This window comes from Streptomyces panaciradicis (assembly GCF_023516615.1).
GTDB classification, from domain to species: domain Bacteria; phylum Actinomycetota; class Actinomycetes; order Streptomycetales; family Streptomycetaceae; genus Streptomyces; species Streptomyces panaciradicis.
In genome coordinates, this window is sequence record NZ_JAMGBF010000019.1 from 1 (window position 1) to 54,663 (window position 54,663).

General features: G+C 71.0%; 59 protein-coding genes (1 of these 59 only partly in view). 34 read left to right on the forward strand and 25 right to left on the reverse strand.

What is annotated here, in order from left to right; genetic code table 11:
* Positions 1 to 89: 89 nt before the first annotated feature.
* Positions 90 to 650 carry a GNAT family N-acetyltransferase gene (locus tag M8J74_RS07830; RefSeq protein WP_249835705.1) on the forward strand — a complete coding sequence of 187 codons (561 nt, stop codon included), beginning with the start codon at positions 90 to 92 and terminating at the stop codon, positions 648 to 650.
* Between the two features lie 7 nt (positions 651 to 657).
* Here M8J74_RS07830 and M8J74_RS07835 read toward each other — a convergent pair whose 3' ends face one another.
* From M8J74_RS07835 to M8J74_RS07870, 8 genes are all read right to left on the reverse strand, one after another.
* A complete protein-coding gene (locus M8J74_RS07835) occupies positions 658 to 2,127 on the reverse strand; it encodes a type VI secretion protein (protein ID WP_249835706.1) in 1,470 nt (489 codons plus the stop codon).
* A gap of 12 nt (positions 2,128 to 2,139) precedes the next feature.
* Positions 2,140 to 3,561: an ATP-binding protein gene (locus M8J74_RS07840; protein WP_249835707.1), complete on the reverse strand. Its 1,422-nt coding sequence runs from the start codon at positions 3,559 to 3,561 to the stop codon at positions 2,140 to 2,142.
* 14 nt (positions 3,562 to 3,575) lie between these two features.
* Positions 3,576 to 5,135: an SCO6880 family protein gene (locus M8J74_RS07845; protein ID WP_249835708.1), complete on the reverse strand. Its 1,560-nt coding sequence runs from the start codon at positions 5,133 to 5,135 to the stop codon at positions 3,576 to 3,578.
* Complete coding sequence (locus M8J74_RS07850; protein WP_249835709.1) at positions 5,132 to 6,472, reverse strand: hypothetical protein; 1,341 nt, start codon at positions 6,470 to 6,472, stop codon at positions 5,132 to 5,134. Before M8J74_RS07850 ends, M8J74_RS07845 begins: the two co-directional genes overlap by 4 nt.
* The gene (locus M8J74_RS07855; RefSeq protein WP_249835710.1) at positions 6,462 to 7,262 is read right to left on the reverse strand and encodes a DUF8175 domain-containg protein; all 801 of its coding nucleotides are present in this window, start codon (positions 7,260 to 7,262) and stop codon (positions 6,462 to 6,464) included. Before M8J74_RS07855 ends, M8J74_RS07850 begins: the two co-directional genes overlap by 11 nt.
* A 144-nt stretch (positions 7,263 to 7,406) precedes the next feature.
* A complete protein-coding gene (locus M8J74_RS07860; RefSeq protein WP_014673544.1) occupies positions 7,407 to 7,715 on the reverse strand; it encodes a DUF8827 family protein in 309 nt (102 codons plus the stop codon).
* Positions 7,716 to 8,071: 356 nt separating this feature from the next.
* On the reverse strand, positions 8,072 to 9,373 hold the full coding sequence (locus tag M8J74_RS07865) for a S53 family peptidase (RefSeq protein WP_249835711.1): 1,302 nt from the start codon (positions 9,371 to 9,373) through the stop codon (positions 8,072 to 8,074).
* A 232-nt stretch (positions 9,374 to 9,605) separates the two neighbouring features.
* Positions 9,606 to 9,887, reverse strand: a complete 282-nt coding sequence (locus M8J74_RS07870) for a DUF2500 domain-containing protein (protein WP_249835712.1) — start codon at positions 9,885 to 9,887, stop codon at positions 9,606 to 9,608.
* 539 nt (positions 9,888 to 10,426) lie between these two features.
* On the opposite strand from M8J74_RS07870, the gene M8J74_RS07875 reads away from it, so the two are divergent.
* The 3 genes from M8J74_RS07875 (at position 10,427) to M8J74_RS07885 (ending at position 13,192) form a co-directional block, all read left to right on the forward strand.
* Positions 10,427 to 11,209: a trypsin-like peptidase domain-containing protein gene (locus tag M8J74_RS07875; RefSeq protein ID WP_249835713.1), complete on the forward strand. Its 783-nt coding sequence runs from the start codon at positions 10,427 to 10,429 to the stop codon at positions 11,207 to 11,209.
* 105 nt (positions 11,210 to 11,314) lie between these two features.
* Positions 11,315 to 12,322: a C40 family peptidase gene (locus tag M8J74_RS07880; RefSeq protein WP_249835714.1), complete on the forward strand. Its 1,008-nt coding sequence runs from the start codon at positions 11,315 to 11,317 to the stop codon at positions 12,320 to 12,322.
* Positions 12,323 to 12,487: 165 nt separating this feature from the next.
* Positions 12,488 to 13,192, forward strand: a complete 705-nt coding sequence (locus M8J74_RS07885) for a phosphatase PAP2 family protein (protein ID WP_249835715.1) — start codon at positions 12,488 to 12,490, stop codon at positions 13,190 to 13,192.
* Positions 13,193 to 13,238: 46 nt separating this feature from the next.
* Here the strand turns inward: M8J74_RS07885 and M8J74_RS07890 are convergent, their stop codons facing one another.
* Positions 13,239 to 14,795, reverse strand: coding sequence for an FAD-binding oxidoreductase (locus M8J74_RS07890; RefSeq protein WP_249835716.1), 1,557 nt, complete (start codon positions 14,793 to 14,795; stop codon positions 13,239 to 13,241).
* Positions 14,796 to 15,114: 319 nt separating this feature from the next.
* Here M8J74_RS07890 and pstS point away from each other — a divergent pair, with 319 nt between their 5' ends.
* From pstS to pstB, 4 genes are all read left to right on the forward strand, one after another.
* Positions 15,115 to 16,245, forward strand: coding sequence for a phosphate ABC transporter substrate-binding protein PstS (gene pstS, locus M8J74_RS07895; protein WP_249835717.1), 1,131 nt, complete (start codon positions 15,115 to 15,117; stop codon positions 16,243 to 16,245).
* A gap of 135 nt (positions 16,246 to 16,380) precedes the next feature.
* Positions 16,381 to 17,388, forward strand: coding sequence for a phosphate ABC transporter permease subunit PstC (gene pstC, locus M8J74_RS07900; RefSeq protein ID WP_249835718.1), 1,008 nt, complete (start codon positions 16,381 to 16,383; stop codon positions 17,386 to 17,388).
* The gene (gene pstA, locus M8J74_RS07905) at positions 17,385 to 18,437 is read left to right on the forward strand and encodes a phosphate ABC transporter permease PstA (RefSeq protein WP_249835719.1); all 1,053 of its coding nucleotides are present in this window, start codon (positions 17,385 to 17,387) and stop codon (positions 18,435 to 18,437) included. Before pstC ends, pstA begins: the two co-directional genes overlap by 4 nt.
* 39 nt (positions 18,438 to 18,476) lie before the next feature.
* Complete coding sequence (pstB, locus tag M8J74_RS07910) at positions 18,477 to 19,253, forward strand: phosphate ABC transporter ATP-binding protein PstB (RefSeq protein ID WP_058924497.1); 777 nt, start codon at positions 18,477 to 18,479, stop codon at positions 19,251 to 19,253.
* Between the two features lie 106 nt (positions 19,254 to 19,359).
* Here the strand turns inward: pstB and M8J74_RS07915 are convergent, their stop codons facing one another.
* Positions 19,360 to 20,358 carry an inorganic phosphate transporter gene (locus M8J74_RS07915; RefSeq protein WP_249835720.1) on the reverse strand — a complete coding sequence of 333 codons (999 nt, stop codon included), beginning with the start codon at positions 20,356 to 20,358 and terminating at the stop codon, positions 19,360 to 19,362.
* A gap of 7 nt (positions 20,359 to 20,365) precedes the next feature.
* The gene (locus M8J74_RS07920) at positions 20,366 to 20,986 is read right to left on the reverse strand and encodes a DUF47 domain-containing protein (RefSeq protein ID WP_058924499.1); all 621 of its coding nucleotides are present in this window, start codon (positions 20,984 to 20,986) and stop codon (positions 20,366 to 20,368) included.
* Positions 20,987 to 21,211: 225 nt separating this feature from the next.
* Here M8J74_RS07920 and M8J74_RS07925 point away from each other — a divergent pair, with 225 nt between their 5' ends.
* Positions 21,212 to 21,559 carry a metal-sensitive transcriptional regulator gene (locus M8J74_RS07925; RefSeq protein ID WP_058924500.1) on the forward strand — a complete coding sequence of 116 codons (348 nt, stop codon included), beginning with the start codon at positions 21,212 to 21,214 and terminating at the stop codon, positions 21,557 to 21,559.
* Positions 21,560 to 21,584: 25 nt separating this feature from the next.
* On the opposite strand, the gene M8J74_RS07930 is transcribed toward M8J74_RS07925, so the two are convergent.
* From M8J74_RS07930 to M8J74_RS07950, 5 genes are all read right to left on the reverse strand, one after another.
* The gene (locus tag M8J74_RS07930) at positions 21,585 to 21,758 is read right to left on the reverse strand and encodes a hypothetical protein (RefSeq protein WP_249835721.1); all 174 of its coding nucleotides are present in this window, start codon (positions 21,756 to 21,758) and stop codon (positions 21,585 to 21,587) included.
* A 123-nt stretch (positions 21,759 to 21,881) separates the two neighbouring features.
* Positions 21,882 to 22,715 (reverse strand): SCO4651 family lipoprotein, encoded by an 834-nt coding sequence (locus M8J74_RS07935; protein ID WP_249835722.1) that lies wholly within the window; start codon positions 22,713 to 22,715, stop codon positions 21,882 to 21,884.
* Between the two features lie 261 nt (positions 22,716 to 22,976).
* Complete coding sequence (locus tag M8J74_RS07940) at positions 22,977 to 23,408, reverse strand: NUDIX hydrolase (RefSeq protein WP_249835723.1); 432 nt, start codon at positions 23,406 to 23,408, stop codon at positions 22,977 to 22,979.
* On the reverse strand, positions 23,405 to 24,496 hold the full coding sequence (locus tag M8J74_RS07945; protein ID WP_249835724.1) for a CHAD domain-containing protein: 1,092 nt from the start codon (positions 24,494 to 24,496) through the stop codon (positions 23,405 to 23,407). Before M8J74_RS07945 ends, M8J74_RS07940 begins: the two co-directional genes overlap by 4 nt.
* Positions 24,477 to 26,711, reverse strand: a complete 2,235-nt coding sequence (locus M8J74_RS07950) for an RNA degradosome polyphosphate kinase (protein ID WP_058924504.1) — start codon at positions 26,709 to 26,711, stop codon at positions 24,477 to 24,479. Before M8J74_RS07950 ends, M8J74_RS07945 begins: the two co-directional genes overlap by 20 nt.
* Positions 26,712 to 27,308: 597 nt before the next feature.
* Here M8J74_RS07950 and M8J74_RS07955 point away from each other — a divergent pair.
* The 7 genes from M8J74_RS07955 to M8J74_RS07985 all read left to right on the forward strand — a co-directional run bounded on the left by M8J74_RS07955 (position 27,309) and on the right by M8J74_RS07985 (position 32,125).
* The gene (locus tag M8J74_RS07955; RefSeq protein WP_058924505.1) at positions 27,309 to 27,848 is read left to right on the forward strand and encodes an RNA polymerase sigma factor; all 540 of its coding nucleotides are present in this window, start codon (positions 27,309 to 27,311) and stop codon (positions 27,846 to 27,848) included.
* A 100-nt stretch (positions 27,849 to 27,948) separates the two neighbouring features.
* Positions 27,949 to 28,764, forward strand: a complete 816-nt coding sequence (locus M8J74_RS07960; protein ID WP_249835725.1) for a zf-HC2 domain-containing protein — start codon at positions 27,949 to 27,951, stop codon at positions 28,762 to 28,764.
* Entirely contained in the window at positions 28,761 to 29,621 is an 861-nt protein-coding gene (locus tag M8J74_RS07965) for an ABC transporter ATP-binding protein (RefSeq protein ID WP_249835726.1), read from the forward strand. The genes M8J74_RS07960 and M8J74_RS07965 overlap by 4 nt, the downstream gene beginning before the upstream one ends.
* Positions 29,618 to 31,153 carry an ABC transporter permease gene (locus M8J74_RS07970; RefSeq protein WP_249835727.1) on the forward strand — a complete coding sequence of 512 codons (1,536 nt, stop codon included), beginning with the start codon at positions 29,618 to 29,620 and terminating at the stop codon, positions 31,151 to 31,153. The genes M8J74_RS07965 and M8J74_RS07970 overlap by 4 nt, the downstream gene beginning before the upstream one ends.
* Entirely contained in the window at positions 31,141 to 31,290 is a 150-nt protein-coding gene (locus M8J74_RS07975; RefSeq protein WP_249835728.1) for a hypothetical protein, read from the forward strand. Before M8J74_RS07970 ends, M8J74_RS07975 begins: the two co-directional genes overlap by 13 nt.
* Positions 31,278 to 31,427 (forward strand): hypothetical protein, encoded by a 150-nt coding sequence (locus M8J74_RS07980; protein WP_249835728.1) that lies wholly within the window; start codon positions 31,278 to 31,280, stop codon positions 31,425 to 31,427. Before M8J74_RS07975 ends, M8J74_RS07980 begins: the two co-directional genes overlap by 13 nt.
* Entirely contained in the window at positions 31,415 to 32,125 is a 711-nt protein-coding gene (locus M8J74_RS07985; protein ID WP_308406018.1) for an ABC transporter, read from the forward strand. Before M8J74_RS07980 ends, M8J74_RS07985 begins: the two co-directional genes overlap by 13 nt.
* A 273-nt stretch (positions 32,126 to 32,398) precedes the next feature.
* Here the strand turns inward: M8J74_RS07985 and mshD are convergent, their stop codons facing one another.
* Positions 32,399 to 33,325: a mycothiol synthase gene (gene mshD, locus M8J74_RS07990; RefSeq protein ID WP_249835729.1), complete on the reverse strand. Its 927-nt coding sequence runs from the start codon at positions 33,323 to 33,325 to the stop codon at positions 32,399 to 32,401.
* Between the two features lie 191 nt (positions 33,326 to 33,516).
* On the opposite strand from mshD, the gene M8J74_RS07995 reads away from it, so the two are divergent.
* The 3 genes from M8J74_RS07995 (at position 33,517) to M8J74_RS08000 (ending at position 37,559) form a co-directional block, all read left to right on the forward strand.
* A complete protein-coding gene (locus M8J74_RS07995; protein WP_249835730.1) occupies positions 33,517 to 35,313 on the forward strand; it encodes a bifunctional metallophosphatase/5'-nucleotidase in 1,797 nt (598 codons plus the stop codon).
* A 241-nt stretch (positions 35,314 to 35,554) separates the two neighbouring features.
* Entirely contained in the window at positions 35,555 to 35,680 is a 126-nt protein-coding gene (locus M8J74_RS44440) for a hypothetical protein (protein ID WP_267956035.1), read from the forward strand.
* A 94-nt stretch (positions 35,681 to 35,774) separates the two neighbouring features.
* Positions 35,775 to 37,559, forward strand: coding sequence for an ABC transporter ATP-binding protein (locus M8J74_RS08000; RefSeq protein ID WP_249835731.1), 1,785 nt, complete (start codon positions 35,775 to 35,777; stop codon positions 37,557 to 37,559).
* Here M8J74_RS08000 and M8J74_RS08005 read toward each other — a convergent pair.
* From M8J74_RS08005 to M8J74_RS08035, 7 genes are all read right to left on the reverse strand, one after another.
* On the reverse strand, positions 37,549 to 38,280 hold the full coding sequence (locus M8J74_RS08005; RefSeq protein WP_249835732.1) for a PH domain-containing protein: 732 nt from the start codon (positions 38,278 to 38,280) through the stop codon (positions 37,549 to 37,551). The genes M8J74_RS08000 and M8J74_RS08005 overlap by 11 nt on opposite strands.
* Before the next feature lie 226 nt (positions 38,281 to 38,506).
* Positions 38,507 to 39,967 carry a sensor histidine kinase gene (locus tag M8J74_RS08010; protein ID WP_249835733.1) on the reverse strand — a complete coding sequence of 487 codons (1,461 nt, stop codon included), beginning with the start codon at positions 39,965 to 39,967 and terminating at the stop codon, positions 38,507 to 38,509.
* Entirely contained in the window at positions 39,964 to 40,701 is a 738-nt protein-coding gene (locus M8J74_RS08015) for a response regulator transcription factor (RefSeq protein ID WP_058924515.1), read from the reverse strand. The genes M8J74_RS08010 and M8J74_RS08015 overlap by 4 nt, the downstream gene beginning before the upstream one ends.
* Positions 40,702 to 40,762: 61 nt before the next feature.
* Positions 40,763 to 40,942, reverse strand: a complete 180-nt coding sequence (locus M8J74_RS08020; protein ID WP_249835734.1) for a hypothetical protein — start codon at positions 40,940 to 40,942, stop codon at positions 40,763 to 40,765.
* Between the two features lie 33 nt (positions 40,943 to 40,975).
* Positions 40,976 to 42,136: a S1C family serine protease gene (locus tag M8J74_RS08025; protein WP_249835735.1), complete on the reverse strand. Its 1,161-nt coding sequence runs from the start codon at positions 42,134 to 42,136 to the stop codon at positions 40,976 to 40,978.
* Positions 42,137 to 42,266: 130 nt separating this feature from the next.
* The gene (locus M8J74_RS08030; protein WP_058924518.1) at positions 42,267 to 43,289 is read right to left on the reverse strand and encodes a LacI family DNA-binding transcriptional regulator; all 1,023 of its coding nucleotides are present in this window, start codon (positions 43,287 to 43,289) and stop codon (positions 42,267 to 42,269) included.
* Between the two features lie 97 nt (positions 43,290 to 43,386).
* Positions 43,387 to 44,166, reverse strand: coding sequence for a winged helix-turn-helix transcriptional regulator (locus M8J74_RS08035; RefSeq protein ID WP_249835736.1), 780 nt, complete (start codon positions 44,164 to 44,166; stop codon positions 43,387 to 43,389).
* A 182-nt stretch (positions 44,167 to 44,348) separates the two neighbouring features.
* Here M8J74_RS08035 and M8J74_RS08040 point away from each other — a divergent pair, with 182 nt between their 5' ends.
* The 8 genes from M8J74_RS08040 to M8J74_RS08070 all read left to right on the forward strand — a co-directional run bounded on the left by M8J74_RS08040 (position 44,349) and on the right by M8J74_RS08070 (position 49,529).
* Positions 44,349 to 45,212 carry an alpha/beta hydrolase gene (locus M8J74_RS08040; protein ID WP_107416126.1) on the forward strand — a complete coding sequence of 288 codons (864 nt, stop codon included), beginning with the start codon at positions 44,349 to 44,351 and terminating at the stop codon, positions 45,210 to 45,212.
* 36 nt (positions 45,213 to 45,248) lie between these two features.
* Complete coding sequence (locus tag M8J74_RS08045; protein ID WP_058924521.1) at positions 45,249 to 45,503, forward strand: MoaD/ThiS family protein; 255 nt, start codon at positions 45,249 to 45,251, stop codon at positions 45,501 to 45,503.
* A 2-nt stretch (positions 45,504 to 45,505) separates the two neighbouring features.
* Positions 45,506 to 46,594, forward strand: coding sequence for a hypothetical protein (locus M8J74_RS08050; protein WP_249835737.1), 1,089 nt, complete (start codon positions 45,506 to 45,508; stop codon positions 46,592 to 46,594).
* Positions 46,595 to 46,826: 232 nt separating this feature from the next.
* Positions 46,827 to 47,579 (forward strand): LmeA family phospholipid-binding protein, encoded by a 753-nt coding sequence (locus M8J74_RS08055; protein ID WP_249835738.1) that lies wholly within the window; start codon positions 46,827 to 46,829, stop codon positions 47,577 to 47,579.
* Positions 47,580 to 47,778: 199 nt separating this feature from the next.
* Entirely contained in the window at positions 47,779 to 47,859 is an 81-nt protein-coding gene (locus M8J74_RS44985; RefSeq protein WP_350751515.1) for an Ms5788A family Cys-rich leader peptide, read from the forward strand.
* Positions 47,860 to 47,983: 124 nt separating this feature from the next.
* Positions 47,984 to 48,823, forward strand: a complete 840-nt coding sequence (locus M8J74_RS08060) for a sulfurtransferase (protein WP_249835739.1) — start codon at positions 47,984 to 47,986, stop codon at positions 48,821 to 48,823.
* 71 nt (positions 48,824 to 48,894) lie between these two features.
* Entirely contained in the window at positions 48,895 to 49,185 is a 291-nt protein-coding gene (locus M8J74_RS08065; protein WP_058924525.1) for a DUF1416 domain-containing protein, read from the forward strand.
* 83 nt (positions 49,186 to 49,268) lie between these two features.
* Positions 49,269 to 49,529: a DUF3099 domain-containing protein gene (locus M8J74_RS08070; RefSeq protein ID WP_058924526.1), complete on the forward strand. Its 261-nt coding sequence runs from the start codon at positions 49,269 to 49,271 to the stop codon at positions 49,527 to 49,529.
* On the opposite strand, the gene M8J74_RS08075 is transcribed toward M8J74_RS08070, so the two are convergent.
* On the reverse strand, positions 49,523 to 49,885 hold the full coding sequence (locus M8J74_RS08075) for a DsrE family protein (protein ID WP_058924527.1): 363 nt from the start codon (positions 49,883 to 49,885) through the stop codon (positions 49,523 to 49,525). The two genes, M8J74_RS08070 and M8J74_RS08075, sit on opposite strands and share 7 nt — an antisense overlap.
* A gap of 225 nt (positions 49,886 to 50,110) precedes the next feature.
* Here M8J74_RS08075 and M8J74_RS08080 point away from each other — a divergent pair, with 225 nt between their 5' ends.
* The 7 genes from M8J74_RS08080 to ygfZ form a co-directional block, all read left to right on the forward strand.
* Positions 50,111 to 50,887 (forward strand): hypothetical protein, encoded by a 777-nt coding sequence (locus tag M8J74_RS08080; RefSeq protein ID WP_249835740.1) that lies wholly within the window; start codon positions 50,111 to 50,113, stop codon positions 50,885 to 50,887.
* The gene (locus M8J74_RS08085) at positions 50,884 to 51,777 is read left to right on the forward strand and encodes a hypothetical protein (RefSeq protein WP_249835741.1); all 894 of its coding nucleotides are present in this window, start codon (positions 50,884 to 50,886) and stop codon (positions 51,775 to 51,777) included. The genes M8J74_RS08080 and M8J74_RS08085 overlap by 4 nt, the downstream gene beginning before the upstream one ends.
* Positions 51,774 to 52,646 (forward strand): hypothetical protein, encoded by an 873-nt coding sequence (locus tag M8J74_RS08090; RefSeq protein ID WP_249835742.1) that lies wholly within the window; start codon positions 51,774 to 51,776, stop codon positions 52,644 to 52,646. The genes M8J74_RS08085 and M8J74_RS08090 overlap by 4 nt, the downstream gene beginning before the upstream one ends.
* 65 nt (positions 52,647 to 52,711) lie before the next feature.
* Entirely contained in the window at positions 52,712 to 52,849 is a 138-nt protein-coding gene (locus tag M8J74_RS08095; protein ID WP_162494004.1) for a hypothetical protein, read from the forward strand.
* A 35-nt stretch (positions 52,850 to 52,884) separates the two neighbouring features.
* A complete protein-coding gene (locus M8J74_RS08100; protein ID WP_249835743.1) occupies positions 52,885 to 53,460 on the forward strand; it encodes a heme-binding beta-barrel domain-containing protein in 576 nt (191 codons plus the stop codon).
* A 16-nt stretch (positions 53,461 to 53,476) separates the two neighbouring features.
* Entirely contained in the window at positions 53,477 to 53,914 is a 438-nt protein-coding gene (locus tag M8J74_RS08105; RefSeq protein WP_058924532.1) for a Fur family transcriptional regulator, read from the forward strand.
* A 9-nt stretch (positions 53,915 to 53,923) separates the two neighbouring features.
* On the forward strand, positions 53,924 to 54,663 hold the 5' portion of the coding sequence (gene ygfZ, locus M8J74_RS08110; protein ID WP_249835744.1) for a CAF17-like 4Fe-4S cluster assembly/insertion protein YgfZ. Its footprint extends 226 nt past the window's final position; the window shows 740 of its 966 coding nt (coding positions 1–740); the start codon lies at positions 53,924 to 53,926; the stop codon falls past the right edge of the window.

The following is a 54,663-nucleotide window of genomic DNA, read 5'->3' on the forward strand; positions in this document are numbered from 1 at the left end:
GAGTAGGACGCCGCCGAACAATTTTTGAGAAAGCCCCCGGCCGGGGATACCGGTCCGGGGGTTTTCTGCGTTCGGCTACCGTTACGGGCATGACCTACAAAGTCCGTTCCATACACGCCGACGAGTGGCGTGAGGTGAAGGCCCTGCGGCTCGCCGCACTGCAGGATCCCGTCGCGCACCTCGCCTTCCTCGAGACCTACGAGCAGGCCGCGGCCCGGTCGGACGCGTTCTGGCAGGAGCGGGCGGCCGGCGGGGCCGAAGGGGCGTCCGGAGCGCAGCAGATCGTCGCCGAGGGACCGGACGGCGAATGGGTCGGGACGCTCACCGTGCTGATGGAGGAGGCCGGCACCACCGACTGGGCCGGGTTTCCGATCGAGCGGCGCCAGGGGCATGTCGTCGGCGTGTTCGTGCGGCCCGAACACCGTGGCATCGGGCTGACCGAGGTGCTGTTCGACGCCGGTCTGGACTGGGCCTGGGCGCAGGGCGCCGAGCAGGTGCGGCTCATCGTGCACGAGGACAACGGGCGGGCCCAGCGGCTGTACCGGAAGGTGGGCTTCGCGCCCACCGGGTTGACCGTGCCGTTGTCGGCGGCCCCGGGCCAGCTGGAGCTGGAGTTCGCCCTGGAACGCGAGGAGCGTGAGGCGGTCTGACGGGCCGCTAGACCGGCAGTTCGTCGTGCGGCCAGCGGGCGCGGCCCTGCTCCCGGGAGCGGAGGAGGGCCAGCGTCGGCAGGCCCCGATCCGCACCCGCGGCCAGCAGCTCCGGCAGTTGGGGCAGCGGCGCCACGGCGGCCACGTCGTCGAGGACGAGCGTGAGTGGTGGGTCGAGGCGACCGGAGGATGACCGTTCGGCCATGCGCCGGCCACGCTCGACCACGCTGGAGACGAGGGCCGTCAGGAGAGGCATCGCCCCTGGATGGGTCCTGGGGTCCTCGATGGATTCCCCCACTACATAAAGCGTGCCCCCTTCGTGGACGAAGGAATCCAAGGCGAGGGCGTCGGTTCGGTTGGGGGTGCAGGCCTCGCGGATGTTGACGGTGAACAGGGCCGAGAGGGCTCGTCCCGTCAGTTCCTGGGCCATGTCACGGCGTTCGGGGTGGGCGGTGAGCGCTGCCTCGAGTTCGCCGGCGGAGCCGGGGGACGCCTTGGGGTTCGTACGGAGAATGCGGACCGCGTCCTGGACCTGGGTGCCCTGGGCCCAGCGGTGGACGTGGCGGATGGTGCGGCCGTCCACCGCGGCGGCGTGCAGATAGGTCCGCAGGAGCGTTTCCGCGGTGGCCGACAGGGCTTCGTCCAGCTTGGCGGTGGGACGGATCGGGGCGAGTATCGCGGCCGCCCTCTCCGTGGCCGTCTGCTTGTCCTCGCAGCCCGCCGTCGGGGACCAGTGGAGGCGGGCCGGGGTGTCGCAAAGGTGCGTGGGGTCGTAGAGGTGGACGGGGCCCAGCTTGGCCCGGGCGTCCTTGGTGTCCTGCCACAGGGTCGGGTTGGACGTGACGACCACGGCGGGGCCCTCGGCGTCCCGTACGGCCTGCGTGGCCGTCGCCTGGCGGCTCGCGGGTGGGCCGTAGTGCACGATGGGCACCCTGGGGTGCTGGAGCACTTCGGTCGGCTGGGGCAGGACGGGCTCGGCCCGGGGGAGCGGCACCTCGTGGATCTCCGCCACAGGGGGCAGCGGCCGGGCCTCCGGCTCGGGCTCCGGTACGATCACCGCCGCCGTGGCCCGCTCGAGCGCCGCCGACCGCTCCAGGCGCCGCCTCGTGCGCCCGGCCCGCCATCTGGCCACCGTCCCCATGAGGAACACCGTCAGCACGAACAGCACCATCAGCTGACCGATGAACAGGCCCCAGAACAGCCCGTACCCGGAGAGCTGCGTCGGCGGCGTGTCCGGCCAGGCGCCGGTGATGTCGTGCGGGTGGCCGATGAGGTGGCGCATGGCGAGGGGCGTACGGGTGAAGGTCACGCCGTCCGGCCAGGAGCCCTGGGCGAACAGCCCCGCCAGCCCCGTCGCCGACCACACCAGCAGGGTCATGCCGAGGAGGAAGGCGAGCAGGCCGACCAACAGGCCGTCCGGGATGCCGCCCTGGCTCTCCCGGTCGTCCCGTCGTCGCCGGTCGTCCGGTCTGACCACGTCCGCCTCCCGCTACGCCACCGTCGATTCGGACGTGCCGTCGTAGTCGCTCAGATGCTGTTCCACGAAGGCCGCGGCCCGCTCCTCCGCCTCCAGTTCGGCGGCGCGCAGGGCGTCGTCGGCCAGATCGCTGGAGGACTCCGTCATCGCGCGGTCGGTGAAGACCAGAGGGCGTTCCGTCTCCGTGACCAGGTGTTTGACCACCTGGACATTGCCGTTGACGTCCCAGACCGCGATACCGGGCGTGAGGGTGGGGATGATCTCCACCGCCCACCTGGGCAGGCCGAGCACCCGTCCTGTCGCCCGGGCCTCGTCGGCCTTCTGGGCGTAGATCGTCCGGGTCGACGCCATCTTCAGGATCGCCGCCGCCTCCTTGGCGGCCGCGCCGTCGACGACGTCGGACAGGTGGTGGACGACCGCCACGAAGGACAGGCCGAGCCGGCGCCCGAACTTCAGCAGCCGCTGGAACAGCTGCGCCACGAACGGGCTGCTGATGATGTGCCAGGCCTCCTCGACCAGGAAGACGCGCTTCTTGCGGTCGGGACGGATCCAGGTGTGCTCCAGCCACACGCCGACGATCGCCATCAGGATCGGCATGGCGATGGAGTTGCGGTCGATGTGGGACAGGTCGAAGACGATCAGCGGCGCGTCCAGGTCGATGCCGACCGTCGTCGGGCCGTCGAACATGCCGCGCAGGTCACCGTCGACGAGCCGGTCCAGCACCAGCGCCACGTCCAGGCCCCACGCCCGTACGTCCTCTATGTCGACGTTCATCGCCTCGGCGGACTCCGGCTCCGGGTGCCGTAGCTGCTCGACGATGTCCGTGAGGATCGGCTGGCGTTCGACGATCGTCTCGTTGACGTAGGCGTGCGCGACCTTGAGGGCGAAGCCGGAGCGTTCGTCCAGGCCGTGGCCCATCGCGACCTCGATGATCGTCCGGAGCAGCGCGAGCTGGCCGGTCGTCGTGATCGAGGGGTCGAGGGGGTTGAGCCGGATGCCGTGGTCCAGGGCGGCCATCGGGTCCAGCCGGATGGGAGTTATCCCCAGCTCCTCCGCGATGAGGTTCCACTCGCCGACGCCGTCCTCGCCCTGGGCGTCGAGGACGACGACCTGGCGGTCCTTGAAGCGCAGCTGCCGCAGGACGTACGTCTTCTCCAGGGCCGACTTGCCGTTGCCGGACTCGCCGAGGACGAGCCAGTGGGGGGCGGGCAGCTGCTGGCCGTAGAGCTGGAAGGGGTCGTAGATGTAGCCCTTGCCGGAGTAGACCTCGCGGCCGATGATCACGCCCGAGTCGCCGAGGCCGGGGGCGGCCGTCGGCAGGTAGACGGCCTGGGCCTGGCCGGTGGACGTGCGCACGGGCAGGCGGGTCGTCTCGACCTTCCCGAAGAGGAAGGACGTGAAGGCGTCGGTGAGGACGGACAGCGGATCCCGCATCGGCGAATCAGCCCCTACCTTCGAATGCCGGTGGCGAACGGAAGCGTGTTCACGAAGGCACGGTGGTGCTCGCGATCGCACCACTCCAGCTTCAGGTACGACTTTCCGGCCGAGGCGCGGATGGTCCGCTTGTCGCGGGCCAGCGCCTCGGGAGAGCGGGAGGAGACGGTGATGTAGCCGACCAGGTTGACGCCGGCGGCGCCGCTGGCGAGGTCCTCGCCGCGCTGGTCTAGGCGGGTGTGGGCGGCCACGTCACGGGGGTCGACGGTGCGGTTCATCTTGGCGGCGCGGCTCGCCTCCGCCTCGTCGTTGGTCTTCTCGGTCAGCATGCGCTCGATGGCGACCTCGGTGGGTTCCAGGTCCATCGTGACGGCGACCGTACGGATCACGTCCGGGGTGTGGACCAGCAGCGGGGCCAGGAAGTTGACGCCCACCGGGGTCATCGGCCACTCCTTCACCCAGGCGGTGGCGTGGCACCAGGGGGCGCGGGTGGAGGACTCCCGGGTCTTCGCCTGGAGGAACGTGGGCTCCATGGCGTCGAGCTCGGCCGGCCAGGCGTTGCGCTTGGTCATCGCCTGGATGTGGTCGATGGGGTGGTCGGGGTCGTACATGGAGTGGATGAGGGAGGCGAGGCGGCCCTGGCCGAGGGGCTGGCGGACACGGATGTCGGCCTCCTGCAGGCGCGAGCAGATGTCGGTCAGCTCGCGGGCCATGACGACCGCAAGACCCGCGTCGCGGTCGACCTTGCGGCCGTTGTGCGGGCGGGCCGCCCGCGCCATCGCCTGGGCCTCGGCGGCCAGTTCGCGGGTGTAGTGCATGCAGGCGACCAGGTAGGCGCGGTGCTGCTCGCTGCTGGTCGACACCATGGACTGGAGTTGGTCGTACGACTGCTGCAGCCAGCCCGGGGCCTTCTCGTCGCCGCGGACGGCGACGTCCTTGGCGTGGGCGTCGGGGTCGGCCGGCAGGGTGCGGGCGAGCATCTGCAGGCGGGTGACGAAGCCGTCGCCGTTGGCGACGTGCTTGAGCAGGGTGCCGAAGCGGTCGACGAGTGCTTCCTGGTCCTCGGAGTCGCGCAGGCCGACGCCGGGGCCCTCGATCTCGATGGCGGCGGTGACGGTCCTGCGGTCCGCGTGCAGCAGGACGGCGATCTCGTCGGGCCCGAAGGGGGCGGCGAGCCAGTTGATGCGGCCGATGCCGGGCGGCGGGCCGATCTCGATCTCTCGGCCGTCCAGGCGCGTGCCGGCTTCCATGACGCCGGAGCGGTAGAGGGTGCCCTGCTTCAGGGTGCGCTTGTAACTGCGGTTGATCTCGAACCACTTGTAGAACGTGCGGTGCTTGTACGGCACGTAGACCGCCGCCAGCGCGAGCAGCGGGAAGCCCATCAGCAGCACGATGCGCAGGGAGAGGACCGGGACGAGGAGCCCGCACATCATGCCGAGGAACGCGCCGATGATGATCAGCGCGATCTCGCCGGACTCGCGGTTCCGGCCGACGATCGCGTTCGGCCGGGCGCGGCCGATGAGATACGTACGGCGGGGCGTGACCGGATGGGACAGGTGGGACTCGGTCGTCAACGCCCTTCACCTCCCGTGCGGTTGGTACTGCTGTTGCGGGTGTTGCTGGCATGCGGGGTGTTCACCGGGCTCGCCGAGCGGGGTGCGGGTGCGGCGGAGGGGACAGTTCCGCCGCCACCACCGGTCGGGGTGCGGGTGCTGTGGGCGGCGACGCCGCCGCTGACCGGGTTGGCCGGGCGGGGGCCGCCGCCGGAGGACGACTGGCCGCCGCCTCCGTTGTCGTTGGCGCGGGTGCTGTGGGTCTTGATGCCCTGCGCGACCATGTTCGCCGGGGAGCTGATGACGGCCGCCGCCTTGCCTTCGGCGCCCTGCATGATGCGGTTGTTGCGGCCGCTGGCGATCTCGTCGCCGAAGCCGGGGACGAAGCGGTAGATCATCGCGCTGGCGAAGATGGCCAGCAGGATGATGGCGAGGCCGGAGACGACGGCGGAGAAGGAGTCGGGGCCGTTGGCGGAGGACAGCGCGCCCGCGAGGCCCAGCACGATCACGATGATCGGCTTGACCAGGATGACGGCGATCATGATGCCCGCCCAGCGGCGGACGTGGCCCCAGAGGTTCTTGTCGACCAGGCCGGCGTAGACGACGGTGCCGAGGAGGGCGCCGACGTAGAGGAGCGCGGCTCTGATGACGAGCTCCAGCCAGAGGACGCCGGCGGCGAGGATGCTGACCAGCGACACGACGATCAGCATGATGGGGCCGCCGCCGATGTCGGTGCCCTTGTTCAGGGCGCCGGAGAAGGTGCCGAAGAAGACGTCGGTCTGGTCGCCGGTGGCCTTCGCCAGCACATCGGTGACGCCGTCCGCGGCCGATACGACGGTGTACAGGATCAGGGGCGTGAACGCCGACGCCAGGACCGTCAGCCAGAGGAAGCCGACGGCCTCCGAGATGGCGGTGGTGAGCGGCACACCGCGGACGGCCCGCTTGGCCACGGCCAGCAGCCAGAGCACGAGGGTCAGGATCGTCGACGCCGCGAAGACGACCGCGTACTGCTGGAGGAACTTCTGGTTCGTGAAGTCGACGTTCGCGGTCTCCTTCACGGCCCCACTGAGCTTGTCGATGGTCCAGGAGGCGGCTTTGGCGCAGCCTTGGGCGAGCGAGGACAGAGGGTCGAGCGTCGAGGTGAGGCTGGGGGTGTTGGTACCGGTGGTGCCCTTGTCCCCGTTGCCTCGCTCGCAGTACTTCTTGGCCGGGCCGGCGATGAGGGAGCAGGGGTCGCTGCTCTTCGTCGCGGTCGGGCTCGGCTCGGCGACGGCACGGGCTGCCAGCAATACGGCTGCTGTTTGTACGGCAGCCACCAGACCGGTGAGCTTGAGCGCGCGGTGCCGGCTACCGGGCATAGGTGAACCCTCCGAACTCCTTGACCGCCTTGCCGATCTCATCGGCTCCCGAGACGGGGTTGTCATCGGTGACGGGGGTAGGGCCAGTCTTTTGGCTGCTCGCGAGGACCTTCCAGTCGCCGCCGCTCCAGTTCAGCTTCATGGTCACGGTGAACCAGCCGCTGGTGACGGGGTTGGTCGAGTCCCGACCGGCCAGCCCGAAGAGGCCGCTGCACCAGACCTCGACCGTGGCCGCGTCGGCGCTGAACGAGGTGACCTTGGTGCCCGCGGGCAGCGTCCGATTCACGAACGTGGTTCCGGCAGGGGCACTGCCATCGTTGTTGAGGCCGATCTTCTTCAGGAAGTCCGCTGAGTAATCAGCGTCGAACCCGGACTGCAGACGGGTGACGGCGCTGGGGTCGGCGACGGTCTGCACGATCTCGTGGCGACGGGAGGCGTTGAACATGCCTTCGGAGCCAAGGGCGGAGGCGTAATTGGCCGCTGCACTCTCAGCCCCCTGCTGATCATGCGCGAACCCGGCAGGAATGCCCGCCGCCTTCCCCGCCACCGGCTTCGTCCCGCTCGCCGCCGTCGATGCGCTGTCCGGCTTGTCCCCCGCGCTGGTCGACGAAGAGGAATCGTCTCCTCCGCGGTTCGCGAAGGCGATCGCGGCGATGAGGAGGACCACCACGCCGACCACTGTGACCAGGCTCCGGGACGACGTGCGGCCACCTCGCCGCGCGCCCCCGTACACGTCGCCGCCGCTGTCGGGCAGACGGGTCCGGGTCTGCCCCTCGTCTCCGAGACTCATGCCGCGTACGCCCTCTCCACCTCGTAGACATACGACGGTAGCCGTGCTGGATGCCGCGCGGGCGCGGTGTGGTGACTCGACATCAGGGAAACGCAACCTCGGCCGGGGAGCACGACGGGCGGGTGGGGGAGGAGGGAACGCCTGCTAGACGGCCATGCCGTACACGATGGTGAAGAGCGTGCCCAGGGAGCCGATGATGAATACGCCGGTGAGGCCGGCGATGATGAGGCCCTTGCCCTGCTCCGCGCTGAAGGTGTCCCGCAGGGCGGTCGCGCCGATGCGCTGCTTGGCCGCACCCCAGACCGCGATGCCCAGGCAGAGCAGGATGGCCACCGCCATCACGACCTCGATCATGACCTTGGCCTCGTTGCCCAGGCTGCCGAAGGGGCCCCAGTCCGGAGCGATCCCGCCGATGATGGTGTTGATGTCTCCCTTGTCGGCCGCAAAGAGCATGTAAGTCACCGCCCCTGGTGGGTAGTTCCGCAGTTCCCTCTGCCGGGTGTGCAGAGGTCTGGCTCATTCTCGCCGACAATGCCGCGGTCGTATGTCGACTTGGCGTCATTGCCTGGCGGGTTTCGTACGAAAAGCACGCTCGGTCACTCTGTGTATCACGGCAGGTCACGCCGGGCAATGAGGCCTGAGCGGAACCTGTGTGTGGTTCAGTCGTTGACCCCTTCTGTGACCTGGGCCGGTTCTGACGGCTGGTCGGGTGAGTGGTCGCGCCGGTGTTCTCCGGGTGAAGGGTAACCCGCGCGCGCGGACGAGCCGCGACCCATACCGGCCGCGGCTCGCTCGCTGGTGACGGAGAGTCAGCCCGTGAAGGCCGCTACTCCCTCCGGGGTTCCCCAGCCCGTCGGGCCGTCGTAGCCCGGCTGGGCGGTGCACAGGTAGGTGGTGGTGCAGGAGCCGTTGCTGCCGCTGGTCACGTCGTTCAGGGCGGAGGTGCCGGCCTTCGTGTAGGGGAAGGAGGCCGGGTAGGACGAGGACGACGGGGTGCCGGCGAGGGCGTAGACGGCGGCGATGATGGGCGCGGAGGCGCTCGTGCCGCCGAAGGTGTACCAGCCGGCGGTGACGCCGTAGGAGTCGTAGACCGAGACGCCGGTGGCGGGGTCGGCGACGGCCGAGACGTCGGCGATCGTGCGCTTGGCGCAGCCGGTGTCGGTCTGCCAGGACGGTTTGGTGTCGTAGGAGGAGCAGCCGGAGCCGGTGCCCTCGGTGCTGGAGGTGTTCCAGACGGTCTCGGTCCAGCCGCGGGTGGTGGAGGAGGTCTTCAGGGCCGTGCCGCCGACCGAGGTGACGTAGCGGGAGGCGGCCGGGTACTCGGCGCCGTAGCCGCCGTCGCCGGCGGAGACGGTGATGGCGACGCCCGGGTGGTTGAAGTACGAGGAGTCGTAGGAGGTGTCGGAGGAGGACTCCGAGCCGCCGTAGCTGTTGGAGACGTACTTCGCGCCGAGGGAGACGGCCTCGTTCACGGCCTTGCCGAGGTTGGCCATGGTGGCGCTGGTGGCCTCGACGAGGAGGATGTTGCACTTCGGGCAGACGGCGGAGGCCATGTCGAGGTCGAGGGAGATCTCCTCGGACCAGCCGGAGTCGCTGGAGGGCAGCGAGGTCGTGGAGCCGGTCTGGCTGACCTTCTTGAAGCAGCCGTTGGCGGTGGTGCAGGCCGGCAGGCCGTAGTACGAGCGGTAGGTGGCGAGGTCGGACTCGGCGTTCGGGTCGTTGTACGCGTCGACGATGGCGATGGTCTCGCCGGAGCCGTTGGAGGCGGCGGCGGAGGTCAGGCCGTAGGCCGACTGGAGGTTCGTGGGGCCGTAGCCGGAGGGTGTGGCGGCGTCGGCGGCCTTGGGGGTGACGCCGGTCCTCGCCGCCTGCTGCTTCTGGAAGGCGGTGAGGCCGCCGGTCACGCGGTAGGAGTCGCAGGCCAGTTCGCCCTTGTGCTTCGGGGTGGCGCAGGGGGTGGCCGTCCAGGTCGCCTTCGACGAGGCGGTGGCCGCGTCGGCCTGGGCGGCGGTGCCGAAGCCCGCGAACACGAGTGCCGCCGCGGCGGCCGCGGCGGCCATCGTGCGGCGCAGGGCTCTGTGGGCGGGTCTGTGGGGGAGAGGGGAACGCATCGTGCAGCCTCCTGATGTTCCTGGGTGGGGTGGAACAGGGGCGGTGCGGGTGCGCTCCGCCGGTACGGAGTCCCCGGCGGAGGGCGGCGGCCCGCCACGACTGTCGCTTGTTGAGTACGCGACAACAAGAGGCTTATGGAATTCTGACTTCCGGATTACTGAACCTGTTTCGGCCCTTTACTCAACTCACAGGCAGCTCACGGGAGTTGCATGGGAGGGGTGCCGGCGGCCGTCAGTTCTTGGTGCACTTCGGGTAGTTCAGGCCCTCGGCGCACAGTCCGTACGCGCTGCTGCTGACGTCCACCTCTTCCTCCTTGCCGGCCTTCGTGCGGACCGTCAGTTCGTACTCGGTGTGGCAGCTGCGGGTCCTCTTCTTGCCCTTCTTCTTCGTCTTGCACTCGTGGTCGGTGTCCTTGCTGACGACCGTGCCGGTGACGGGCTTCGCCTTGCTGCAGCCGGCCAGCGGTGCGGTGAGCGCGGCGACGGTGAGCAGGACGGCGAGCGTGCGCCTCATGTGATTCCCCCGTGGGTGTCATGTACCGGATCTACTGCCGGGGCATGGTACTGAGAACGGGAGAACGGGTCACGGCCGGCTGCCGTGACCCGTTCCCTGTGCGCCGCCGAGGAGACCCCACGTACTCCTCATCCGGGCGGCTCCCCGGTGACCCGTCGGGGAGTTCTGCTCCGCTCGGCCCGTGAAAGGTCCGAGCGTGCGAGACCTTCGCTTGTTGAGTGCGCGACGAACAAGAGGGTTTCGGAATTCTGACTTGTGCATGACCGAACAGGCTTGCGGGATTGCCGCCCGATGGCGGCACGATGGCCGAAGGATGGGGGCCGTTTGACCCGGAGCACGGGAACCCGCAGGTTGACGCGCGTCGACCCGGCCGGTGAGCGCGGGGCCGGGCGGGCCGGGAGGCGCGGGCGGTGGCACCGCCGTACGGTGGATGTCATGGCCGTGTCGTCGAGCGTCCCGCCCCGGAAGCCGCCGTTCACGGAGATATCTCAGTGAACGGCAGACTCTTTTCTCACCTTCGTCGGTCACAGTGGTTGCCGATGAAGCGCACCCCACGCATTGGCAGGCGGGTCTCCAGCCCCGTGTTCGCAGCCGTCGTGCTGCTCGTGCCGGCCGTCACCTCGGCCTCCCTCGCGGACGCCGACGACGGGCCCGGGCCGTTCGGCGTCACCGCCGTCGCGGCGGCCGGCGGGCCCACCGACAGAGTCGGGGCCCTCTTTGGGGCCGACCGCGCGGGCAAGCTCGCCGGCGGGCACTTCTGCACCGCCTCCGTCGTGCACAGTCCGGGCCGCGATCTCGTCGTCACCGCCGCGCACTGCCTGGACGGGGACGGCGGCCTGATATTCGTGCCCGGGTACCGGGACGGGAAGGCCCCGTACGGGGTGTGGACCGTGCGCAGGCGGTTCCTGCCCGACGGGTGGGCCAAGGGGCAGGACGAGGACAGCGACGTCGCCTTCGCCGTGGTGGCGGCGAAGGACGGCAAGGACGGCAAGGGCGTCGAGGACGTCGTCGGCGGCAACCGGTTCGTCACCGGTACGGCCACCGGGGCCACCGCCGTCACCGTCACCGGGTATCCCAACTCCCGTGAGGTGCCGGTCAGCTGCACCAACAAGCCCACCGCGCACAGCTCCACGCAGCAGCGCATCGACTGTCCCGCCCTCAGCGGCGGCACCAGCGGCAGCCCCTGGGTGAACGGGGACGGGCAGGTCGTCGGGGTGCTGGGCGGCCACGAGGAGGGCGGCTCCACCGACGACATCTCCTACAGCGTGGTGCTGGGGACCGAGGCCGCCGAGCTCTACCGGGACGCCACGGCCGATCCGTGAGACCAATGGGGTCGAAGACGGCCGAAGACCCCGCGTGATCATTCCCGAACGCAGCGCACGCCCCTACACTGACCTGGGCTACGACTCCCGGGCGGCGAGGGGCGGTTGACGGTGCGTAAGGCTTGGATCATCGCGTCCGCCGCTGTCGGCTCCGCCCTGGCCTTCGTGATGCTGCTCGTCGTGGGCGTCTACCTGGTCGCCGGGAACATCCTCAACGGCGTGGGCGGCGCGACCAAGGCGCTCGCCAAGGGCTCCGTGCCCGCGGCCTACGCGACCATCGTGCAGAAGTGGGGCAACCTGTGCCCCGCCATCAACCCGGCGCTGCTCGCCGCCCAGCTGTACCAGGAGAGCGGGTTCAACCCGAACGCCAGGAGCGAGGCCGCGGCCGAGGGGATAGCGCAGTTCATCCCCGGTACCTGGGCCACGCACGGCATCGACGGCAACGGCGACGGCAGGAAGGACGTGTGGGATCCGCAGGACGCCATTCCGTCCGCCGCGTCGTACGACTGCAAGCTCGCCTCGTACGTGAAGGACGTACCCGGGAATCTGACCGAAAACATGCTCGCCTCGTACAACGCCGGCGCCTACGCGGTGATCAAGTACGGGGGCGTGCCGCCGTACCGGGAGACGCAGAACTACGTCAAGACGATCACCACGCTGGAGGAGAGCTTCGCGGCGCCCGTGTCCCGGGTCGACCCCAGCGAGCAGGCGGCCGGCGCCATCTACTACGCGCAGAAGAAGCTGGGCACGCCCTACCTGTGGGGCGGCAACGGCACCGCCGCGGACGGCGGGCGTTTCGACTGCTCGGGGCTGACGAAGGCGGCGTACGAGAGCGTCGGCGTCACCCTCCCGCGAGTGGCCAATGACCAGTACAACGCCGGGCCGCACCCCAAGCGCGACGAACTGCTGCCCGGAGACCTCGTGTTCTTCTCGAAGGATCCGACCGACTCCCGGGCCATCCACCATGTCGGCATTTATGTCGGCGGTGGGTACATGATCGACGCGCCGCGAACGGGCGCCGTCATCCGGTTCGACCCGATCGACACTTCCGAGTACTTCGGGGCAACCCGGGTCACCGCAGATGGCGCGAAAGCGTTGCCCACGAACGTGTGAACCGAGCGTGAAACCACCCCCTGAGCTGCGGCAACGGGTCTCTCTTCGATAACGTCTGCGTGATCATTCGGTGGAGTGTGGAACGTAGTAAGCGGGACCGTGCGTTCCTGTTGACGTAGTGGCGCACGCGAGTGCCCGAAGCAACGACGAAGGGGCCGCGGCACGATGGCTGGACTCGCTGAATCCGGGTCGAACCCCGACGTCGACCTGCTCTACGACATCAACGGACTGGCCAAGGACGCCCCGCACTGGTTCGACCGCGGCATGGAGTTCGTCGGCGAGTACGGGCTGTTGCTGGCCATGGTGCTGCTCGTGCTGTGGTGCTGGTGGTCGGTGCGGCGGCGCGGTGCCGAGGACGCCGCCTCCTCCGTGGCCGCGCTGGTGTGGACGCCGATCGCCGCCGGGATCGCGGTGCTGGTGAACGTGCCGATAAGGGGCTTCGTCGAACGGCCCCGGCCGTTCCTGGAGCACCAGGGGCTCGATGTCCTGGTGTCCGGCAAGACCGACTACTCCTTCGTGAGCGACCACGCGACGATCACCATGGCCATCGGCGTCGGACTGTTCGTCGCCAACCGGAAGTTCGGCATCGCCGGGATCGCGCTCGCGCTGCTCGAAGGCTTCTGCCGCGTCTACATGGGCGTGCACTACCCGACGGACGTCGTCGGCGGCTTCGCGCTCGGCACGGCCGTGGCCCTGCTGCTGTCGCCGCCGGCCATGGCCCTGCTCACGCCGCTGATGAAGGCCGTCGAGGGGTCCTCCTGGGGCGGCCGGCTCGTCCGCAGCCGGCGCCGGCCCGGTACGGGCCGGGACACCGTGCTCCCCGGCGCCCGCAAGGACGTCGAGGCCGAGGAACGCGACCTGGCCGCGTAGGGCCGCGAGGCTCCCGCAGCGCCTGCGGGCAGGGGCCCAGGGGCTCCTACAGCGCCTGTGGGTAGGTGAAGAAGCGGTTCGGGTCGTACTGCTTCTTCAGGGTCGCCAGCTTGGCCGCCGCGTCGCCGTAGTAGGCCGTGCGCCAGTCCTTCAGGGTCGGGTCCGTGTAGTTCTGGTAGGCCGCGCCGGAGGCGTAGGGCTTCATCGCGTCGTGGGCGTGGGTGAGCCAGGACTGGGCCGCGGTGCCCGTCGTGCCGGGGCGCCAGGACGCTATGTACTGGGCGAGCATGCGGCTGCGGCGGTGCACGAACGCGGTGGCCGTCGGGGAGACGCGGTTGATCGCGCCGCCGAGCGCGGTCAGCGCGATGCTGCCCGCGCCGCCCTGGACCGAGGAGATCTGCCGCAGCAGGGTCTGGATGCCCGCCGCGGAGATCGAGCGGTCGAAGAAGTCCGAACGGGCCGCATAGGTCTCGCGGCCCAGCGCGCCCTGGGGGTTGCGGCCCGGCGTGGAGCCGGGCAGGTGGCACTGGGCTTCGGTGGGGAAGGACGAGCAGCCGGCGTAGGCCTCCATCGCGCCCTCGTAGGAGTGCCGCCGGAGCGTGACGCCGCGGGCCGCCGACCCCACCTTCGAGGCCAGGCGGTCCAGGGCGTTCTGGAGTTCGCCGTAGGTGCCGAGGGAGAAGGCGGCGACGGAGACGCTGGGCGAGCCGCCGTTCTCCAGGTGGCAGGAGGACCAGATCTCGTCCGGCTGGCTGGGGCCCCACTCCTGCCAGGCCCGCAGCACGGCGGCCGCCTTCGAGAAGGGCCAGGTGACGTACGCCGACACCGCCTGCGGGGCCGGGTGGGTCTTGAAGCGCAGTTCCGTCACGACGCCGAAGTTGCCGTTGCCCGCGCCGCGCAGGGCCCAGAACAGGTCCTTGTTCTCGGTCGCGTTCGCGGTCAGCTGCTTGCCGTCGGCCGTGATCAGCGTGGCCTGGGTGAGGCTGTCGCAGGTCAGGCCGTAGGCCCGGGAGACCACGCCGTGGCCGCCGCCCAGGACCAGGCCCGAGACGCCGACCGAGGGGCAGGAGCCCGCCGGGATGGTCACCCCCTTGGCCGCGAGGCCGCGGTAGACGTCGATCAGCTTGGAACCGGCGCCCACGACGGCCTCGCCGCCGCCGACGCGGATGCCGTTCAGCCGGGAGACATCGAGGATCAGCTTGCCGTTGCCCGAGGACCAGCCCGCGTAGGAGTGGCCGCCGTTGCGGATGGCGACCCGGAGGCCGTGGGCGCGGGCGTAGGCGAGGGTTGTCCGGATGTCGTCCGTGTGTGCGACATAGGCGACCGCCGCGGGCTTCAGGCCGTCGAAGCGGGTGTTGTACAGCTGGTGGGCGGTGGACCACTTGGTGTCGCCCGGGCGGACCAGCGTGCCGTCGAGGTCGTGGGCGAGGGCGCTCCAGTTGGCGGCGGAGGCCGACATCACGGTCGTGCCGGAGGAGCCGGTGGCGGTGGCGGGCGTGGCGTTCGACGAGGTGGCGCCGGCCGTTCCGGTGCCCTTGCACGCCGCCAGGGCCACGCCGGATATCGCGGCCGCGCCGCCACCGATGAATGCACGCCGTTCCATGTTCTGCCTCCCGTTGGCTCTCGGGGTACGAGACGGCTCGCCGGACCCGAACGTTCCAGCGGGAGTGTCACCGCTGTGTCACCGTAGGAACGGAACCTCCACGTGCCCTCCCCGTGAGCATTCCGTGACCTAACCACAACGTCTGCAGGGGTTCACCTCGCGTTCATTTGTGGCCATCGGCGGCTTCACCTGATCTGCCTAATTTCGGCCCTACGAGATGCGGTCATGCCTCGCAGAGGCGGTCCGTGTCACCGAGACTTCGCAACCCTCGCACGCCGCCGGATTCAGGACGGCGGCTCCTGGAAGGAACTCTTTCACAGTGAAGCTTCAGCGCATGAACCGGCGGGCCCTCGCCCTCGGTGCCCTCGCCGCTTCCGGCGCCCTGGTCCTCACGGCGTGCGGCTCGGACGACACCAGCTCGGGCAGCAGCGGTGGCAGCAGCGCTTCGGCGACGACGGGCGCCAGCTCCATCAAGTGCGACAACGCCAAGGGCCAGCTGCTGTCCGACGGCTCGTCCGCGCAGAAGAACGCGATCGACGCCTGGGTGGCCCAGTTCTCCAAGGCCTGCGGCGTGCAGATCAACTACAAGGCGGGCGGCTCCGGCGCCGGTGTCACCTCCTTCACCCAGGGCCAGCTGGCGTTCGCCGGCTCCGACTCGGCGCTGAAGCCCGAAGAGGTCACCGCCTCCAAGAAGGTCTGCTCCGGTGGCCAGGGCATCGACCTGCCGATGGTCGGCGGCCCGATCGCGGTCGGCTACAACCTGTCCGGCGTGAGCAACCTGGTCCTCGACGCCCCGACCCTGGCGAAGATCTTCAACAGCAAGATCCAGTACTGGGACGACGCGGCCATCAAGAAGCTGAACCCCTCCGCGAAGCTCCCGCACCTGAAGATCCAGGCGTTCCACCGCTCGGACGAGTCCGGCACCACGGACAACTTCACCAAGTACCTGATCGCCACCGCCAAGAGCGACTGGCCCTACTCCGGTGGCAAGGCCTGGCAGGCCAAGGGTGGCCAGGCCGCCGCCCAGTCCTCCGGTGTGGCCGCCCAGGTCAAGCAGACCAACGGCTCCATCGGCTACTTCGAGCTGTCCTACGTCGCCGACGGCGTCAACGCCGTCAGCATCAACACCGGTGCCAGCGCGCCGGTCGCCCCGAGCAGCGACTCCGCCTCCAAGGCGATCGCCGACGCCAAGGTCGTGGGCACGGGCAAGGACCTGTCGCTCCAGCTCAACTACAACACCAAGGCCGACGGCGCCTACCCGATCACCCTGGTGACGTACGAGATCGTCTGCGACAAGGGCAACAAGTCCGACACCCTTCCGGCGACCAAGGCGTTCCTGCGCTACATCGCCTCCGAGGACGGCCAGAACGTTCTGTCCGGCCTGAAGTACGCCCCCATCCCCGCCGACATCATCGCCAAGGTCCGCACCACCATCGAGGGCCTGAACTGATCTGAGTGTGCGGTCCGGTCCCGGACCTGATCCGGGACCGGACCGCACCGTCCGGTGCACCGCCGCCACGAGCCGTACCAGCGGTACGGCTTCGCAGAACCGCACAGGGTGCGGTTCCGCAGACCGGAGAACCCGATGGACACATCAACACAGATAACCGACGCCCCACCCCCCGTCCCGCAGCCGAACCTGGCCGAGCTCAAGCGCAACGCCCGCGGCGCGACCCGACCCGGAGACCGGATCTTCCTCGGTCTGTCCCGTGGGTCGGGCATCTTCCTGTTGGTGATCATGGCCGCGATCGCGGTCTTCCTCACCTACCGCGCGTCCCTCGCGCTCAGCAAGAACCACGGCAACTTCCTCACCACCTTCGAGTGGAACACCAACGTCACGCCGCCCAGCTTCGGCATCGCGGTGCTGGCCTTCGGCACGGTGGTCTCCTCGATCATCGCCATGGTCCTCGCGGTCCCGGTCGCGGTGGCCATCGCCCTGTTCCTCACCCACTACGCCCCCCGCCGGCTCGCCGGTCCCATCGCGTACGTGGTCGACCTGCTCGCCGCCGTGCCGTCCATCGTCTACGGCCTGTGGGGCGCGCTGATCCTCGTACCGCACATGACCGGCCTCTTCGGCTGGCTCAACGACTTCTTCGGCTGGACCGGGATCTTCTCCTGGGACCAGGGCGCCCCGCGCTCGCTGCTCACCGTGGGCATCCTGCTGGCGATCATGATCCTGCCGATCATCACCAACGTCAGCCGCGAGGTCTTCCGCCAGGTCCCGCAGATGCACGAGGAGGCGGCCCTGGCCCTCGGCGCCACGCGCTGGGAGGTCATCCGCATGTCGGTGCTGCCCTTCGGCCGCTCCGGCGTGATCTCCGCCTCGATGCTCGGCCTCGGCCGCGCGCTCGGCGAGACGATGGCCGTGGCCACCGTCCTGTCCCCGGACTTCCTGATCCACGGCAGCCTGCTCAACCCGGGCGGCGGCACCTTCGCGCAGAACATCGCCAGCAAGTTCAGCGAGGCCACCGAGTTCGGCCGGGACGCCCTGATCGCCTCGGGTCTGGTCCTGTTCGTCATCACCCTGGTGGTCAACGGCGCGGCCCGCATGATCATCGCCCGCCGCAAGGAGTACTCGGGGGCCAACGCATGAGCAACGCCGTCATCGCCGAGAAGCGCCCCAGCACCCTGCGCGGCGCCAGTCTGCCGAAGTGGTCGCCGTGGGCGATCGCCGCCGGCTCCGTGGCCGTGGCCGTCGCCGTCGGAGCGGGCACCGGGCTCACCAAGGTCCAGTGGGGCCTGATCTCCGGTCTGCTCTTCCTCGCCGCCACCTACGGCATCGCCGCCAAGGTCGAGGGCCGCCGGCAGGCCAAGGACCGCATCGCGACCGGCCTGGTCTGGGTGGCCTTCCTGGTCGCCCTCGTGCCGCTGATCTCCCTGGTCTGGGTGACGGTCGTCCGCGGTATCAAGGTCCTCGACGTCTACTTCCTGACCCACTCGATGGGCCTCGTCGCCGACTCCCAGCCGGGCGGCGGCATCTACCACGCCATCATCGGCAGCCTGGAGCAGGTCGGCCTCGCCACCCTGATCGCGGCGCCGATCGGCGTGCTGACCGCCATCTACCTGGTGGAGTACGGCCGCGGCCGGCTCGCCCAGGCGGTCACCTTCTTCGTCGACGTCATGACGGGTGTCCCGTCGATCGTCGCGGGTCTGTTCATCCTGTCGCTGATGCTGATCTTCGACATGCAGCCGTTCGGCTTCGCCGGTTCGATGGCCCTGGCCATCCTGATGATGCCGGTGGTCGTGCGCTCCACGGAGGAGATGCTCAAGCTCGTCCCGAACGAGCTGCGCGAGGCGTCGCTGGCCCTGGGCGTGCCGAAGTGGCGGACCATCCTGAAGGTGGTCCTGCCGACGTCCATCGGCGGCATCACGACCGGCATCATGCTGGCCGTCGCGCGTATCGCGGGCGAGACTGCGCCCGTGCTGCTGTTGGTGTTCGGAAACCGGTTCATCAACAACAACCCCTTCGAGGGGCCCCAGCAGTCGCTGCCGCTGTACGTGTACCAGCAGTACGCCGCCGGCAACGAATACGCGTACGACCGGGCGTGGGCGGCCTCGCTCGCCCTGATCGCCTTCGTGATGATCCTCAACCTGGTGGCCCGCGCGATCGCGCGCTGGAAGGCCCCGAAGACCGGTCGCTGACCGCGGCCCCCTCAGCGACTGACTGGAAGTGACGTACACATGGCCAAGCGAATCGACGTAAGCGGGCTCACCGCCTTCTACGGCTCCCACAAGGCGATCGAAGACATCTCGATGACGGTCGAGCCGCGCTCGGTGACGGCCTTCATCGGCCCCTCCGGCTGCGGCAAGTCGACGTTCCTGCGCACCCTGAACCGTATGCACGAGGTCACCTCGGGCGGCCGGGTCGAGGGCAAGGTCCTGCTGGACGACGAGGACCTGTACGGCCCGGGCATCGACCCGGTGGCCGTGCGCCGCGAGGTCGGCATGGTCTTCCAGCGGCCCAACCCCTTCCCCACCATGTCGATCTTCGACAATGTGGCGGCGGGGCTGCGGCTGAACGGCGGCTACAAGAAGAGCGAGCTCGGCGACATCGTGGAGAAGTCGCTGAAGGGCGCGAACCTCTGGAACGAGGTCAAGGACCGGCTGAACAAGCCCGGTTCGGGCCTGTCCGGCGGTCAGCAGCAGCGTCTGTGCATCGCCCGTGCCATCGCGGTCGAGCCGAAGGTGCTGCTGATGGACGAGCCCTGCTCCGCCCTCGACCCGATCTCCACCCTCGCCATCGAGGACCTGATCGGTGAGCTCAAGGAGCGCTTCACGATCGTCATCGTGACGCACAACATGCAGCAGGCGGCGCGTGTCTCGGACCGTACGGCGTTCTTCAACCTCGCCGCGGTCGGGCAGCCCGGCAAGCTGATCGAGATCGACGACACGGAGCGGATCTTCTCCAACCCGTCGGTCCAGGCGACGGAGGACTACATCTCCGGCCGCTTCGGCTGATCCCCCAGACCCCTCGCGGTGCTGCATGGCGGTGCCACCGCGAGGACGATGAAGGGCCCGCCCCCGGCTCCCGGGGGCGGGCCCGTCGTCGTGCGGGAGGCGTTGTCTACAGCAACGCCAGGTCCACCAGCTCGAAGGCGCCCGCGGCCACCAGGGCCGCCGCCGGCATGGTGATGAACCAGCCCAGGACGATGTTCTTGGCGACGCCCCAGCGGACGGCCTTCACGCGCTTGGTCGCGCCCACGCCCATGATCGCGGAGGTGATCACGTGGGTGGTGGAGATGGGGGCCTTGAAGAGGTAGGCCGTGGTGAACATGATCGAGGCGCCCGTGGTCTCCGCGGCGAAGCCCTGCGGGGGATCCAGCTCGATGATCTTGCGGCCGAGGGTGCGCATGATGCGCCAGCCGCCCGCGTAGGTGCCCAGCGACAGCATCAGCGCGCAGACGATCTTCACCCAGACCGGAATCGGGTCGCTGAAGTTCATGTGGCCGGAAATCACCAGTGCCATCACGACCACGCCCATCGTCTTCTGGGCGTCCTGCAGGCCGTGACCGAGGGCCATGCCGGCCGCGGAGACGGTCTGCGCTATGCGGAAGTGACGCTTCGTCTTGTGCGGGTTGGCCCGGCGGAAGATCCACAGGATGGCCAGCATCACCAGGTAGCCGACGATCAGGCCGACGATCGGCGACAGGAACATCGGGATGACGACCTTGTCGAGGACGCCGTTCCAGTGCACGGTCGTGCTGCCGGCCAGCGCGGCGCCCACCAGGCCGCCGAACAGGGCGTGGGAGGAGGACGACGGCAGACCGTAGTACCAGGTGATCAGGTTCCAGACGATCGCGCCCACGAGGCCGGAGAAGAGGATGGCCATCCCCGTCGAGCCCTCCGGGGTGGCGATCAGGCCCTCGCTGACGGTCTTGGCCACGCCGGAGCCCAGGAAGGCGCCCGCCATGTTCATCACCGCGGCCATGGCCAGTGCCGCCCGCGGGGTCAGCGCCCGGGTCGAGACCGACGTCGCGATCGCGTTCGCGGAGTCGTGGAAGCCGTTGGTGTACGTGAAGAAGAGCGCGACCGCGATGGTCACGACCAGAGCGACGGTGTCCATGAAGGGCTCAGGACTCCTTGACGGCGATGGTCTCCACCGTGTTCGCCACGTGCTCGAACGCGTCCGCCGCCTCCTCCAGCACGTCCACGATCTGCTTGAGCTTCAGCACCTCGATCGCGTCGTACTTGCCGTTGAAGAGGTGCGCGAGCAGCTTGCGGTGGATCTGGTCCGCCTGGTTCTCGAGACGGTTGACCTCGATCCAGTACTCGGTGAGGTTGTCCATCGTGCGCAGGTTGGGCATGGCCTCGGCGGTGAGCTCCGCCGCCCGTGCCAGCACCTCGATCTGCTGCTCGACGCCCTTGGGCAGCTCCTCCACGTTGTAGAGGACGACCAGGTCGACGGCCTCCTCCATGAAGTCCATGATGTCGTCCAGGGAGCCGGCGAGGGTGTAGATGTCCTCGCGGTCGAACGGCGTGATGAAGGAGGAGTTCAGCTGGTGGAAGATCGCGTGCGTGGCGTCGTCACCTGCGTGTTCCGCGGCCCGCATACGCTCTGCGATCTCGGCCCGGGCGGAGGTGTCCGCCCCGAGCAGTTCCATCAGGAGCTTCGAGCCCGTGACGATGTTGTCCGCGGAGGCGGCGAACATGTCGTAGAAGCTCGTCTCCCTGGGGGTCAGACGAAAGCGCACAAGGGGTCCTCGGGGTGCATCGGTTTTCGGTCAGGCTGATGCTAAGTGCATCATCCGGCCACGGCTAATGGGCCGTCCCCCAGTGTCGCCCATCGGGCAGAGTGGTCGGCACGGGGGCCAGGGACGGCCCGTTCCACGGCATTGGCCAAGGGCCCTATACCCAGCAAAGTTCGGTACCATATACCCACCAGGGGTATCTGTCCGCATGTCTTGCAGGAGGACGCGATGACGACCACCGAGTCCGGCGCGACGGCGCCCTCCGAGAACGGCACGCAGAGCACGCAGCACGCCACGCACGGCTACCACAAGCAGAAGGACGAGCACCTCAAGCGCCTGCGCCGGATCGAGGGCCAGATCCGCGGCCTGCAGCGCATGGTCGACGAGGACGTCTACTGCATCGACATACTCACGCAGGTGTCCGCCTCCACCAAGGCGCTGCAGTCCTTCGCGCTGCAGCTGCTGGAGGAGCACCTGCGGCACTGCGTCGCCGACGCGGCCCTGAGGGGCGGCGACGAGATCGACGCGAAGGTCGACGAGGCGACGAAGGCCATCGCCCGGATGCTGCGCACGTGACGCACCCCACGCCGGCAGCCCCGGCTCAGCCGCCGGAGGCGTCCCGCTCCTCGGCGACTTTCAGCACCTCGTCGATGCTCTCCAGGCTGAGCCGCTCCTCCGCGGCCGAGGCCGCGATGATCAGCTCTCCGCACAGCTCGATCTCGGCGAGGGCCACGTGGTCCTGAACTGCCGTACCGCCGACCGGAGCCACGTGCATCACCTCATCTCTGCCGTTACCGACTTCCTAGAGTAGGGAGCGGCCTACACACCGCGCATGGCACGGACGGGCTAGTTCTTGACGCCCGTCACTCATCCTCAGGGCGGGTGCCGGACACCGGGTCTAGTGCTCGGCGATCCGCCCCGCGTAGATGTCCTTCGACGCCGGCAGGCGTACGTCGGCGGCGACCCCGAAATCGTAGAGGAGCGTCGTCGAGGCGACCGCGACGGTGCCCGTGTCCGCGCCGCCCACGAAGCCGAACCGGTGCTGGATCTTGCGGATGCGGCCCTGGTCGTCGAGGTAGACGTCGAACGGCACCTCCGCGCTGGCGAACCCTTTCGCCGCCGCTGCCAGGGACTCCCGTACGCCCGGCGGCGCGCCCTTCGCGGCGAACCTGAGGTCGGCCGTGCCGCGGTAGTGGCGCACCTCGGTGCCCGCCAGCTCGGTGTGGCCCAGGTAGACCGCCGTGCGCGTGCCGCGCAGCAACGCGGCCGCGGTGAACGGGTCGGTGGCGCCGCCGGTGACCAGATTGCCGTCGGACAGGCCGGCCGTGTCGACCCGCACCCACTTGTCGGCGGGGACGCCGGCGCCGCGGTTCTTCATGAACAGGGCGCCGGGAGCGAGGAGTTCGATGATGGGGCGGTGCTCGTTGGTGCCGGCCGGGTCCTGCGGCAGGGTCACCTTCAGGCGGCCCAGCCGTCTGCCGTAGTCGTACACGCCCTGGCCGCGGATGGTGACGCGGGTGCCGCCGGTGGCCATCTCCATCGACGTCGTGGCCTTGGAGGTGCCCGCCTCCTCCAGGGTCCGGCCGGCCTCCCGCAGCAGGGGGACCGGGTCAAAGGAGCGGGCATCGTCGGCGGCCGCCCCGCCGGAGCAGCCGGAGGCGCAGAGACAGCCGAGGCAGACCGCGACCCCCGCGGCAACTGCCCCGCGCCATCCGCGTCGTTGCTGGGTCATCGACTGCCTGCCCCCCAAGCGGGTACGTCCGTCACGCTTGTCCTGTCGCTGCGTTCAACGACGGGTGGGGAGGAGCCGTCACGCTCGTACGAACCCTTTACCGGGCGCGGGTAACGTTGTCGGCGTGGCGCAGGAGGAACACCGGACGACGACCGTCGAGCAGGGCCGATTCTGTTTCGCCCGGTGCGTGTGCGGATGGCGCGGGCCCGCCCGCAGAGCACGCAGCCAGGCCCGTGCGGATGCCGAGGGGCACCTGAGTCCTCAGGCGTGACGCAGGGTCGTCAGCAGTTCGTCGACGAGGCCGCGGTCGCGGTGCTGGGTCAGCCGGCTGCGGGCGGCCGCGGGGGAGAGCCACAGGATGCGGTCGACCTCGTCGGTGGGAGTGAAACCGCCCGAGGCCGCCTCGGCCGCCCAGTAGCGCACCTGCTTGGGCCGGTTCTGGGCGAAGTAGCGGACGGTCGACAGCTCGGCGCCCGGCTGCGCCGTGTAGCCCGTCTCCTCGGCCACCTCGCGCAGAGCGCCCGCGAGATGGTCCTCGCCCCGCTTGAGCTTGCCCTTGGGGTGGGACCAGTCGTCGTACTTCGGCCGGTGCACCAGGCACACCTCGAGGTCGCCGTCGACCGGGGAGCGGCGCCACAGGACGCAGCCGGCCGCATGGACGAGGAAGCCGTCGTTCTCGGGGACAGCCGTCACGTGCTCACCACCTGTTTCTGCCAGCACTGCTGGAAGGCGAACCGGGCCGCCTCGACCTCGTGGCGCTGGTCGGCGTGGAGCACGCCGAGGGCGTACGCGGTGGCCGGGGCGATGCGGGGGGTACGGGCCGCCGACGCCGCCGCTGCCGCCGCCTCGGACGCGTCGCGGTGGCGGTGCAGGGCCTGGCCGGCGGTGAGGAGGCGGACGTCGAGGGAGGCCTTGTCGCCGTAGAGGGCCTCGCGGGCGTAGCGGTGCAGGCGCAGCAGCAGGCGGACCTGGTGCCAGGGGGCGTCCTGGGGGTGGGGCGAGGGGTCGGGGGACAGGCCGTGGATGAGGGCCGCCGCGTTGTAGGGGTGGCCGGCGGTGACGAGCGGCAGGGCGGCGACGGCGTCGGTGAGGCGTTCCTCGGCGGCGATCGCCAGGGGGCGCAGGTCCGTGCCGGGGGCGGTGGCGGTGAGGGGGACCTCGCTGGCCAGGACGGCGATCGTGTCCGCGACGGCGTGGAAGCGGGAGGAGCCCAGCGCCTGCAGGGCGCTGCTGTGGGCGCGGGTCCTGGCGAGGGTGAGCTGGCGTTCGAGCAGGGCGCCCGCCTTGGCCGCGCCGACCGTCAGGTTGCCGCGGTCCGGCGTGGGGGACGGGGGGCCCGCGGCCGCGTGCGCCGCCTGCAACTGGACGGTGTCGGGGGCCCGGCCGACCGTCGCCACGCCGGACTGGGCGGGGAAGACGGCCGCCCCCGACAGCCGCTGCAGGGCCAGCAACAGCCGTTCCAGGCGGGCCGCGTAGGCGTGCTCCATCGACAACGTGCCGGACAGCCAGGCCAGTTCGGGACGCAGCCCCTCCGACCAGTCGGCGTCCAGCAGCGGCCGGTAGGTGTGCAGGCTGGCGCTGATGCGGCGCACCGAGCGGCGCAGTGCGCGCGTCGCCTCGACGGACCCCTCCGCGGTGCCCGGCGCCGTCCCGGTCTCCCGGTGCTGGCGCAACGCGCGGAGGAACTCCGTGGCCTGGGCCCGCAGGTAGCCCGCGAGGGCGTCACCTGTGGGGGCGGGCCCGGCCGTGGGGTCCGTCGGGTCAAGGTGTTGCTGTGCCACGCCGGCGCCTCCGGGCGTCTATGAGCATCTCCTGAATGTTGCGCAGGGGTTGGCCGTCCGCGTCGGTGGCGTGCCGGATCCACTCGCCGTCCGGGCCCAGGTGCCAGGACGCCGTGTTGTCGGACATGCCGGTCTCCAACAGCCGGTTCAGGGCTGCGCGGTGGGCCGGGTCGGTGACCCTGACCAGGGCCTCGATACGGCGGTCGAGGTTGCGGTGCATCATGTCGGCGCTGCCGATCCACACCTCCGGTTCGCCGCCGTTGCCGAAGGCGAAGACCCGGGAGTGCTCCAGGAAGCGGCCGAGGATCGAGCGGACCCGGATGTTGTCCGACAGGCCCGTGACGCCCGGGCGGATCGCGCAGATGCCGCGGACCCAGACGTCGACCGGGACACCCGCCTGCGACGCCCGGTACAGCGCGTCGATGAGGGCCTCGTCGACCATCGAGTTGACCTTGATGCGGATGAACGCGGGACGTCCGGCACGGTGGTGCTGGACCTCCTTGTTGATCCGGGCGATCAGGCCGTCGCGCAGGGACTTGGGGGCCACCAGCAGGCGGCGGTAGGTCTCCCGGCGCGAGTAGCCGGAAAGGCGGTTGAACAGGTCGGACAGGTCGGCGCCCACCTGGGGGTCGGCGGTGAGCAGGCCGAGGTCCTCGTACAGCCGGGCCGTCTTGGGGTGGTAGTTGCCCGTGCCGACGTGGCTGTAGCGGCGCAGGGTGTCGCCCTCCTGGCGGACCACGAGGGACAGCTTGCAGTGGGTCTTGAGCCCCACCAGGCCGTACACGACGTGGCAGCCGGCCTCCTCCAGCTTGCGCGCCCACTTGATGTTGGCGTGCTCGTCGAAGCGGGCCTTGATCTCGACCAGGACGAGGACCTGCTTGCCGGACTCGGCGGCGTCGATGAGCGCGTCGACTATGGGGGAGTCGCCGGAGGTGCGGTACAGCGTCTGCTTGATGGCGAGGACGTCCGGGTCGTTGGCCGCCTGCTCCAGGAACGCCTGCACGGAGGTGGAGAAGGAGTCGTACGGGTGGTGCAGCAGGACGTCACGGCTGCGCAGGGCGGCGAAGATGTCGGGCGCGGAGGCCGACTCGACCTCGGCGAGGTCGCGGTGGACGCCGGCGATGAACTTCTTGTACTTGAGTTCGGGCCGGTCCAGGGAGGCGATGCGGAAGAGGCCGGTGAGGTCCAGGGGGCCGGGCAGCGGGTACACCTCGGCCTCGGAGATCTTCAGCTCGCGCACCAGCAGGTCGAGGACCTCGCGGTCGATGGACTCCTCGACCTCCAGGCGCACCGGCGGCCCGAAGCGGCGCCGCATGAGCTCCTTCTCCAGGGCCTGGAGCAGGTTCTCGGCGTCGTCCTCCTCGACCTCCAGGTCCTCGTTCCTGGTCAGCCGGAAGGCGTGGTGCTCCAGGACCTCCATGCCCGGGAACAGCTCCTCCAGATGGGCGGCGATGACGTCCTCGATGGGGACGTAGCGGCCGGGGGAGCTCTCCAGGAAGCGGGACAGCAGCGGCGGCACCTTGACCCGGGCGAAGTGCCTGTGACCCGTGACGGGGTTGCGCACGACGACGGCCAGGTTCAGGGAGAGGCCGGAGATGTACGGGAAGGGGTGCGCGGGGTCGACCGCCAGCGGGGTCAGGACCGGGAAGATCTGGTGCCGGAACAGGGTGAACAGGCGGGCCTGCTCCTTCTCCGTCAGCTCGCTCCACCGGACCAGGTGGATGCCCTCCTCGGCGAGCGCCGGGGCGACGTCCTCGTGGTAGCAGGCGGCGTGCCGCGCCATCAGCTCGCGGGAGCGGGCCCAGATCATCTCCAGGACCTCGCGCGGCTGCAGGCCGGAGGCCGAACGGGTGGCGACGCCGGTGGCGATGCGGCGCTTCAGACCGGCCACCCGGACCATGAAGAACTCGTCCAGGTTGCTGGCGAAGATCGCGAGGAAGTTGGCCCGCTCGAGCAGCGGGGTGTTGGGGTCCTCGGCGAGTTCGAGCACCCGCTCGTTGAAGGCGAGCCAGCTGCGTTCCCGGTCAAGGAAACGTCCCTGCGGCAGCTGTACGCCGTCGACCGGTGTCTCCTCGTACGCGTCGAGGTCCGCGTCGATGTCGGGTTCCAGGTCGGAGACCACGGCCGCCACGGTGTGCGGGCGGTGCGCGGCTATGGAGCCCACGGAGGGCTGCGCGTGCTGGACCTGTGCCTGGGCGGTTTCTGGCTGGCTCATGAACCCATTGTTCCGCGCCCGGAGCGATACAGGCGCGTCGGAAGCAGCAGGCGGGAGCGCAGGCACGGAACGGAAGGCGTCCCCGATCCCCGCGCGCCCTTCGGGGGGCGGCGAAGGTGTGGGTACGGAGGGCGTCATTGGCCGAGCGTCGCAAGTCAGTCTGAACCGTTGGTTACGGCGACATGGCGTGCGGGATATTCGGGGGCGGCTCCCGTGCGTCGCACCCCGGCCGGGCCGGATGCGGGCCGCGGCGGGAGCCGCCCCGAGGATACGTACGTCCGTCCCTCCGCTGAAGGACGTACGTGATCGGATGCGCTCCTCGCCGGTCCGGCGGGGAGCGTGCTGTCGGTGGTGGGCAGCGGTTCGGGGCGTTTGCCCGGGCCGAAGGGCCGCGCCGGTGCGGCGGCGGGCGGAGGGGGTGCTGATCCTCGTCTGTGCGGAGGGGTCGTCGGCGGTCGGCGCTTGCCGGGGCTCGGGGGCGAGGTCGGCGCCGGCGGGCCCGCTCGCTTGACCGGACGACCAGGTGGTGCGAGGGGGCTGCGGAAGTCGAGGGGGATTGCCGTGAACCGATTCGGGGGGCCGGTGCGATGAGGGGACGTGAGTGAGACGAGAAGCGACGGGGAGCTGCTGCGGGCCGCCGCGGACGGCGACCGGCGCGCCTTCGAGGAGCTGTACCGGCGGTACGCGCCGTGGCTGACCGCCCGGCTGCGCGGCCGGTGCGCCGACGGGGGCGTGGTCGACGACGTCGTCCAGGAGACGTTCCTCGCGATCTGGCGCGGCCGGGCCCGCTACCACGAGGACGGCGATGTCGCCGGGTGGCTGTGGCGCATCGGGTCCCGGCGGCTGATCGACGCCCTGCGCGGGGACGGGGCACGGGGGCGGCTGCGGCAGGCGCTGGCGCGGCTGCGGCACCGGGACGAGGCGTCCGCCGAGGAACGCGTGCTCGCGGGGGTCGAGCACGGGGACCTCGCGGGCGCCCTCGTCCGGCTCTCCCCGGAACTGCGCGCGGTGCTGCAGGCGACGGTCATCGACGGGCTGACCACCCGCGAGGCGGCCGTCCTGCTCGGCATTCCGCCGGGCACGGTCAAGACACGGGCGATGCGCGCCCGGAAGCAACTGCGGGAGGCGCTGACATGAGCGGCCGGACGGACGAACGGGACCTGCGGCGCCGACGCGCCCGGCGAGGTCCCTTCGGCGGCACGTGTGCGCGTGCCTCGTGGGCGTGGGAGGTGGCGGCGTGACCTGGCATGTGGAGGACGACGATCTGCGGGCCTACGCGCTCGGCGAGCTGGCGGCGCCGATGCTGTGGTCCGCCGACGCGCACCTGATGGCGTGCGGCCGGTGCCGTGAGGCGCTCGCCCGGGTGGGGCAGCCCGTCGACGCCGGCTGGGAGCGGCTGGACGCCGAACTCGACGCGCCCCGGCCGGGCCTGGTCGAGCGGCTGCTGCTGCGGGCCGGCGTCGCCGACCACGTCGCCCGGCTGCTGGCGGCCACCCCCGTGCTGCGCCGCTCCTGGCTGGGGGCCGTCGTCGCGGTGCTGGCCACGTCCGTCGTGGCCGCGCAGACCGCCGGCTCGCTCACGCTGTTCCTGGCGCTCGCGCCGCTGCTGCCGCTGGCCGGGGTGGCACTGGCGTACGGGCCCGTGCTGGACCCGACGTACGAGATGGCGGTGGTCTCCCCGATGCACGGGTTCCGGCTGCTGATGATCCGCACGATCGCCGTCCTCACCGCCGGCCTCGGCCTCGACGGCCTGGCGACCCTCGCCCTGCCCGGCTACGGCCTGCGCGTCCTGACCTGGCTGCTGCCCGCGCTCGCCCTGACCTCGACCGGCCTGGCGCTGTCCGCCCGGCTCGGTCCGGTGCTCGCGCCGTCGCTGGTCGGCGGCGTCTGGGTGGCCCTGCTGTTCGCGGCAGACGCCTACAACACCACGGCGACGCTCGCGCCGTTCACCGCGCTCGGCCAGGGGGTGGCGGCGGCCGTCGCCGCGCTCGCCGGCGGGCTGCTGTTCCTCTCACGTGACCGTTTCGACCGCCTCCAGGGGAGTGCCGTATGACACCCACCGTTTCCGCCTCCGGGCTCTGCCTCCGCTACGGCGGCACCCGGGCCCTCGACGACGTGTCACTGCGGCTGACACCGGGCGTCACCGGCCTCATCGGCCCCAACGGCGCCGGAAAGACGACCCTGTTGCGGGTGCTGGCCACCGCCGTGCCCGCCGACACCGGCGCCTTCACCGTCCTCGGACACGACCCCGCCACCCCGTCCGGCCGCCAGGACGTGCGCCGCAGGCTCGGCTATCTGCCCCAGACCCCCGGCTTCCACCCGGACTTCACGCCCTTCGAGTTCGTCGACTACGTGGCCATCCTCAAGGAGCACACCGACCGCGGCGCCCGCCATCGCGAGGTGCGGCGCGTGCTGGAGCAGGTCGACCTCGGCGACGTACGCGGCAGGCGCATCAAGAAGCTGTCCGGCGGCATGCGCCAGCGGGTCGCCCTCGCGGCGTCCCTGGTCGGCGACCCCGGCTTCCTCGTCCTCGACGAGCCGACGGTCGGCCTGGACCCCGAACAGCGGATGCGGTTCCGGGAGTTGATCGCCCAGGCCGGCGAGGGCCGGACGGTGCTGCTGTCCACGCACCAGACCGAGGACGTGGCGATGCTCTGCCACCGCGTGCTGGTGATGGCCGGCGGCCGTATCCGCTTCGACGGCACCCCTGCCGAGCTGGCCGAACGCGCGGCCGGCCGGGTCTGGAGCAGCGCCGAACGCGACACCGGCGCGAAGGCGGGCTGGCGCACCGGCACCGGCTCCTTCCGCAACGTCGGCACCCCGCCGTCCGGCGCCGACCTCCTCGAACCCACCCTGGAGGACGGCTACCTGCTCACCCTCGACGACGCGGGCGCGGAGGTGGCGGCATGAGCGCGGTGCTGGAGACGACGGTCCCGCCCGTCGCCGTGCCGGAGCGGCGCCCGACGTGGGCGGACGTGATCCAGCTGGCCCGCTTCGAGGCGCGCCAGCAGCTGTGGTTCCTGCCGGTGTTCGCCACGCTGGTGCTGTACGTCGGCTACACCGTCTGGCGGTTGCTGTTCCCTCCCGACGGCATGGCCGCCTACCCGGCCCTGCAGGACGTCGACCGGGCCACCCAGACCGGGCCGCTGCTGCTGGGCATCGCGCTGTTCGTCTGCGTCAACCGCGCCGCCCTGCGCGACCGGCGGCGCGGCACCGACCGGCAGGTCGACGCGGCGCCGATGGAGCCGTGGCGGCGCACCCTCGCCCATGTCCTGTCCGTCGTCCCGTACGCGGTCCTCACCGCGCTGGTCGTCCTCGGCTCCTTCACCTGGCAGGCGCTCAAGCCCGGCGCGGTGGGCCACGGCTCACCCGCGGAGCTGGCCGTCGGCCCCCTCTGCGTCCTGCTGTTCGGCGCCCTCGGGGTCCTGGCCGCCCGCCTGATCCCGTCCTCCTTCGCCGCCCCGCTCCTGGTCGTCGGCCTGTTCGCCGGCGCCCTGTTCCTCTCGGCCGGCACGGGCGACGCACCGTGGTCCCGCTGGCTGTCGCCCGTCGTCACCGAGAACAGCGGGGACACCCTGCCCTCGGACCTGATCGGACGCCCCGCCGCCTGGCACGCCCTCTACCTCACCGGCCTGGTCCTCCTCGCGGCCCTCGGCGCCGTACTGGCGGGCGGCGGCCAGACCCGGGTCCTCAAGGCGGGCCTCGCGGGCGCGCTGGCGCTCACGCTGGCCGGCGCGGTCGCCCAGTCGGGCGGTGACACACCGCAGTTGCGGGCCGCCCGGGAGCGGGCCTCGGTCAGCCCCGAGAAGGAGCAGACCTGCGTGCGGCGCGAGGGCTCCACGTACTGCGCGTTCCCCGAGTGGACGCCCCGCACGGCCACCTGGGCGAAGGTCGTCGACGAGGTGCGGTCGCTGGCCGGCGGCGCCGCCCACACCCAGCCCCTGCTTGTACGGCAGCGCGTCGAGGCCCGCTACGGCCTGGACAGCTCCTCCGCGTTCGAGCCCTTCGCCGACCCCCACCGGGTGAGCGTCGGCGCGGCGTGGGGCGGCAACCGCGTCCCCGAGTTCTCGGCCGCCGTCGCCTCCGTGCTGGTCGCGGGCGCCGAGAAGAAGGCGGGGGACATGTGCGACGGCCGCATGGTCACGGTGATGTGGCTCGCCCTCGCCTGGCAGGACGACCCGATGCAGTCCCTGCGCAACGTGCGCCTCGACGACAGCCTGAGCGGCTCGGCGATCGTCCTGTCCCCGACGAACCCGCTGCGCATGACGGCGGCCCAGACGGACGTCGTCCGTGAACTGCTGGGCAAGCCGAAGGGCGCCGTCGAGGCCGCGGTGAAGGCGCACTGGACCGAACTGACGGCACCGAAGCTGACCACGGCCGACGCGGCCCGGCTGCTGGGGGCCGCGGTGCCCAAGGGGGGCGAGGACAAGTGCGAGAGCTGACACGGGCCGACGCGGGACGGTTGAAAGCGTGGCATCCAGTACGGGAGTCGGCGGCACCGAAGCTGACCACGGCCGACGCGGCCCGGCTGCTGGGGGCCGCGGTGCCCAAGGGGGGCGAGGACAAGTGCGAGAGCTGACACGGGCCGACGCGGGACGGTTGAAAGCGTGGCATCCAGTACGGGAGTCGGCGGCACCGAAGCTGACCACGGCCGACGCGGCCCGGCTGCTGGGGGCCGCGGTGCCCAAGGGGGGCGAGGACAAGTGCGAGAGCTGACACGGGCCGACGCGGGGCGGGGGGAAGTGCGGGGTCTGGTACGGGAGTTGGCGGGGCCCGTGTTCCGGACGCTGCCGTGGCGGGCGGTGGCCGCCGGCAGCCTGCTGGGGCTGGTGGCGGCGGCGGTTCCCCGTCTGTCGGACGGGGCGGGCGGGCCCTGGGTGGCCCTCAACCTCCTGCGGGCCGCCGTGCTGGCCCACGCCCTCGCCCTGGCCTTCCTCCTGGACGACCGGGCCCGCCACACCACGGCGGCGGTGCCGACCCGGCGCCCGCTGCGCGCCGCCCTCCGCCTCGCGCCGGTCATACCGGTCACCGCGCTGTGGTGGACGGCCGCACTCCTGCTCGTGCCGTCCTCGGTGCGCCCTCCGACGGGCGCCGTCACCCTGGAGGCGGCGGCGGCCTGTGCGCTGGCGCTGGCCGGGGCCGCACTCGCCGTCCGCCTGTCGGACGAGCCGCGGCCGGGGCAGTCGGTGGCGGGGGCGCTGCTGGTGACGGCCGTCCTGGCGGTGCTGCTCTGGCCGGACCGGTGGCCGCTGTTCGTCGCGCCGGGCGACCCCAAGTGGGCCGGAGCGCACGAGCGGTGGGCTTGGCTGCTGGCCGCGGCACTGCTGGTGCTGGGAGCGTGCCTGCCCGAGCCGACGCACGGACGGCTCCGCCACCGGCAACCCCGACGGCCCCTCACCCCGTCCGGCGCCTGAAGGCCCCTTGAGGCCGCCGGAGTCCGAGGGCCCCTTGAGGCGTCCAGCCCCTCGAAGCACCTCGGACGTCCGGCGCCTGGGGAGACCTCGTACCGTCGGTCGCCTCCAGGTGCCTCAAGTGCCCTGCCGCCTAGGGGCACCTCGGGCGTCCGGCGCCTGAGGAGACCTCGCGCCACCGGCCGCCTTCAGGCGCCTCAAGCGCCCCGCAGCCTCAAGTGCCCCGCCGCCTCAAGTGCCCCGCGCCTCAGGGTCTCTCGGGCGGGCCGCCGTCGCTCAGGTCTCCGTGCGGTACATCAGGTCCGTTTCGTACGTGACGAATCCCAGGCGCTCGTAGACGGAGACGGCGGTCTTGTTGTCGGCGTCGACGTAGAGCATCGCGTTCGGCAGTCCCTGCCCCGCCAGATGCCGCAGCCCGATCGTGGTGAGCGCCTTGCCCAGGCCGCCGCCCTGCTCGCCGGGCCGCACGCCCAGTACGTACACCTCGCCGAGGCCCTCCTCGGCGTGGACCTTCGTCCAGTGGAACCCGATGAGGTCGTCGCCGCGGAAGGCGAGGAAGAACCCGGCCGGGTCGAACCACGGCTCGGCCATGCGGTCGTCGAGGTCGCGCTGGGTGAGGGAGCCCTGCTCGGGGTGGTGGGCGAAGGCGGCGGCGTTCACCGCGAGCCACGCGGCGTCGTCCCGGCCGGGGACGAAGGCGCGGACCGTCACCTCCGGCGGCAGGACCGGGTCGGGCAGGTTCAGGCCGGTCAACGGCCGCCGCATCTGGCGCAGTTCACGGAACAGCGTCAGGCCGAGGACCTGCGCGAGGTGCCGTGCCGCCGCGTGCCCGCCGTGGGCCCACACCCGCAGCCGCTTGCCGGACGCGGCGAGCAGCGCCGTGCCCAGCGCCCGCCCGTGGCCGTGCCCGCGGTGGGCGGGGTGGACGACCAGCTCGGCGGCGGGCGCCTCGACCGGGTCGGTGTCCTCCAGCTGGGCGTAGCCCACGAGTTCGCCGTCGACCGTGAGCAGCAGGTGCGAGACGCCCTCGCGCGCGCCGCCGCGCAGCTGCAGGCGCCCCTGTTCCGACACCGCCTGCCGGCCGTCGGTCAGGGCGGCCTCGGCCAGGAGCGCGAGCACGGCCTCGGTCTGCTCGCCGGTCAGCGCGGAGTGGGTCTCGATGGAGCGGGGGCGGCCCGTGCGTGCGATGTCGTCGCTGGTCATGCGTACGAGGGTAAGGGGCGGCCGCGGCAAAGTGGCGGCACGGGACGAAGGGAACACAAAGGCAAAGCGGAGGACAAAGGGAAACCAGGATGTAACCAAGAACCCCCTGTTGTGCTACGCGCGTTGACTCTAGGCTGCGCCGGACGGAGCCGTGCCGTTCGGCGACATCCAGCAGACCCACAGGGGGGCGCATGCCAGCCACTTCCCAGCCGTATCCGCAGCGCAGACGCGCGTACCGGCTGTTCGCCGCAGCCGCCGGTCTCGCCACCGTCGGCGCCCTCGCCGCCGCGCTTCCCGCGGACGCGCACGAGAACAGGGGCGGCCACCACCCGAGCCGCTACCAGGACGTGCAACTGCTGTCCTTCAACGACCTGCACGGCAACCTGGAGCCGCCGTCGGGCTCCTCGGGCCGGGTCACCGAACTGCAGCCGGACGGCACCACGAAGACGATCGACGCGGGCGGCGTCGAGTACCTCGCGACCCACCTGCGCGAGGCCCGCCAGGGCAAGGCGTACTCCATCACCGCGGCCGGCGGCGACATGGTCGGCGCCTCCCCGCTGGTCTCGGGCCTCTTCCACGACGAACCCACCATCGAGGCGCTCAACAAGCTCGACCTGGACGTCACCTCGGTCGGCAACCACGAGTTCGACGAGGGCTCCAAGGAACTGAAGCGCCTGCAGTACGGCGGCTGCCACCCGACCGACGGCTGCTACACCGACGAGGGCTTCGAGGGCGCCGACTTCCCCTACCTCGCCGCGAACGTCCTCGACGAGAAGACGAACAGGCCGATCCTCAAGCCGTACTGGGTCTGGAAGAAGAAGGACGTCCGGATCGGCTTCATCGGCGTGACCCTGGAGGACACCCCCGGTGTCGTCTCCGCGGACGGGGTCAAGGGCCTGAAGTTCAAGGACGAGGTCGAGACCATCAACAAGTACGCCAAGGTGCTGCGGGCCCAGGGCGTGAACTCCATCGTCGCCCTGATCCACGAGGGCGGCCTGCCCGCCTCCGGCGCGTACAACTACGACTGCGACTCCTCGGGCGCCGGCGCCGGCATCTCCGGCCCGATCGTGGACATCGCGAAGAACATCACCCCGTCCGTGGACGCCCTCGTCACCGGCCACACGCACGCGGCCTACGTGTGCACGATCCCCGACCCCTCGGGCAAGCCGCGCATGGTCACCTCGGCCGCGTCCTTCGGCCGCCTCTACACCGACACCACGCTGACCTACGACCGTCTCACCGGCGACATCGTCCGGACGGCGGTGAAGTCGGCGAACCACGTGGTGACCCGGACCGTCGCCAAGGCCCCGGACATGACGGACCTGATCAGCCGCTGGAACACCCTCGCCGCCCCGGTCGGCAACCGTCCCATCGGCTACATCTCCGCCGACGTCCCCAACACCGGCACCGAGTCCCCGATGGGTGACCTGATCGCCGACGCGCAGCTCGCGTACGGCAGGAAGCTGGACCCGGAGACCGACCTGGCGCTGATGAACCCGGGCGGCGTGCGGGCCGGACTGACCTACGCCGCCAAGGGCGCCGAGGGCGACGGAGTCGTCACCTACGCCGAGGGCTTCACCGTGCAGCCGTTCTCCAACACGGTCAACCTGCAGAACTTCACCGGCGCCCAGCTGATCCAGGTGCTCAAGGAGCAGGTCAGCGGCACGAACACGGCGGCGCCGAAGATCCTCCAGCCGTCGGCGAACCTGTCGTACACCCTCGACCTGACGAAGACCGGCGCGGACCGCGTGGTCACCGACTCCATCCGGCTGAACGGCGCCGCGATCGACCCGGCCGCCACCTACCGTGTCGCCACCAACAGCTTCCTCGCGGGCGGCGGCGACGGCTTCACCACGCTCGGCCAGGGCACGGACGACCTCGTCGGCACCGACGACCTGGCGGCGCTGGCGGAGTACCTGACGGCCAACTCCTCCGCGAGCGGCCCGCTCGCGCCGCCGGCCGCCAACCGGATCACGATCGTGCAGTAGCCACCACCGCCCACCAGGGGCCCGGCGCCGAATGGCGCCGGGCCCTTTCGCTTTTAAATTCTGTGTAAGCACCGGTTCGGTTCCTGAATTGACATAAGAATCTCTCACAGCATCAACTCAGGAACCTCTCAGTGGAATTGGTCTTTTCCGCTCGCGGGAATGCCGTAGTGTTTTCCGTGTCGAAAGCGAACAGCGCTAACGACATCAGAAACAAAGCGCGTAAACAAAGAAAGGCACGGATATGAGCTTCAAGAAGATCGCCCCGGTGAAGAAGAACGACTGCAAGAAGGCCGCCCCGGCCGCCGCCCGGAAGCCGGCCCCCAAGAAGCCCGCCCCGAAGCGCCGTCCCGTCGGCCACCAGGGCTGAGACACACCGCGCGGCGGGGTCATCGGTGGGCGAACGAGCCCGCCCGGTGGCCCCGCCCGGCCATGTCCGCACCACGTGAAGGGAGTTGTCGACGATGACCGAGGTCCGCGCGGCCTTCGGCCGGTTCTGGCCGCTGACCCGCGGCGACCGCGGATGGCTGGTGACGATCGTCGCCTGCGTGATCGTGTCCGCGATCGCCGAGACCGCCTCGATCCTGCTGTTCGCCGAACTCACCGACAACGCCCTGAAGGCCGGCTCGCTCTCCGCCTTCTGGGGGCCGGCCGGCGCCTGGCTCGGCGTGGCCGCGCTCGGCGCCCTCGTCGGCTACCTCGGCAACTCGCTCGCCACCTGGACCGCGGAGAGATTCGTCCTGCGCCTGCGCGCCGGGGTGTTCCGGCACGTCCAGGACCTGCCGCCGCACTTCTTCCAGCGGCACCGCCAGGGCGACCTCGTCGAACGCCTCACCGGTGACGTCGAGGCCATCGAGCAGCTCGTCGTCTCCGGAGTCGTCGGCACGGTCTCCGCCGCCTTCTCCGCCGTCTTCTACGCCTGCGCCGCCCTCTACCTGCGCTGGGACCTGGCCCTGGCCACCTTCGTCCTCGCGCCCCTCTTCCTCCTCGCCGCCCGCCGCTTCTCCGGCCGCATCAAGGCCGCCTCCCAGGACGAGCGGGTCGCCGACGGCGCGATCACCTCCGTGGTCGAGGAGTCGCTGGGCAACATCGTCCTCACCCAGGCCTACAACCGCCGCGCGGACGAGGAGCGGCGGCTCGACCGCGAGGCCCGCGCCTGGATGCGGGCGAGCGTGCGCGGCGCCCGGCTCAGCGAGATGTACGAGCAGTTCGTCGAGGTCGTCGAGACCCTGTGCGTGCTCGCCGTGATCGGCCTGGGCGTCTGGGAGATCTCCGCCGGCCGCATGACCCTCGGGCAGCTCCTGGCGTTCGCCGCGTTCATCGGCTACCTCTACCCGCCGGTCCGCAGCCTCGGGCAGCTCGGGCTCACCCTCACCGCGGCCACCGCGGGCGCCGAGCGGCTGAACGAGATCCTGGACGCGCGCCCGGCCGTCACGGACCCCGCCCGGCCGGCCGCCGAGTGGCCCGTGCGCGGCTGGGTCGGCTTCCACCAGGTCTCCTTCCGCTACCCCGAGTCCCGCCGCGCCTCCCTGCGCGACGTGACCTTCTCGGCGGGCCCCGGCGAACTGGTGATCGTCACCGGGGCGAGCGGCGCCGGGAAGTCGACCCTCTCCAAGCTCCTGACCCGCTTCTACGACCCCGCCCAGGGCGTGATCACCCTCGACGGCGTCCCGCTGACCGACCTCTCCCTGCGCTTCCTGCGGGAGAACGTCGCCCTGCTGCCCCAGGAGACCCTGATCCTCAACGGCACCATCCGGGAGAACATCGCCTGCGGCCGCCCCGGCGCGAGCGACGAGGAGATCCGGCGGGCGGCGCGGGAGGCGGCGGCGGACAACTTCATCACCGCACTCCCCGAGGGCTACGACACCCCCATCGCCCCCGGCACGGCCGCCCTCTCGGGCGGCCAGCTCCAGCGCATCGCCATCGCCCGCGCCATGCTCCGCGCCGCACCGGTCCTCGTCCTGGACGAACCGACCGCGGGCCTCGACGCGGTGGCCGCCCGCCAGGTGGTGACCCCGCTGCGCAAGCTGATGGCGGGCCGCACCACCATCATGATCACGCACGATCTGACCCTGGCTCCGGACGCGGACCGCATCCTGGTCGTCGACCGCGGCCGGCTGGTGGAGACCGGCACCCACCCCGAACTCCTCGCGCGCGGCGGCGCCTACGCGGCTCTCGCCCAGCCGCTGCCGGACGCCGTGGCCGACCGGCCGCAGGCGACGGACGAGACGATGATCCTCAGGTGGTAGGCCGCAGGGCCGACCACCGCTGCAGGACGGCGCCGAGAATACCGAAGCAGGCCAGCGGTACGACCACCAGCAGCACGAACAGGTGCTCGGGACGGCCGGTGACGACCTCCCAGAAGTCGACCGCGAACATGACGAAGAACACCGCGAGCGCGCTGTAGCCGGCCCGGATCCACGCAGTGCGCCGGGCCGCGCCCCGCCGGATGAGCTCCTCGACCCGCGGGGACGGCTCCCAGGCCAGACTGCGGTACGGGGCGGCGGCCAGGCACAGCTCCGAGACCTCGGCGTACGGGTCGCCCACCTGCCGGTCGTCGAGATGCCAGAGCAGATGCCGGCGGCCCTCGACGTCGTACAGGTAGGTCAGCCATCTCGGCCCCTGCGAGCCCGAACCGCGCAGGGCGGGCTCGACCCGGATGTCGTACACGTCGGCCCAGTACCAGGACCGCGACCGCAGGCGGCCCTGGACGGTGATGCCGGAGGCCGTGACACGGGTGTGCGCCCGCAGCTGCTCCAGGGCGATCCGGACGAGGGTCGCCGTGAAGAGCACGCCGACCGACAGGGGCATCCAGTGCGGCGGGCCGTAGCCGTCGGCGGACCGATCGCCGACGCCACCGGCACGGAAGAGAGCGTTCCCGCCGATCAGCACCGCGACGCCGAGCTGCAGCAACGGCGGCCTGCGCCGTCGTCGGTACACCCGCTCGACAGCGCCCGTGTCCCCGCCCATACGCCCACCCCATTCTGTTCGGGGTGATCGTAAGCCGGGGACCTCGAGGCGTCGGCGTCAGGAGGCGGTCGGCGTCCGGTCACCCGGCCGCGAGGACGAGCGGGACGGCCACGGCGAGCGCGGCCCTGGACCGGGGGTGCTGGGACATGGGGGGCTCCAATCCGTGCGGGAACGGGGACCGCTGATGGGACGTCACCCCGCGGGGAAGGGTTGCCGGGTCGCCGTCCTACGGCGCCGCGTCCGGTGGGGGTGTCGGCGCGCCCGGCAGGCGTACGGTCGCGACGGTCCCGCCGCCCTGCGCACGCTTCAGCGTCACCTCGCCGCCGGCCTGCTGGACCGTGCGGGCCACGATGGACAGGCCCAGCCCGGAACCGGGCAGCGCGCGGGCGCTCGGGGAACGCCAGAAGCGGTCGAAGACGTGCGGGAGTTCGTCCTCGGGGATGCCGGGGCCGTGGTCGCGCACGGTCAGGACGCCCTCGCTCAGCCGGACCTCGACGGTGCCGCCCTCCGGGCTGAACTTCACCGCGTTGTCGAGGATGTTGACGAGCGCCCGCTCCAGGGCGGACGGCTCCGCCCGGACGTACCAGGGCTCGAGGTCGGCGGTGATCGTCAGCTCGGGGCCGCGCAGCCGGGCCCGGCGCAGGGCCGCCTCCGCGGTGTCCCGCAGCGAGACGACCTGCACGCGCTCGCCCCGCTGCCCCTCCGACCGCGACAGCTCCTGCAGGTCCCCGATCAGTGACGCCAGCTCGGTCATCTGTGCCTTCACCGAGGCCAGCAGCGCCTTGCGGTCGGCCTCGGGGAGGGGCCGGCCGGTCTCCTCGCTGCGGGTGAGGAGCTCGACGTTGGTGCGCAGGGAGGTGAGGGGCGTCCGCAGCTCGTGACCGGCGTCCGCGATGAGCTGCTGCTGCAGCTCGCGGGAGCTGGCCAGCGAGGAGGTCATCGAGTTGAACGAACGGGACAGCCGGGCCACCTCGTCCTCGGCGTCGTCCTCCACGGGGATGCGGATGCCCAGGTCCTCGGTCCGGGCGACGTGCTCGACGGCCTCGGTCAGCTTGTCCACGGGCCGCAGCCCGGCCCGGGCGACGGCGAGCCCCGCGGCACCCGCACCGAGGACACCGACGCCGGAGACGAGGAGGAGGATGAGGGCGAGGTCGTTGAGGGTCTTCTCCGTGTTCTTCAGCGGCAGGGCGACCAGAAGAGCCGCCTTGGAGCTGACGCCCGTGTCCCGGTCGGTGATCGCGAAGCCCGGCAGGGCCAGCACCCGGACGGCGTTGCCGTTGGAGTCGACGCTGTTGTGGAAGACGCCGTCGCCGTCGTTCCCTTCCTTGATCAGGCGCTTGTCGGTCTGGGTGACCTTGACCGTCCCCGCGGAGAAGGGCAGGACGCAGGTCCGCCCCGTCTCCGAGACGACCTGGAAGTACGTGGTCGGCGGCGGCTTGCCGGAGTCCTGGGTGACCTTCGTGGTGCAGTGGTTGACCGCCTGATCGGCCTGGTCCCGCAGCGGGAACTGCCGATTGCCCAACTGCTTCTGCAGATCGGCGTTGACCTGCTCGTACAACTTCCCCTGCACGATGAACCAGCACGTCACCGACACCGCCGCCACCGCGAACGCCACAGCGGCGGCGACCAGCATCGCCAGCCGGGAGCGGATCGGCAGCGTCTGGAAGCGCCGTAGGACCTTCTTCACTCCGCCCCGCCCTGCCGCAGCACATACCCCACGCCCCGCACGGTGTGCACGAGCCGCGGCTCGCCGCCCGCCTCCGTCTTGCGGCGCAGGTACATCACGTACACGTCCAGCGAGTTGGACGACGGTTCGAAGTCGAAGCCCCACACCGCCTTCAGGATCTGCTCCCGGGTCAGCACCTGCCTCGGGTGCGCCATGAACATCTCCAGCAGGGTGAACTCCGTGCGCGTCAGCTCCACCGGCCGTCCGCCCCGCGTCACCTCCCGCGTCGCCAGGTCCATCCGCAGGTCGGCGAAGGTGAGCGCCTCGTCCTCGTCGGCCGTCGCCGCGCCGGCCGCCGCGGCGTAGGAGCTGCGCCGCAGCAGCGCGCGGACGCGGGCGAAGAGCTCGTCCAGCTCGAACGGCTTGACCAGGTAGTCGTCGGCGCCCGCGTCGAGGCCGGTGACCCGGTCGCCGACCGTGTCGCGGGCCGTCAGCATCAGGATCGGCGTGGTGTCGCCCGCGCCGCGGATGCGGCGGGCCGCGGTCAGGCCGTCCATGCGGGGCATCTGGATGTCGAGGACCACGAGGTCGGGGCGGTAGGCGGTGGCCTTGTCCAGCGCGTCGGCGCCGTCGACCGCGACCTCGGTGTCGTACCCCTCGAAGGCGAGGCTGCGCTGGAGTGCTTCGCGCACGGCCGGCTCGTCGTCGACGATCAGGATGCGCTGCGGTTCACGGTCGCCGTCGGCGGGGCTCATGGGATCCGGTTCCTCGGGTGCGGTGGGGTGCGGGGGCTGACGATCTCAGCGTCGCACGGTTTCAGGCCCGTGCGGTACGGCGGCGGGAGCGGGCCGTCGTCGCCCTGCGCCCGGCGACCCGGGCGGGGGCCACCTCGGGGGCGCGGCCCGCCGGGGCGTGCAGTGCGTACGCCACTTCGAGGGCCAGGGTGAAGGCGGCCGGGCCGGTGCCGGCGCCCGGGTGGGAGACCTGCTGGATCATGACGTACTCCTTGCTGTCGCGGTGGTGCGTGGGTCAGCTGGTGGAGCCCGACCGGAGCGTGGCCAGGTCGGCCTTGACGGTGTTGATCGGGATGGCGAAGCCGAGGCCGATGCTGCCGGCGTCCGAGGAGGACGAGCCCGAGGAGGAACTGGCGGAGTACATCGCGGAGTTGATGCCGATGATGTTGCCGCCGGCGTCGATCAGCGCGCCGCCGGAGTTGCCGGGGTTGAGGGAGGCGTCCGTCTGGATGGCCTTGTAGGTGGTGGTGGAGGAGCCGGTGTCGCCGTTGAACTGGCGGCCGCCGAACTGGAACGGCCAGTTGCCGTCGCCGCCGCCCTGCTGCTGGCCCTGGCTCTCGTCGGTGGAGACGGTCACGTCGCGGTCGAGCGCGGAGACGATGCCGCTGGTGACGGTGCCGGACAGGCCCTCGGGGGAGCCGATCGCCACCACCGTGTCGCCGACCTTGACGCCGCTGGAGTTGCCGAGGGTGGCCGGCTTGAGGCCGGAGGCGCCCTCCAGCTTGATCAGCGCGAGGTCCTTCTTGCTGTCGGTGCCGACGACCTTCGCGGTGTACGACTTGCCGTCGCTGGTCGTCACCTTGATGGACTGGGCGCCGGAGACGACGTGGTTGTTGGTGACGATCTCGCCGCCGCTCGTGATGATCACGCCGGAGCCGGTGGAGGTGCCGTTGCTCAGCGTGGCGCTGACCTCGACCACGCTCGGGCTGACGGCGGCGGCGATGGAGGCGACGTCGCCCTTCTTGCTGGACGGCACCACGCTGGCGGTCGTGGAGCTGCTCGCGGCGGTGTCGGTGCCGGTCAGCTCCTGGAAGGCGTACGCGGTGCCGCCGCCTATCGCAGCGGCCACGATCGCCACGGCGGCCAGCAGGGCGAAGGGGCCCCGGGCGCGCTTCCGGGCGGCCGGGGCGGCCCCGGGCGCGGGCTCGGCGGAGACGGTGGGGAGCACCGCCGTACCTCCGCCGTTGCCGCCGCCCTCTCCGCCGGCCATGGGCTGGGGGCCGCCCGGCCACGCGGGGGTGCCCGGCGCGGCGCTGACCGGCTCCGCCTGCGCGGGACGGTACGCCGGCGGGGGCGGCCACTCCGGGTTCACGGGGGAGGAGGAGTGCTGCCGGGCGCCCTGGTAAGGGTTCTCGTGCTGCTCGTACTCGCCGTCGCGGCGGAAGCTCTCGGTCATGCCATCGAGCTTGTCGCGCGACCATGAGAGCTTCCTGAGTGCCCGCTGAGAACGCCACCAGAACTCGGTATGCCCGATATAAAGGCGGTTCCGGCAGTCTGTGGGGGTCTCTCAGGAAACCTTCAGAAACTCAGTCGCAGCCGCAGGACCGGCGGACGACCAGCCGGGACGGGAACGTCTTCAGCCGCTCCCGCCGGGCGCCCGCCACCCGCAGGCCGTCGTCCAGGACGAGGTCCACGGCGGCCCGGGCCATCGCGCTGCGGTCGGAGGCGATCGTCGTCAGCGGCGGGTCCGTGAGCGCCGCCTCCTTGATGTCGTCGAAGCCCGCCACCGCCAGCTCGCCGGGCACGTCGATGCGCAGCTCCCGCGCGGCCCGCAGCACACCGATGGCCTGGTCGTCGGTGGAGCAGAAGACGGCGGGCGGCCGCCGCGGCCCGGCAAGGATCTCCAGCGCTATGCGGTACGCGTCGTAGCGGTTGTACGGCGCCTCGAACAGCCGCCCCTCGGTCGGCTTGCCGGCCTCCTCCATCGCGCGCCGCCAGCCCTCGACGTGGTCCGAGACCGGGTCGCCGACGGCGGGCGTCTCGGCGGTGCCGCCCATACAGGCGACGTAGTCGTACCCGTGCTCCAGCAGATGCTGCACGGCGAGGTGGGCGCCGCCGAGGTCGTCGGTGACGACGGCGACGTCGTCGATGGCCTCGGGCCGCTCGTGCAGCAGTACGACGCGGGCGTCCCAGGCGTCGATCTCGGCGGCGGCGAGGTCGTTCAGGGCGTGGGAGACGAGGATGAGGCCCGACACGCGCATCCCGAGGAAGGCGCGCAGGTAGTGGACCTCGCGCTCGGCGACGTAGTCGGTGTTGCCGACGAGGACCATCTTCCCGCGCTCGGAGGCGGCCTGTTCGACCGCGTGGGCCATCTCGCCGAAGAACGGCTGGCGCGCGTCCGGGATGATCAGGCCTATGAGGTCGGTGCGGCGGGACGCCATCGCCTGGGCGACCCGGTCGGGCCGGTACCCCAGCTCCTTGATGGCGGCGAGGACACGCTCGCGCGTGGCCGGGGCGACCGGCCGGGGTCCGTTGTTGATGACGTAGCTGACCACGGCGGTGGAAGTCCCCGCCAGCCGCGCCACATCGTCCCGAGTCACCTTGGCCACGCGCGGAGTCTACGCGGATATACCCGGTCCGGGCAGGGCGAGCGGAACCTTCCCGCGGTACCTCCCGTGCGGAGGCAATGCCCTGCCCAGGGGCCGGTCATGCGTCCGCAGGCACCTCGGCGCCGTCCCGCGCGGGCGCGGTGTCCGCATCCTCCGTCTTTGTCCGGTCTGCCGCGGCCTTGGCCTCGTCCGAGACGCGGTCGGCCTTCTCGGGAGTAACGAATCGATAACCGACGTTCCGGACGGTGCCGATCAGCGACTCGTGCTCGGGGCCGAGCTTGGCCCGCAGCCGCCGTACGTGCACGTCGACCGTTCGGGTGCCGCCGAAGTAGTCGTAGCCCCAGACCTCCTGCAGCAGCTGCGCGCGCGTGAAGACGCGGCCCGGGTGCTGGGCGAGGTACTTCAGGAGCTCGAACTCCTTGAAGGTGAGGTCGAGGACCCGGCCCTTGAGTTTCGCGCTGTAGGTGGCCTCGTCGACGGACAGGTCGCCGTTGCGGATCTCCATGGGGGAGTCGTCGTTGACGATCTGCTGCCGGCCCATGGCCAGCCGGAGCCGGGCCTCGACCTCCGCCGGGCCGGCGGTGTCGAGCAGGACGTCGTCGATGCCCCAGTCGGCGGTGACGGCGGCGAGGCCGCCCTCGGTGACGACGAGGATGAGTGGACAGCCCGGCCCGGTGGAGCGCAGCAGCTGGCACAGGCTGCGGACCTGCGGGAGGTCGCGCCGGCCGTCGATGAGGATGACGTCGGCGCCGGGGGTGTCGACGAGTGCGGGGCCTTCCGCCGGTGCCACGCGGACGTTGTGCAGCAACAGGCCGAGTGCCGGGAGCACCTCCGTCGACGGCTGGAGGGCATTGGTCAGGAGCAGCAGAGAACTCATACGTCTGGTTCCTCCTCGGTCCCTGCGAGGACGTGTGCGGTGCGTCACCTGCTCTGCGATCCCGAAGGCCCCGTACACCAGCGGTCACCTGGAGTTTCCCGCTTCGTATACAACGCTTCCGAAAGCACAAAAGGACCCGGGGGCTACGCTGCCCGAGTCCTCTGCCCAGCAGAATAGCCCACATGAGCTCTCCGTCGGCAGGTCATGTGGGCCGTTCCACCGTCCGTCCGAATCCCGAGACGATCAGACCTGCACCTTTGCGGACGATTCTCCACACGGACGACGGAGTGACGATCGATTCCGTATACGATCCGCCGGCCGCCGTATACGACACCTCCGCGCCACCTCGCGTCGACCTCGTGTTCGTCGTCGCCCACGGCTTCACCGGCGATGTGGACAAGCCCCACGTACGGCGGGTGGTGGAGGCGTTCACGCAGTTCGGGGCCGTGGTCTCGTTCTCCTTCCGCGGTCACGGCGCCTCCGGCGGGCGCTCGACGGTGGGCGACAAGGAGGTGCTCGACCTGGCGGCCGCGGTGGAGTGGGCGCGGGGGCTCGGGCACGCGCGCGTGGCGACCGTCGGGTTCTCCATGGGCGGCTCGGTGGTGCTGCGGCACGCGGCGCTGTACGGACGGGAGCGCGGGGGGCGCACCGAGGCGGGCACGGACGCGGTGGTCTCGGTGAGCGCGCCGGCCCGCTGGTACTACCGGGGCACGGCCCCCATGCGGAAGCTGCACTGGCTGGTGACGCGCCCGGAGGGCCGCCTGGTCGGCCGCTACGGCTTCGGTACGCGCATCCACCACCGGGAGTGGAACCCGGTCCCGCTCTCCCCGGTCGAGGCCGTCCCGAGGATCGCCCCGACGCCGCTGCTGATCGTGCACGGCGACCGGGACGGCTACTTCCCCCTCGACCACCCCCGCATGCTGGCCGCTGCCGCCGGTGAGCACGGCGAGCTGTGGGTGGAGAGCGGCATGGGCCATGCCGAGCACGCGGTGACGGACGAGCTCCTGGCCCGCATCGGGGGCTGGGCCGCCGGCGCGGCGGGCTAGCCTGGCGTCGTACACAGCCGACTGATTGAGGAACGGATGCCAAAGGTCACGGTGCGCTACTGGGCCGCCGCGAAGGCCGCGGCCGGGGTCGCCGAGGAGCCGTACGACGCGGCCACCCTCGCCGAGGCGCTCGACGCCGTGCGCGAGCGACACCCCGGCGAACTCGCGCGCGTGCTGCAGCGATGCTCGTTCCTGATCGACGGTGATCCCGTGGGGACCCGCGGGCATGAGACGGTACGGCTGGCCGACGGCGGCACGGTCGAGGTGCTCCCGCCGTTCGCAGGAGGGTGAGGATGACCGAGCAGCCGTACCAGAACCAGGGCCAGAACGGCTACCAGCAGGGGTACGACCCCCAGTGGCAGCAGGCTTACGACGACCAGTACGCCCAGCAGTACACGCAGCAGTGGCAGGGGCAGACCTGGGAGACGCAGGTGCAGCCACCGGTGTCGTACCAGCAGCCGCAGGCTCAGCCGCAGGCTCAGACCTATGACTATCCGCCGCAGCAACAGCAGCAGGCGCAGGCGCAGCAGCCTCAGCCGCAGTCGTATGTCCCGGCGCCCGAGGAGGCCCGGCACGCCGGTGCCGCCGAGGCCGCTCCCGCGTACGGTCCCGCGACCCTCGGTGGGAACACCCGTGTGACGGACGCCCAGCGGGCGCGCATGGAAGGCCGTTCCCCGATCATCGAACCGGGGATGCAGCCGGCCGCGCTCACGGCGCTGCTGGGCCTGCTGCTGTCCGGTGCGGCGGCGGTCGGCTCGTACGCCCTCCTCGTCCCGCTCGTCGCCCTCCAGGCCGTCACCGCGGCGGGCTGGTTCCGGCTGAACGGCATGTGGCCGGCGCGGCAGGGCATCGCCCTCGCCTTCCTCGGCGCGCTGGCCGCGGACGCCGCGCTGCTCGCCGCGGGCCGCAGCCACGGACCGGCGGCCATCCTCGGCACCCTCGGCGTCTGGGTCCTGCTCTCCCTGGTCCTGCAACTGCGCTCGCACGCCGACCCGGACGAGCGGATGTACGGCCTGATGGCCACGGTCGCCTCGGCGGCGCTGGCCATCGTGGCGGCCGGCTACCTCGCCGCCGCCGCGGACGCGGTGACCGTCGGCGCCGCCTCGGTCGCGGTGGCCGTCCTGGCCCGTGCCCTGCCGCTGCCGACCCCGGCGTCGGTCGTCGTCGCCCTGCTCGCCGCCGCCGGCGCGGGCATCGCGGTCGGCGGCATGACGGACCTGGGCACGAGGGGCGCGGTCCTCGGCGCGGCCGCGGCGGTGTGCGCCCTGATCGGCCACCGGGTGGCGAGCTACGACTACCCGTCGAGGTTCGTCCACTTCACGGCCGGCGTCGCCCTCCCGCTGAGCGCGGCGGCCCCGCTGGTGTGGGTACTGGGCCGGTGATTCCCAGCCCGTCCGGCGTTTGAGGACGAGGCCCGCAGGGCCGAAGCGGGGGTCTGGGGGCTGCAAGCCCCCAGGAGCGCCCCCGACAACCCGCGAGCCTCGTCACAGCTGATCGACAATTTGCCGGCCGACCCCCCGGCCAGGGTTACGCTCGCGAACGGCGGCCACTCGAACCCCGAGACCGTCGGACCGTCAGACCTTCGCCGTTGTCGGCCAGTTGGGGGAACACCGGATGCGCGCCCTGCGAATACTCCTGATCGTCGTCGTGATCCTCGGCGGTCTCTTCGTGATCGCCGACCGCGTCGCCGTCCACTTCGCCGAGAACGAGGCCGCGGACAAGGTCAGAACCACCGAGAACCTGGCCTCCACTCCGGACGTGTCCATCAAGGGCTTCCCGTTCCTCACCCAGGTCGCCTCCGGTGAGCTGGACGACGTGCAGATCGGCATCAAGGACTACGAGGCCGACACGGGCGCCGGCACCGCCGGGAACAGCGCCGGGGTGCCGAAGACGATCCGGATCGACGACCTGAAGGCCGACATGAAGGGCGTCTCCTTCTCCGGCGACTACAGCTCCGCCACCGCGACCAGCGCGACCGGCACCGCCACCGTCGCCTACGGCGAGCTCCTCAAGGCCGCCAAGTCCCAGCCGACGCAGATCTTCCCCGGCATCAAGGCCCAGGTCGTCGACCTGTCCGACGGCGGCAACGGCAAGATCAAGGTCAACATCAAGATCTCGACCCCGGCCGGCGCCCGCACGTACCCGGTGCTCAGCTCGGTCACCGTCCGCGGCGACTCGGTCCAGGTCCACGCCGACGACCTGCCCAAGCTGGTCGTCGACCTCGCCGACGCCCGTATCCGCTCGATCACCGACTTCCGGCAGACCATCGACCGGCTGCCCGGCGGGGTGAAGCTGGAGAGTGTGCAGGCCGCGGAGAACGGTGTGGAGATCACGGTGAAGGGTTCGAACGTGAAGCTCGCGGGGTAGGACGAGCCCGGCGGACAGCGGGTTCGTCCACAGGGTGAGACGCCGTAGTCCGTACCGCAGAAGTGAGGGGCGCCATGTCCGTCCCCGCGCCGTCCCGGCCTGCCCTGGACCCGATGCTCATCCCACATCCCGGACGATCGCGTCTCGCCATATGACACGCCGGTGACACGCCCGCCTGTCCGTCCCTACGATCGACCGCATGAAGCGACAGGCGGATCTCACGAAGCGGCGGGCAGTAGACCTGTGCCGCGTCGCCGCCATGCTCTGTCGCCCCTTCTGAGCGGACGGCACAGGCCTCCGCATCCCCCCGCCCTGTTCAGGGCACCGGTGCGCCGCCCCCGTACGAGCGCGCGTACCCCTCACACTCGTATGCCCCGCCGCAACTGCCCCGGAGGAGAAAGAGCATGAGCCGCAGCGACGTCCTCGTCGATGCCGACTGGGTCGAGGCCAAACTCGACGACCCGAACATCGCGATCGTGGAGGTGGACGAGGACACGTCCGCCTACGAGAAGAACCACATCAGGAACGCGATCCGCATCGACTGGACCAAGGACCTGCAGGACCCGGTCCGCCGGGACTTCATCGACCAGGAGGGCTTCGAGAAGCTCCTGTCGGCCAAGGGCATCGCCAACGACACCCTGGTGATCCTCTACGGCGGCAACAACAACTGGTTCGCGTCCTACGCCTACTGGTACTTCAAGCTCTACGGCCACGACAACGTCAAGCTCCTCGACGGCGGCCGCAAGAAGTGGGAGCTGGACGCCCGCGAGCTGGTCGAGGAGGTCCCGGAGCGCCCGGCGACCGACTACAAGGCCAAGCCGCAGGACACCTCCATCCGCGCCTTCCGCGACGACGTCGTGGCGGCGATCGGCTCGCAGAACCTGGTCGACGTCCGGTCGCCCGACGAGTTCTCCGGCAAGCTGCTCGCCCCGGCCCACCTGCCGCAGGAGCAGTCGCAGCGCCCGGGTCACGTGCCCAGCGCCCGCAACATCCCGTGGTCGAAGAACGCCAACGACGACGGCACCTTCAAGTCGGACGAGGAGCTCAAGGCGCTCTACGCCGAGGAGCAGGTGGACCTGGCCAAGGACACCATCGCCTACTGCCGTATCGGCGAGCGCTCCGCGCTGACCTGGTTCGTCCTGCACGAGCTGCTCGGCGTGGAGAACGTCAAGAACTACGACGGCTCCTGGACCGAGTACGGCTCCCTCGTCGGCGTGCCGATCGAGCTCGGCGCCAACAAGTAACCACCCCCCCCCGTAGAAAACCCGGAAACCCGACCGGCCTTCCTCCGGTCAGACCCCTCTTGGAGAAAGACATGTGTGGAGCGAAGGCCGGCGGCCCCGACGCCTCGACGATCAAGCCCGGTGAGACCACCATCCAGGGTCAGGTGACCCGCGACGGCGAGCCGGTGACGGGCTACGTCCGTCTGCTGGACTCGACCGGCGAGTTCACCGCGGAGGTCCCCACCTCCGCGACGGGCCAGTTCCGCTTCTACGCGGCCGAGGGCACCTGGACCCTTCGCGCGCTGGTCCCCGGCGGCACCGCCGACCGCACGGTCGTCGTCGCCGAGAAGGGCGCGCTCGCCGAGGTCGCGATCGCCGTCTGAGACACCGGTCCCGGCGAAGGGCCGCACCACGGGTGGACACCCGCGGCGCGGCCCTTCGCGTTGCCCGGGCCTACCCTGGAAGCATGCTGGCCCGTCGCCGTCGTACGTATTTCGCCATGATGGGCACCTGCGTGGCGCTGTTCGTCCTGGCCTGGGGAGTCGTCCGGATCTGGTCGGTCCCGGCGGCCGTCGCCATGTGCGTGGTGGCGATGGTGATCCCGCCGGTCGCCGCGATGGTCGCCAACCGGCGCGGCCCCGACGACCGCTGGTGGGACGACCCGTCCGGCGACCCGCAGTCGGACGAGTGGTGGGACGAGCTGGACGGCAAGAAGCGCCGTCAGTAGACGAGCGCCTGCGTGTCCTCGCCGAGCGCCTCCTGGACGAACACCTGCGCCCCGGCGATCCGTACGCCCTCGATGACGTCCTTCTCGGTGATCTCCCGCCGGGCCGCGCACTGCGTGCACAGCGTCACGCGGCCGCCCGCGAGCAGGGAGTCGAGCAGATCCGGCAGCGGGGCGGCGTGCGGAAGCTCGAACCCGGCCGCCCGGCCCGGCAGCGCGAACCACGCGGACTCGCCGGTCAGCCACAGGGAGACGTCGACCCCACTGGCCACGGCCACCGCCGCCACCGTGAACGCCTGCGAGCACCGCTCGGGGGCGTCCGCCCCGGCCGTCACCTTGATCACGAGCTTCTTCGCCATGGCCGAATCGTAATCAACGTCCCTACAACTCCGGCCCCGGGCCGTGAGTCTCCTGTGAGCGCGCATACGGAATGCGTGCTTCACGTTTTGTGGGGGGACGTCTTGGAAGTACCCGAAGTGCCCGGCCGGCCGAGAGAGCCGGAAGGACCGGAAGAGGCGACGGCCGAGGCGCCCGTGGCGCCCGAGTCGCCGGTGACGCCGGTCGAGGTACCCGCGGAGGCCGCCGTGTCCGAAGAGCCCGCGGTGCCCGCGGAGCCCGCCGGGGTCACCGTGCCCGCGGAGCCCGCCGTGCCGCGACCGCGGCGCCGTGGCCGTACCGCCCTGCTGATCGCCTGTGCGGCGGCCCTGGGCGTCGTCGCCGGCACCTGCACGGGCTACCTGATCCAGGCCGACCGCAAGCCGACGACGCTGCCCTCGCTGTCCCAGCCGGCGCTCGGCCGGGCCAAGGGCGGCGCACCCGAGCCGCTGTCGGCCGCGCAGGACCGCCAGGTGAAGGTCGACGGCGACCTGCGCAAGCTGCTGGTGAAGAAGCCCGCCGGTGCGAAGGACGCCCCGTGGCTCACCAGCGACGGCTGGATGGACCTGGCCGAGTACGCCGACAGCTACGAGAAGCCCGGCACGATGTTCGGCAACCTCGTCCGCGACGAGTTCCGCCGTGCCGCCGTCACCGGCTGGACGGTCGGCAACCACCAGACGACCGAGATCCACCTCGTCCAGTACCGCCAGCAGCAGTCCCTGGAGGCCGCGGACGCCAGCGACAACGGCCAGTACTGGGCGGCGAAGAAGGCCGGCACCGACAGCTGGCCCCTCCCCGGCACGGGCAGCGGCATGGTCTACGTCCACACCAGGCCGGAGACGAAGGCCGGCTACGTGCCCGTGTACGGCGCGGAGGCGTACGCCTCCCGCGGCGACGTCGTCCTGGAGATCTGGATGTTCGACACCAGTCCGATTCCGAAGGCGAAGATCATGGACCTGGCGAAGCGGCAGATGGAGCGGCTGTGAGCGAGAACCCCAACGAGCCGGCCGTCCAGCCGGCCGACCAGCAGGTCGAGCCGCCTGTCGCACCCTCGCCCGAGCCGCTCGCCGCACCCTTGGTCGAGTCGCCGGAGTCGCCCAAGTCGCCCGAGTCGGTCGCGCCGCCCGCCCGTAAGCCCCGCAACCGCGGCCGTATCGCCGCCGTGGCGGCCTGTGCGCTGCTCGCCGTGGCCGTCGTGGCGGGCGTCGGCTACACCGTCGTCACCGTCGACGGCGCCGACCGCGACGCCGGCGCGGCCGTCTGGAAGTTCCCGAAGCCGAAGAGCCCCGAGACGAAGAAGGCCCCCGTGAAGGGCCTCTCCGGGCTGCTCGTGGCGTACGGCGACGGCTGGAAGCGCGGTCCGGACTTCGGTCAGTTCGCCGCCGACTCCGAACTCGGCGCCGCCCAGGCCACCGCGCTGCGCAAGCAGTCCGTACGGGACCTGCCGCGCACCGAGCGCAAGCAGCTCGAGAAGCTGATCGACAAGGAGCACGTCAAGGGCATGGCGATGCGCAGCTACGCCAAGGAGGCGGGCAGCGCGTTCTTCACGGACACCGCCGTCACCGTGAACATCACGCTGTCGCGGATGGAGAGCCCCTCCGTGGTCCGCAGGCTGTCGAACTCGCAGAACGCCTTCTTCGGCTCCGTCGACATCTTCCGCAAGGGCCCGAAGATCAAGGGCCACACCAACGCCCAGTGCTTCCTGCCGCCCAAGAGCCTCGACAAGCACCTGGACGCGATGTACTGCTCCGCCTACCGGGGGAACATCCTGGTCCACGTCACGGCCAGCGGCGTGAAGCCCTTCGACTCCCAGGGCGTCGCGGATCTCCTGGCGGACCAGCTCAAGCGCATCGGCGACCCCGGGGAGGCGGTATGACCGAGCAGACGGAACAGCAGCCCATGACGACGCCGCCGCCCATGCCGGAGGCGCCGCCGGTCCAGCCGCAGCCACTGCCGCAGGAGGAGCATCAGCCGCCGGTCAAGAAGGACCGCCGCGTGCTGCGCGCGGTCCTGCGCTGGACCGCCGCCGTCACCGCGTTCGCCGCGGTCGGGGCGGGGACGGCGTACGGGATCACCGGGATGCAGCGGACCGACCTGCCGGGCCTCGCCACGCAGTCGGACGGGCGCTGGGACTACCCGACGCTCACCAGGGCGCCGCTGCCGTCCGGCAGCCCGGAGCCCTTCGACGTGCGCAACACGGCCGGCACGCACTACGCCGATCTGCGCGCACTCCTGCTGCCCGCGCCCAAGGGCGCGGTGGCGGACGGGAAGCTGCGCGGCACGGACGGCTGGCTGGCGGCGAAGGACTTCCTGGCCGAGTACGCGCAGAAGGAGACCCGGGACGACCTGAAGCAGTCGTTCACCGACGACGGCCTGCGGCACATCGCGGCCCGCGGCTGGACCACCCCGGACGGCACGCACACCCGCGTCTACCTGCTGCAGTTCGGCACGGGCGCGGTCGTCGACGACCTGTTCTCCAGCGAGGCCCCGGCCGACGGACCCACCGACCAGCTGCGCGGCACCATCACCTCCGTCTTCGACGACGACTTCCCGAGCGAGGCCCACGACTACAACGTCGACTACTCGGCCTACGTCGAGACGACGCCGTATGGAGCCGAGCAGACCCGGCAGGCGTACCTGTCCGCCGGTGACGTCCTCGCGGTGATCGTGCAGTCCAGGAAGGGCAAGGCCAAGGCCGTACCGTTCCAGCAGACCGTGGCCCTGCAGTCCCAGTTGCTGGGCTGACCGCGTCACGGGCGTACCTCACACGGAGCACCGGGCCCCGGCCGCGTAAGCTGGGGCCCGGCCCTGTGTACGTACAGCACACTCCGCTCAACAAGGAGCACGTCGTGGAGATCTTCTTCGAAACCCTGCTGGTCCTGGTCTGCGTCGGCGTCCTCGCCTTCGCCTACCTGACCGTGAAGAAGCTGTACCAGGGCCAGCGCTGAAGCCTCTCCAGCAACTCCTCCAGGAATAGCCACTCATGATCGAGATCCCGTCCGACCTCCACAAGGACCTCGTGCCCCTCGCCTTCCTGCTCGGCAACTGGGCCGGCGCGGGCGTGCACGACTTCCCCGGCGCCGAGAAGTGCAACTTCGGACAGGAGGTGGCCTTCTCGCACGACGGCCGTGACTTCCTGGAGTACCAGTCCCACACCTGGGTCCTCGACAACGACGGCAACAAGGTCCGCCCGCTGGAGTCCGAGCACGGCTTCTGGCGGATCGACGCCGACCGCAAGGTCGAGGTCACCATGGTCCGCAACGACGGTGTCGTCGAGGTCTGGTACGGCGAGCTGGCCGACAAGAAGCCGCAGATCGACCTGGTCACGGACGCGGTGGCGCGGACGGCGGCCTCCGGCCCCTACACGGGCGGCAAGCGGCTGTACGGCTATGTCAACAGCGACCTGATGTGGGTCGGCGAGAAGCAGACCCCCGACGTCGAGCTGCGCCCCTACATGTCGGCGCACCTGAAGAAGGTCGTCACCCCCGAGGACGTCGAGCGCTGGGCCAAGGCCCTGCCGGACGACATGCCGGACGACGGAATCGCCTTCTTCAAGTAGTCCTAGACTCTTCGGTGTGGTGAGCACCGACTGGAAGAGCGATCTGCGGCAGCGCGGTTACCGGCTGACCCCGCAGCGGCAACTTGTGCTCGAAGCCGTGGACACCCTGGAACACGCGACCCCCGACGCCATCCTCACGGAAGTGAAGAAGACGGCGTCGGGGGTCAACATTTCCACGGTGTACCGGACCTTGGAGCTCCTGGAGGAGCTGGGCCTGGTCAGCCACGCCCACCTGGGCCACGGCGCCCCCACGTACCATCTCGCCGACCGCCACCACCACATCCACCTGGTCTGCCGGGACTGCGAGAACGTGATCGAGGCCGATGTCTCGGTGGCCGCCGAGTTCACCGCGAAGCTGCGCCAGGAGTTCGGCTTCGAGACGGACATGAAGCACTTCGCGATCTTCGGCCGCTGCCGGGACTGTTCTCTGAAGAGTTCAACTACCGAGTCGTAGGCTTGTCCCATGAAGAGCCCCCTGTTGTCCCTGCCCGGCGCCGTCCCCGCCGAGGGTGCGGACGAAGGCGTAGCCGCCCACTACGGCGACCTGTTCCGTGAGCAGCGCGCCCTCGCCGACGGCACCGGTTTCGTCGACCTCTCGCACCGCGGTGTCATCACCGTCTCCGGCGAGGACCGGCTGAGCTGGCTGCACCTGCTGCTCACCCAGCACGTCAGCGAGCTGCCCGCCGGCCAGGCCACCGAGGCGCTGATCCTCTCCGCCCACGGCCACATCGAGCACGCGCTGTACCTGGTGGACGACGGCGAGACCGTCTGGGCGCACGTCGAGCCGGGGACCCAGGAGTCGCTGATCGCGTACCTGGAGTCGATGAAGTTCTTCTACAAGGTCGACGTCGCCGACCGGACGGCCGAGTTCGCGGTCGTGTACCTGCCGGCCGGTTCGATCGCGGAGGTCCCGGAGGGCGTCGTCGTACGCGAGACGCCGTACGGCCGCGATCTGTTCCTGCCCCGCGCGGACCTGGAGTCGTTCGCGCGGAAGGCGGGCCCCGCCGTCGGCATCCTTGCCTACGAGGCCCTCCGCGTCGAACAGCACCGGCCCCGCCTCGGCTTCGAGACCGACCACCGCACCATCCCGCACGAGCTGGGCTGGATCGATACGGCGGTGCACTTGCAGAAGGGCTGCTACCGCGGCCAGGAGACGGTCGCCCGGGTGCAGAACCTGGGCAAGCCGCCCCGTCGTCTGGTCTT

Excerpts from the sequence above, each read along its gene's own strand:
- M8J74_RS07830 (WP_249835705.1), top strand. The coding sequence starts at position 90 with ATGACCTACAAAGTCCGTTCCATACACGCCGACGAGTGGCGTGAGGTG.
- M8J74_RS07840 (WP_249835707.1), bottom strand. The coding sequence starts at position 3,561 with ATGCGGGATCCGCTGTCCGTCCTCACCGACGCCTTCACGTCCTTCCTC.
- M8J74_RS07850 (WP_249835709.1), bottom strand. The coding sequence starts at position 6,472 with ATGCCCGGTAGCCGGCACCGCGCGCTCAAGCTCACCGGTCTGGTGGCT.
- M8J74_RS07855 (WP_249835710.1), bottom strand. The coding sequence starts at position 7,262 with ATGAGTCTCGGAGACGAGGGGCAGACCCGGACCCGTCTGCCCGACAGC.
- M8J74_RS07860 (WP_014673544.1), bottom strand. The coding sequence starts at position 7,715 with ATGCTCTTTGCGGCCGACAAGGGAGACATCAACACCATCATCGGCGGG.
- M8J74_RS07865 (WP_249835711.1), bottom strand. The coding sequence starts at position 9,373 with ATGCGTTCCCCTCTCCCCCACAGACCCGCCCACAGAGCCCTGCGCCGC.
- M8J74_RS07870 (WP_249835712.1), bottom strand. The coding sequence starts at position 9,887 with ATGAGGCGCACGCTCGCCGTCCTGCTCACCGTCGCCGCGCTCACCGCA.
- M8J74_RS07875 (WP_249835713.1), top strand. The coding sequence starts at position 10,427 with ATGAAGCGCACCCCACGCATTGGCAGGCGGGTCTCCAGCCCCGTGTTC.
- M8J74_RS07885 (WP_249835715.1), top strand. The coding sequence starts at position 12,488 with ATGGCTGGACTCGCTGAATCCGGGTCGAACCCCGACGTCGACCTGCTC.
- M8J74_RS07890 (WP_249835716.1), bottom strand. The coding sequence starts at position 14,795 with ATGGAACGGCGTGCATTCATCGGTGGCGGCGCGGCCGCGATATCCGGC.
- pstC (WP_249835718.1), top strand. The coding sequence starts at position 16,381 with ATGGACACATCAACACAGATAACCGACGCCCCACCCCCCGTCCCGCAG.
- pstA (WP_249835719.1), top strand. The coding sequence starts at position 17,385 with ATGAGCAACGCCGTCATCGCCGAGAAGCGCCCCAGCACCCTGCGCGGC.
- pstB (WP_058924497.1), top strand. The coding sequence starts at position 18,477 with ATGGCCAAGCGAATCGACGTAAGCGGGCTCACCGCCTTCTACGGCTCC.
- M8J74_RS07915 (WP_249835720.1), bottom strand. The coding sequence starts at position 20,358 with ATGGACACCGTCGCTCTGGTCGTGACCATCGCGGTCGCGCTCTTCTTC.
- M8J74_RS07925 (WP_058924500.1), top strand. The coding sequence starts at position 21,212 with ATGACGACCACCGAGTCCGGCGCGACGGCGCCCTCCGAGAACGGCACG.
- M8J74_RS07930 (WP_249835721.1), bottom strand. The coding sequence starts at position 21,758 with ATGCACGTGGCTCCGGTCGGCGGTACGGCAGTTCAGGACCACGTGGCC.
- M8J74_RS07935 (WP_249835722.1), bottom strand. The coding sequence starts at position 22,715 with ATGACCCAGCAACGACGCGGATGGCGCGGGGCAGTTGCCGCGGGGGTC.
- M8J74_RS07950 (WP_058924504.1), bottom strand. The coding sequence starts at position 26,711 with ATGAGCCAGCCAGAAACCGCCCAGGCACAGGTCCAGCACGCGCAGCCC.
- M8J74_RS07965 (WP_249835726.1), top strand. The coding sequence starts at position 28,761 with ATGACACCCACCGTTTCCGCCTCCGGGCTCTGCCTCCGCTACGGCGGC.
- M8J74_RS07970 (WP_249835727.1), top strand. The coding sequence starts at position 29,618 with ATGAGCGCGGTGCTGGAGACGACGGTCCCGCCCGTCGCCGTGCCGGAG.
- mshD (WP_249835729.1), bottom strand. The coding sequence starts at position 33,325 with ATGACCAGCGACGACATCGCACGCACGGGCCGCCCCCGCTCCATCGAG.
- M8J74_RS07995 (WP_249835730.1), top strand. The coding sequence starts at position 33,517 with ATGCCAGCCACTTCCCAGCCGTATCCGCAGCGCAGACGCGCGTACCGG.
- M8J74_RS44440 (WP_267956035.1), top strand. The coding sequence starts at position 35,555 with ATGAGCTTCAAGAAGATCGCCCCGGTGAAGAAGAACGACTGCAAGAAG.
- M8J74_RS08000 (WP_249835731.1), top strand. The coding sequence starts at position 35,775 with ATGACCGAGGTCCGCGCGGCCTTCGGCCGGTTCTGGCCGCTGACCCGC.
- M8J74_RS08005 (WP_249835732.1), bottom strand. The coding sequence starts at position 38,280 with ATGGGCGGGGACACGGGCGCTGTCGAGCGGGTGTACCGACGACGGCGC.
- M8J74_RS08015 (WP_058924515.1), bottom strand. The coding sequence starts at position 40,701 with ATGAGCCCCGCCGACGGCGACCGTGAACCGCAGCGCATCCTGATCGTC.
- M8J74_RS08020 (WP_249835734.1), bottom strand. The coding sequence starts at position 40,942 with ATGATCCAGCAGGTCTCCCACCCGGGCGCCGGCACCGGCCCGGCCGCC.
- M8J74_RS08025 (WP_249835735.1), bottom strand. The coding sequence starts at position 42,136 with ATGACCGAGAGCTTCCGCCGCGACGGCGAGTACGAGCAGCACGAGAAC.
- M8J74_RS08035 (WP_249835736.1), bottom strand. The coding sequence starts at position 44,166 with ATGAGTTCTCTGCTGCTCCTGACCAATGCCCTCCAGCCGTCGACGGAG.
- M8J74_RS08040 (WP_107416126.1), top strand. The coding sequence starts at position 44,349 with ATGAGCTCTCCGTCGGCAGGTCATGTGGGCCGTTCCACCGTCCGTCCG.
- M8J74_RS08045 (WP_058924521.1), top strand. The coding sequence starts at position 45,249 with ATGCCAAAGGTCACGGTGCGCTACTGGGCCGCCGCGAAGGCCGCGGCC.
- M8J74_RS08050 (WP_249835737.1), top strand. The coding sequence starts at position 45,506 with ATGACCGAGCAGCCGTACCAGAACCAGGGCCAGAACGGCTACCAGCAG.
- M8J74_RS08055 (WP_249835738.1), top strand. The coding sequence starts at position 46,827 with ATGCGCGCCCTGCGAATACTCCTGATCGTCGTCGTGATCCTCGGCGGT.
- M8J74_RS44985 (WP_350751515.1), top strand. The coding sequence starts at position 47,779 with ATGAAGCGACAGGCGGATCTCACGAAGCGGCGGGCAGTAGACCTGTGC.
- M8J74_RS08060 (WP_249835739.1), top strand. The coding sequence starts at position 47,984 with ATGAGCCGCAGCGACGTCCTCGTCGATGCCGACTGGGTCGAGGCCAAA.
- M8J74_RS08065 (WP_058924525.1), top strand. The coding sequence starts at position 48,895 with ATGTGTGGAGCGAAGGCCGGCGGCCCCGACGCCTCGACGATCAAGCCC.
- M8J74_RS08070 (WP_058924526.1), top strand. The coding sequence starts at position 49,269 with ATGCTGGCCCGTCGCCGTCGTACGTATTTCGCCATGATGGGCACCTGC.
- M8J74_RS08075 (WP_058924527.1), bottom strand. The coding sequence starts at position 49,885 with ATGGCGAAGAAGCTCGTGATCAAGGTGACGGCCGGGGCGGACGCCCCC.
- M8J74_RS08090 (WP_249835742.1), top strand. The coding sequence starts at position 51,774 with ATGACCGAGCAGACGGAACAGCAGCCCATGACGACGCCGCCGCCCATG.
- M8J74_RS08100 (WP_249835743.1), top strand. The coding sequence starts at position 52,885 with ATGATCGAGATCCCGTCCGACCTCCACAAGGACCTCGTGCCCCTCGCC.